Genomic DNA, 57,671 nt, shown 5'->3' on the forward strand with positions numbered 1-57,671 from the left:
CGTAGGCATACGGACCCTTTACGAGCAGGTCGACGGACTGAATGCCCGCGCCGTCGCCGTCGCGAGAGCCGAGTTCCTCCACCTTGTAGCCGCGCCGCTCGAAAAAGCGCAGGTACATCCGCAGAAGCATGGACGCCCAGTCGCAGGCCTCGGTGCCGCCGGCGCCAGCCTGAATGCTGAAGTAGCAGTCTCTTGCGTCGTTGGGGCCCGAGAGCAGGGCCATCATGCTGACGCGCTCGACCTCTCCTGCGAGGGTCAATCGCTCGTGGTCGGCCTCGGCCTTGGCGGCGGAATCGTTTTCCTCGTCGGCCAGCTCGTACATGATGCCGAGGTCTTCGAGGCGACGCGAGACCGACTCGACCGGCTCAATGAGCGACTTGAGGGCTTTTAACTCGACGATCAGCGGCTGAGCCGATGGAGACTCCCAGAAGCCGGGCTCGCCCATGCGGGCCTCGACCTCGGCCATCCGCACTTTCTTTTTAGGGATGTCAAAGACTGTCTCGGATCGAGTTGATGCGATTGGTCAGTTCTTCGGTTGTCGAGGTTCCATCGGGTAGTGGCATGATTCCATCCTTCGCTCGCTGAAGTATCGTCGCGTGTGAGATGCGGCCTTATACTCCATTTGAATATAGTCGCTGACGGGATCATCGACAAACGGCGTGGATGCCGGACGCCCCAAGATGGGCCGATGTGCCCGAATACCTTGATGGAGATTGCCCCTGGTGAACGAAGAAAAAGTGAACAACGCCGCCGAGAGCTCATCTGATGTTCTGAAAAAATCGCGAGGTGTTCTGACGCGGCTGGCCGTTCTCGCCGTGATCGTGGCAATTGGTGCGGGGTTCGTTGTCGAGCAGCGAACGAGGCCGCGATTGCTTTCCGGTCCGATGGTGCAGATACCTGAGCCGGGGGCGCTGACGATTGTGTGGCAAATGGATGCGCCGCTGGGCGGTGGCGCGGTCTGGCTGGAGACCTCCAAGGACAGCAATCAGGTAGCGAGGGCGACGATCAATGGCAAGATCTCAGAGAGTGGGAATGCGGGGCGCTACGAGGCGACCTTTTCCGGATTGCCTGCGGGGGCGGAGTTTGACTATCGGGTTGTGAACGAACGTGGATTGTTCGGGAGCACGGTTCTGGCTGGGCCGTACAAAACAAAGACGCAGCCACCGCGCGGCACGCCGTTTCGATTCGTCGCGTTTGGCGACAGCGGCAACGGCAGCAACACGCAGGCGGACTTCGCCCGCAAGATTGCCGCGTCGAATCCCGACCTCATTATTCACGTGGGCGATCTTGTCTATCCGGCCGGAGACGGCAAGACCTATCGCACGCACTTTTACGAGCCGAACGCGGAGATGATCCGCCATGCGCCCTTCATGCCCAGCGAGGGCAATCACGACGTGGCAACCGACGAGGGGCGCCCGCTCTTGGAGCATTTCGTCTGTCCGCGGAACGGGCCGGAAGGCATCGAGCCGGAACGGTGCTATTGGTTCGACTATGGCGACGCCAGGTTTGTCGCGCTGGATACGAACGTGACCGAGTTCGGCGGTGCGCTGACGCCGGACCAGCTCAAGACGGTGGTCGCCCCGTGGGTGCGGCGGGTGTTTCAGGATTGTGATGCACGATGGAAGTTCGTCTTCTATCATCATCCGTTCTACACCGGGAGCGAACACTCGGCCGAGGGGTCGGCATTCGTGAAGGAGGCATTTCTCGACGCGTTCGAGGAGTCGGGCGTGGACATGGTGTTCTGCGGGCACAACCACTTGTACGAACGAACAGCACCTCTGATGAAAGATCAGATTGTCGAGGACGGCCAGGGGATCGTGTACATCGTGACCGGTGCGGGCGGCGTGAGCCGGTATGCCGAAACTCTGCCCAACCCGCCATACATCAAGTATTACAACGTAGACGTGTTCAGCTATACGCGTGTGGATCTCACCGCGGATCGGCTGGAGTTAAAGCAGATCGACGAACACGGCAATACGATCGACACCTACACCCTCGAGAAGCCGGCGCCAACGCGGACTGCTGCGACGAGCCGATAAGACGCGGCGGAGATGCTTGATTGTTACCGGATGCGCGCGGACACCCGGCGACGATGGCAGTCATGTCATCATTCGGCCGTTCGTGAGGCATCATCTGGAATCAGTTTCGTTATCGCCCCGCTTCGCTTGGCGCGCGGCGGCCGATAACGGACGATTTTCATTCAGTCGTTTGAATCTTTCGAGCCGCACTCCATAGAATCGCTGACGCGGTGGGCGATCCAGTTTGCCGCGAGGGGGACGTTGATGCTTCGCGGTTGGGCATTGCCGCGCGGTGCGACGCATTTACGGGGGGAACGAAATATGAATCGCAGGAATATCCATCTACTTGCCATGACCGGTCTCGTTGCGGCATCCTCGCTTGTCGGAGCGTCGGGCTGTCACCAGCCGGAGAAATGGTCGTACACCGGGCCGCGCGTTTACCTGATCGAGGGGACGCCGGACGAGGACTCCGACGGGCTCTATCGCGTCCGCGACGAGCTGCGCAAGCAGGAGATCAACGCCGAGGTCTATAGCCCGGACAACTGGCTGAAGATCGTCGTCGATATCGACAACGACTACGACGAGGAGGTCATTCTTGTCGGCCACGGTCACGGCGCGTTTCTGGCGACCCAGGTCGTCCGGCACTACGCTCAGCATCACAAGATGAAGCACATCGACGCGGTCTTCACGCTTGATGCCTATAACAAGGACTGGCCGCATAACGCCCAGGAGAAGGGCGACGAGGACCCGCACGTGCCGCCGATGAACACACCGGTCGGCCACAACGCCCTAAAGGTGCGCAACTACGTGCAGCGCGAGCCGGACAGCAGGCGCTGGGGCAGCGACATGGTCAGCACGCGGGCGTCGAATCTGGCGCCGGCTCATCCTTACTACTGGTATGACGACTACTGGGATCGCCGGCCGGTGACGGGCCAGCAGTTGTCGGTCGATGTGACAAGCCTCGGCGTACGTCACGAGACGATTGACAACGCGGATAAGATGGTGCAGCGTATCGTGCGGTTGTGCCGGAAGGCGGCGTTGTCGCCTTATCACTACACGCCGCCTGAGCACCACGTGGATGTCCCGCAAAAGCCGAGCAAAATCGGATCGCAGTCCGGACGCATGGTCGAAAGCCGCTAAGCGCGGCGCGGACACGGCTGCGGCGGGGTCGCAGCCTTCGATCGGATGGACAATTCTCTTCGCGGCACTGGCGCTGGTCGTCAGTGCCGTTTTTTTTGCGCAGCTCGTGAATCCGGCGGGCTTCCTGGCGGCGATCACGCAGGCGGACATGGCAAGACTGGAGCGGAACCAGGACGCAGGCGTCGCGCCGAACTGGGATACGCTGTTTGCGAGCCTGCGCGAGGAGCTGCGGCGTCAGCCGACGTCTCGGCGGCATGAGGCGGTGGCGAGGCTGATCGCAAAGCTGATCGACGTGGAGCGCGGAAAGGCGGATGCCGCAACAGCGTCGACGGAGGCCGATGCGCTTCTTGCTGAGGATGCCGACAATCTGCTTTCGCGGGTGGCATGCGCGGCCATCGGCGACGAGGCGGCTGCGGCCACAACGCGTGACGCGGTCGCGATAAAGGCGGATGCGCTGATCGCACGGTTTCAAACAATGGAGAAGGTCTTCGTTGGTGAGCGGCCCGCCAGGGAATCACGGCTCTACAACAAGGAATACGACGAGGCGTGGTTCGCCATCCTTCGCAAGGGTGTTTCAAGGCTGGATGTCGCGTCGAACCTCGCGAAGTACATCCGTCACTACGAGATTCGTGAGCACTACGCGGCGCTGCCGATGATCCAGCGGCGGCTAGGTACGCTGGCGGATGAACTCGACGCGGCGGGGCATAGCGATGAGGCCCGCAGGGTGCGGCGGTGGCTGGTGCAGCTCTTCGTGGGGCTGATGCGCTCAGAGCCGGACGCGGGGACGCGGCTCTTGTGTGCGGACATGCTTGGGCGCACGCTGGCAGGAAGCGAGCCGCAGCTTGCGGAGCGAATGGCGGCGCTGCGGCGCGAGTATCACGCGGCGGCGGATGCTGCGCCGGTTAATCTGACCGACCCGGCGAGGTCGCCGAGTTCCGTGCCATCACAATATCGCGACGTTGCTAAATTTGCCGCAATGGCGATGTTTTTCGCGGTAGCAGGCTTGGGGGCGTCGGTAATACTCCTGTTTGCGGCCTCGACGGCCCTCGTCGCGCGCATTTGGAAAACCGTTAGTCGTGGTCGAACGGGGGACGGCCCGTCGCGCTCGCAGTTGACGATGCGGAATTGGACTGTGCGATGGGCGCTGACAATAGCGTTATTCGCCGCCTTGACATGTGTATTGATCGTACTGTCACCGATGAGAGACGCGGCGATGTATTCCGAAGGCTGGGGTTATCACGCGCTCGCGTGTGCGCTGGCGACCGGGTCGATGATCGTCATCCTGCGAGCGGCATTTACCACGGTCCGTCCGGAGCGCGCACGCGAAGATCGAGCGCGATCAATCGCGGCGTGCTGTCTTGCAGTAATTCCCATCGCCCTCATTGTCTTGCCGCCGAAGTGGCTCGCCTGGTCGATACGCTGGGTAGATCTGTGGGTGCCGTCGATTATCCTCCTTTCCCTGTTCCTGTTTGTTGTGGTTTCCGCCGCGTATCGAGTCGTACACGTGCCGGCTCGATGGATGGCCGCGAGCGCTGTCGCAACGTGGATGATCGCTATGGTGTTTGCATATCCAACGTTATTGGCCCATGAGTACGCTGATTGGATGATTCAACACGCACAGCGCAATCTTCTCGAAGACGAGTTTGGCTTCCGCATGGGTGACTACTGGGAATCCCGATTTCTCACCGACATCGCCAAGGCCTATGATATCCCCTCGTGATGAAGGCTCAGATTCTTGCCATCGGGACCGAGCTTGCCATTGGGCAGGCGGTTGACACCAATTCGGCGTGGCTGGCTCAGCAGCTTGCCGCCATGGGGATACACACTTCGCGCCATGTCACCGTCACCGACAATCTGGCCGACATCACTGATGCCATTCGCGACGCCGCTGCGAATGCCGAACTCGTGCTTATCTCCGGCGGGCTGGGGCCGACGGCGGACGACCTGACGCGCGACGCGCTGGCCGCCGCCCTGGGCGTCGAACTCGTTCTCCATCCCGAGTGCCTCGAGCAGATTGCTGCGTACTTCGCGTCGCGCAGGCGCGAGATGCACGAGCGGAATCGCGTGCAGGCGATGATCCCTGCCGGGGCGACGCCGATTGAGAATCCGCGCGGCACCGCCCCGGGCATCCGGGCGAAGCTCGGGCGCGCGACTGTCTTCGTTATGCCGGGGGTGCCGAGCGAAATGAAGGCGATGTATGCGCGCGATGTACTACCGGCGATACGCACGATGGGCGGCGCGGGCGAGGTGATCGTGCAGCGCATCCTGCGGACCTTCGGCATGGCGGAGTCAGAACTCGGCGAGCGAATCTCCGACCTGATGGCGCGCGGGCGGAACCCGGCCGTGGGGACAAGCGCGGCGGACCTCATCATCTCCATCCGGATCAACGCGCACGGCAAGTCCACTGGCGAGGCGGCGGCCATGGCCGAGCGAGATGTCGCGGCGGTTCGCGAGCGGATCGGGACGTACGTCTTCGGCGAGGGCGATGATGAATTGCAGACAGCCGTCGGCCGCCTGCTCATCGATCAGGGCAAGACGATTTCCACGGCCGAGTCCTGCACCGGCGGGCTGGTCGCCAAGCGGCTGACGGATGTCTCGGGCTCGAGCGCGTATTTCATTCAGTCGTTCGTGACGTATTCCAACGAGGCGAAGTCGCGGCTGCTGGAAATTCCGCCGGAGCTTATCGCGTCAAACGGAGCGGTCAGCGAACCGGTCGCGAAGGCAATGGCGGAAAACTGCCGGCGACTGTCGGCTACGGACTACGCGCTGGCCGTCACCGGGATCGCCGGGCCAACGGGCGGCACGCCGGACAAGCCCGTTGGATTGGTCTTCGTGGCGCTGGCGACGGCGGAGCGAACGATTGTGCGTGAACTGCGGCTGGGCGAGACGATCACGCGCGAGGAGGTCCGCGACCGGTCGGCAAAAGCAGTGGTAAACCTGTTGCGGCTGGAATTGATGCATCAGTTAAGATAGTCGAATATCCTGCGTGACCTTGCAGGCAATGTTTCACGAACGAGGGACACCGTGACCATCCGCCCCATCATCGGTCTTGAGATTCATGTTCAACTCGCCACGCGCACGAAGATGTTCTGCCCGTGCGCGTTGGAGTTTGCCGCGGAGCCGAACAGCCGCGTTTGTCCGGTGTGTCTGGGGATGCCGGGGTCGCTGCCGGTGATGAACCGGACGGCGTACGAGCTGTCCGTGCGGGCGGCGACGGCGCTGAATTGCAAGATCGCCACCTTCACCAAGTGGGACCGCAAGAGCTACTACTACCCCGACATGCCGAAGAATTACCAGATCAGCCAGTACGACCTGCCGCTCTCGTCGGAGGGATGGTTTGAGGTCCCGGCGGCGGACGGCAACTCGCGGCGCGTGGGGATTATCCGCGCACATCTGGAAGAAGACGCGGGCAAGAATCTGCACGAGGGCCTGGCCTACACCCGCGTCGATCTGAACCGCGCCGGCACGCCGCTGCTGGAGATCGTCACGAAGCCGGACCTGGCGGATGCCGAGGAGGCCTACAACTTCTGCGTTGAGCTTCAGCGATTGGTGCAGTACCTGGGCATCAGCGAGGCGAACATGCAGAAAGGGCAGATGCGCTTCGAGCCGAATGTGAACGTGGCCATCACCGAGGGCGGCGTCGAATACCGCACGCCGATCAGCGAGATCAAGAACCTCAACAGCTTTCGCAGCGTGCGCGACGCCATCAAGTACGAAGTCGATCGCCAGGTGCGGGCATGGCAGGATGACCACGACTACACGCTGGCGAAGGTCGGCAAGCTGAACTTCGGCTGGGACGACGTGAAGCTGGTGACGGAGTTCCAGCGCGGCAAGGAGGAGTCGCACGACTATCGATACTTCCCCGACCCGGACCTGGTGCCGGTGACGGTGGAGGATGCGTGGATCAACGAAGTGCGCGAGAAGCTCGGCGAGCTTCCGCTTGCGAGGCAGCAGCGGTTCATGCGCGACTTCGGCATGACTGTGAAGGATTGCGAGGTGGTGCTGGCCGATCGCGCGACGGCCGACCTGTACGACGGGGCCATCGCCGCCGGGGCGGATGCGAAGATGCTCACCAAGCAGTTTCTCGGCGTGTGGAACAATTTGGCCAGCGCGCGCGGCCTGTCGATCAGCGGGCTCGGCGTCACCACGGGGATGATCGCCGATCTGGCGAAGGCGGTCGGCGGCGGGTCAGTCAGTGCCACGGCGGCAACACAGATTGCGGAAGAACTGGCAGGTGGGGCGAAGTCCGGCGAAAGCGTGATGGACATCGCCAAACGGCTCGGCCTCGTCCAGGAGCGCGACGAGGGTGCGACGCAGAAATGGGTCGACGAGGCCTTCGCCGCCAATGCCCAGGCGGTGGCCGATGCCCTCGGCGACAACGAACGCAAGTCCAAGGCCGCCCCCGGTTTCCTCCGCGGACAGGTCATGAAGATCTCACAGGGCAAGGCAGACCCGAAGATGGTGGGCGAGTTGATCGAGAAGAAGATCGCGGAATTGAAGAGTGCGAATTAGAGCAAACGGCTCGAGGGGCAGGAAGAAGAGACCATCATGACCGACCGACCGTCTGATATGAAGTTTCCCGCGACGAGGACCGGGCCGTCGATTCCCGCTGTAGCGCCACGATGAAATCCCACTGTAGCGCCGCCCCTTGTGGGTGGCGAGGAGCGCCGATCGATGGATGGGCCACATCCGTATCGCATGTGGAGCCGTAGTCGCTCGGTGCGACTGCCCGGCTACGACTATCGGGAGCATGCTCCGTACCACATCACGATCTGCGCGATACCGGGGAGCCGACCATTCGATGACGAACATCGGGCCGAGATGGTCTGCCGCACTCTGCGAGAATACTCTGAGTCACTCCGATTCTACCTTGCCGCATATTGTCTGATGCCTGACCACATGCACGTTCTCCTGTCTCCCGCGGGTTCAGGGTTATCCGTCGGGCAGTTCATCGGCCGGTTCAAGGGCAAGACCACAAACGAAAGCTGGAAGCTCGATTGGCGGGGGCCGTTGTGGCAGCCGCGTTTTCACGATCACATCGTGCGTCGGGATGAGAGTATTCGCGACACAGCGCGATACATCATCGAGAATGCACTAAAAGCGGGGTTCGGTGAGGCATATCCTCATCGATGGGCGGACCCGGACGTGTTACGATGACCTCTTCGCCACCCACAAGGGGTGGCGCTACAGTGAGGTTTCAGTGCGTTGCCACGGTGAGGTTTCAGTGCGTTGCCACGGTGAGATTCCAGAACGGCGCTACGGTGAGGTTTCAGTGCAGCGCTACGGTGAGGTATTCGGCGCGGCGCTACGGTGAGGTATTCGGCGCGGCGATGCGGTAAGGATTCCGGCGCGGCGTTGCTATGAGGCCTCTGGCGAAGCGGTATAGTGAGGTTTTCGGCGCGGCCCTACGTTTGGTGCCCTCAATCGTTCGACGTGGAGCAAAGTATGACCGACCGACCGTCTGATATGAAGTTTCCCGCGACGAGGACCGGGCCGTCTATTCGGCGGCTGCAGGTCGGCATCATTGGTTCGAGCGAGGCCGATGAGGCGATGATGCGGCTGGCCGAAGGGGCGGGGCGCGTCGTGGCGAAGCTCGGCGCGGCGCTGGTCACCGGCGGGCGCGACGGCATCATGTCGGCCGCGTCGAAGGCCTGCGCCGAGGCCGGCGGCATCGTGATTGCGGTGATTCCCGGCACGGGCATGGAGGAGGCCAACAGTCATTGCCACTACGTCATCCCGACGGGCCTGGGCTGGGCGCGGAACGTGATCACGGCGATTGCAGGCGACGTGATGATCGTCATCGGCGGCGCAGCGGGCACGCTCAGCGAAATCGCCTACGCATGGATGTACGACCGGCCGATCATCGCCCTGTCGGAAAGCGGCGGCTGGGCCAAGCGCCTCGCGGGAGAAAGCATCGACCACCGCCGGGAGGACACCATCGTCGATTGCCGAAGCGTCGAGCAATTGGAGGCGGTGCTGCGCGAGCTAATGCCGAAGTTGCGGCGGTAGCGCACACAAGGGAACGGGCCGGGCCTTATGCACTCCATAGAACAGGCGGAGCAGGGCAGTGCGATCTCCGATTCGGATCATTTCGCCTTTCCCGGCCCGGAGAATGCGCAGTTTCTCGTGCGGATTGATTCCAAGGAAAGTGGGAGGATCATTCACGCGGTCTGGGGGAGGGTCGCGCGTCCGGAGATTCCACCGGCGTTTCGCGAGTGGATTCGCAATTCAAGCCATCCGATCGAGTTCTCTTTCAGATTCTGGCACTTCGGGGTGCGATTGATTGTGTCTCTTGTCTTCTTGATATTTGCGGTTGCGATGCATGCAAACGGCCAGATCTTGGGTTCTTTCTGGGTCGTCTATGCGATATTCGTTTTGTTGCTGCTGAGCCCGAAGTTCACGGCGCGACGAGTTAAGATGCGATTTGCTCGCATCGTGCTCGAAAATAAAGGCCGCGTATGCCAGAACTGCGGTTTCCTGCTTCATGGGCTCCCGGATCGTCATGAATGCCCGGAGTGCGGCAATGAGTACGATGTGAAATCGCTGCGGGATTCATGGCTTCGATGGATGAAGAGCGAATGACCAACGACGGGCAGGGCGGCGAATCGATCTCGGCGGGCTCGTTTCCGTCGCCGGACGACGTGCACGTGATTGTCAGAAAGAATAATAATGAATTGCGCATCTTAATGGGCTCCAGTTTCTGGTCGGAAGAAGAAGGCACAGGCGTTCCTCGCCCACTTTGGAATTGGTTTCGAGAATCTCGATTGCCCGCCGCTTATTTCTTACGATTCGGGCATGTATTTCAGATCGCGGCCGGCCTGTCCTTCATCCTCGGAACCTTCCTGTCTATTAGTTCAGCGGGGCAAGGCACCTCCGGATGGATTTCAATAGCAAATTTAGGATTCGGTATTGCGTTTTTTGTAGTTCCGTCAATTTCCGGTCGCCGCGTTCGGATTCACTTCGCCAAATATCTTGCTGAACACGCCGGTCTGGTATGCCCGGATTGCGGTTATCTGCTTCACGGATTGCCACCAAAGCATGTATGTCCCGAGTGTGGCAGAAAGTACTCAATAGTCAGTGTGCGTCAATACTGGCTCAGGTGGATGGCGACCCGAAGTCTGCGGTATCCTTCCTCTAGCGATCTAACTCGTGGAAAATAGCTCCACATCGATCGATCCCGAGCAGCAGAAGCCGACGCCGGAGGACCTCGCGGCGTTCTTCGCTTCAAAGCCGGACCTGCGTTCGTTCGTCCGCTCGGCGGCGCAGGATCACGTGCGATTGGCGCTGCGTTCCTTCACGGGCCGACGACCTAAGAACCTGCCGGGGGCTTATTGGCTGTTCCTGACGGACTCGAAGGCGCCCATCGTCATTCTCTTTCGCTGGTGGTCGGTGCTGCTCCTCGTGCTCATCGCGACGCAGCTTGGGTTCATGGCGCTGGCTCTGGCCATCGGCTGGCGATCGATCATGGGCGACATCATGAATCTGCTGCCGGTGCTCGTTCTGGTCGGGAATCCCTACTTCATCGGCGGCCGGGTGAAGGTGCGATTTGCTCGGGAACTGTTCGAGCACGAGGGACGCATGTGCCTGGATTGCGGCTACCTGCTCGAAGGGCTGCCCGATGAGCATACTTGCCCCGAGTGCGGGGAGGCGTATGAGATCGCCGCTTTGCGCGCGGCGTGGCTGCATTGGCTGACGGAGACGTGGCCGGAGGAAGAGGAGGAGACCGACTCAATTGTCAGGTTGCCGTAGGCCCTGGGCACTCGTGATTCCAGACGAGTTTGGGGCGGCCGGAACCCAGCCTGCAGACGCAACGATTCCCGGTCTGACATCGCGAAGCTACTATTTCAATCCGCAATAGAGTTGCGGGAACGCCGCGTAGAAGGCTGCGCAGTCGACCAGGTGCTTGATCGGCACGCTGTCGTTGACGGTGTGGGCGACGGCCTCGGGGGCCGGGCCGAAGCCGACGCAGGGGATGCCGAACATGCCGTTGATGCTGACGGCGTTGGTGCTGAAATTCCACCGGCCGACCTTGGGCGTCTTGCCCCAGAGCTTCTTGTAAGTCTCTACGGCGGCCTGCACGGGCTTTGACTTCTCCGGCATGACCCAGGTGGGGAAATACTTTTCCGTCGGATAGACGAGGCCGGTGTAGCTGCGCTCGGCGTACATCGGAATCTCAACCTTGGCCGAGACGCCGGCGCGCTTGACCGCATCCTTTACCTGTTTGACGGCGAGTTCCTTCGATTCGCCGGTGGTAAGGCGGCGGTCGAGATGGATATACGCATGGGCGGGCACGGCGTTGAGGCTGGGCGTCTTGCACTCCCAGTACGTCGTGGTGATCGTCCCTTTGCCGAGGAACTTGTCATTGGCCAGCTTCGCGTTGAGCTTCTCGATCTCGCTAACGATCTTTGTCATCTTGTAGATGGCGTTATCGCCGAGGTGCGGCATCGAGCCGTGGCACGACTTGCCGGTGACGGTGACGCCGATCTCCATTCGACCGCGCTGGCCGCGAAGAATCTGGCAGTCCGTTGAGTCGGTCACAACGACAACGTCGGGACGCAAGCCGTCTTCCTGGACGATGTACTGCCAGCAGAGGCCGTCGCAGTCCTCTTCCATGACCGTGCAAACGACGTAGAGGGAGAACTCATCGAGCGGGAGCTTGAGGTCGCGCATGATCTTCGCGGAATAGACCATCGCGGGAATCGCGCCTTCCTGATCGCCCGCGCCGCGGCCCCAGACCTTGCCCCCGGCGACCTTGCCCTTGTAAGGGTCGTGCTTCCATTCCTTCGGATTACCGACGCCGACGGTGTCGACGTGGGCGTCGATGGCGATGATCTTCTTTCCGCGGCCGATGCGGCCGAAGATGTTGCCCATCGGGTCGGTCCAGACACGGTCGAAGGCCTTCGTGGCCTGCATTTCCTTCTTGATGCGGGCGATGACCGGGCCTTCCTTGCTGCTTTCGCTGGGAATGGCGACAAGGTCGCGCAGGAAAGAAACCATTTTCGATTCGTAGTGCTTGGCGCGAGCGGTGACTTTCTTGAAATCCATGCTGGTCCGTCATCCTTATTGCAGTGAAGTCATCAGGCCCCCCGCAACGTTGATGCGCGGCGGAAGCGTTCAGTCAATTCTCAATGGTAGCGTAATGAAAACGGCCGATTTGCGGAAGCGCCAACGCGGGCGGCTATTTCGATGCGCTGCGGCGGCCGATCAACTTCTCGTAGTTCGGGTCGCGCCGGTCGATTGAAAGAATGCGCTCCTGAAGGCTGCCGTCCGCGGGGTCCATGAAGACAACGGACACGTCCTTTTTGCCGTCGATGAGTCGGCTGAAGTCGATGTCGATACAGACCATGCCGGTCGAGAAGTCGCCCTTGCTGCCGCGGCGCTCCTTGCGACCGATTTCCTCGCCGACGCTCACGCGGTAATCCTTCTTGTCGATCGTACCCCTGCGCGTCGTCTTGAAGACCGTGAAGGTCACGTTGCCCTTCTTGGAGTCCGCCTTGGTCAGATAGAAGTAGGTATCGCTCACGATCTCGACCGGGCGAGACTCGGGCGACCAATCCGAAGAAACGGTGAGGGCCTTGGCGTCTTCGAGATTCGCCAGCTCCGCGGGATTGCCGGCGTAAACGTTGAGAATCTCATATTTCATGCGATAGACGTAAGTGTGGCCGGGCATGGCCTCGATATCGTGAGCGACGATCGGCATCATGCGATCGGCCGGTCTCGGGTTTGAGTTCACAAGGTCCCGGCGATCCTTCGGCATCTTTCTAATGATCTGATCGAGGAGCTTTTTGGCCTCGCTGGTGACTTTGTCGGGGGCGCTGAGGGTTCCGGCGGCGGCGCGGGCCAGCACGAAGGCGGCGTCGAGATCTTCTTTTTCGAAGGGCCGTTTGCCATCCCGTGCGGCCCTGGCGCGATCGATCCAGGCCTTGGCGCGGCGCTCGGCTTCGCGCGTCACTTCGCTCGGAGGCATGACCTCCTCATTCTTGGGCGGCTCATCCAGAAACGGCACCAGTGGAAGCTTGGCCGACTTGCTCGGCAGCGGCGGTCGGGCAATGGCTTCGGCGCCCGCGGCGATCAGTCGGCGAAACTCGTCGAAGCCCTCGAACTTGAAAGAGCGAGCGGATTTGACGGTCAACTTCGGTTTGGCGAGCGACTGAAACGGCAGATACGTATTAACGTCTTCCCAACCGCGCCGAGGATCGTTCAGATCGCGCCGCTGCAATCGCACCTCGACGATTTCCAGGTAGGAACCGTCGGGATATTTCTCGGTTCGGAAATTCGCATCCTGCTTGACCAGGTCCAACTGCGCCGCGACCGAAACGTACGGCCTGCGCACCTTGGTCACGTCGCGGCCCCCGCTCGAGCGAGGGTCCCACTGCGCCAGTGTCGGCTTATTCGCAGGTATTTCCAGGTCCGCCGTGTCGCTGACGACGATCGGAATATCAGGCGCGACGATTTGAGCCAGCGCGCGCTGTCCCTCGCCGGATTCGCCGGCGACACTGATAAAGGTCGGCGGAAATGGCTGGGTTCGCTCCAGCACCGGGGGAACGCCGGCAATCTTGAGCAGACCCTCGGCCGATTGGCCGTACCATTTCTTCAGGATTTCCACGGGGTCCTTGGCGGGATCCTTTTGGCCGGCCGTTGATGCGGCCGAAGGCTTGGCGCCAAGGATTGCCTGGCGAGCCTGATCGCCGGCAGTGCCGACTCGCTGACACAGCTCGTTCGGCCCAAGGTCGTTGACGGCGAATCGTCCGCCGCCCAGAGAGAACACCGCCGCGCCGATCACGAGAAGCGCGCAGAGGCCGATCGTCAGCTTCTCAGCGTGAAGGTCGAAGAATCCGGCGTTTTTCCTCGCCACTGGGCGGTCTCCTCTTTCGGTCCACTGTCAGCGATCAGTTATCGGTTGGATCCCGGGCGTCCGGGTTCTTCAGGATGTCCTTAAGCGCCTTGGGAATCCACTGCTCGAATACCTTACGGAAGTAATATCCCTCGATCTCGATCACGACGCTTAGCACCGGGTCATCCCCGTACACGTAGTCGTCCTGGATCGGGTTCGGCTTGACGATTTCATATTTCACGTTGTAAGGCGTGTAGAATCCGACCCGGCAGATCTCTTCCATCAACTTCGGCAGCGCTGCCTCTTCTATGATGAGCTCCAGCGCGATCGGAACCATGAACCGGCGGTCGTCATTATTGATAGTCGTGAACGATCCCGTAAATGAAATGGGATTCGATCCGCCGCCTTTGCCGAGCCGATTTTCGATGGTCATCTTTCGCAGCCGCTTCACCGGCATGTGGGCGACCCAGGCTTGATCGGGGTTGCCCGCCTTCTTCAGTTCCTCCGCGCGGGCTTCATTACACCGGGCCATCGCCGCGACCATGTCCTGCTGAATCCACAGCGACATCTGGGCCTGCCAGATGTCGATCGCCGTCGGCACATCGGTCTTCTGCAAGATGATGTGTTTTCCAAACGCGCCATTGTCCACGTACATGTAGATCGATCGGGCGATGTCTTCGGCCAGCCGCGTGCGCGGGTATTGACGAATCACTTCGGGCCGCGGGAGATTTTTCTTGGTGACCTCCTCGGATTTTGCCTGCTGCTTGCGCGGTCCCCAGGGACGCCAGGTGCTTCCTGATGTCGTCCCCTGCTGGAGGGCGAACCACCGTTCAAAATAGTCGCTCACCTCTTCCGCGGTCGCCTTATCCCGGGCCCGGAGGCGATGGGTCAATTGGGCAAACGCCGTTTCGTAGGCAGTGCGGAAGCTGATGGCGTCGGCGTTGCTTCCCGGTTCGGGAAGGACGATGGCGCTGGGATACTCGTCAGATGGAAGGAGCGGCTTTCGCGGAAAGGTAATAATCTTGCCGTCGGAATCGATGCGCTCAAAAAACGGGTTTGTGCTCTGCAAGTTGAGCGCCGCGTTCATCGATGCTTCAAATTCAGCGTTGGCCTGCTCGATCGCTTTCTTCTTGGCCTCGATGATCGACATGTTCGCCGGACTTCGGCCGGCGGCTTCAACGGCATTACGGAGTCGATCGACTGCCGCCATCCGATCAGACACCTCGGAACCGCCCATGTATGCCCATGCGCCCATTCCAACGGACAACAGGCAGACCAGTGCGAAGGTGATGATGCGCCAGTATTGCTTCAAAATGGCCATTGATGGTTACTTCCGTTACCTGTCGGCCGTACGAGTGCCGATCCTCTCTAACAAAGCCGCCTAACTACCCGCGTTTGGCCTCAGGCGCTTTTTCATCCGCCTTGGGCTTGAACTCTTCGGGAATCAGGTTTGCCGGCGTATCGCTCTTGCGAATGATGATCTCCAGCACAAATCGCTGATCAGTGGCGATCGGTTCACCCGTAAGCGGATCCTCTGATTTGTACTTCTCGCGCAGGCGATTGACCTGCGTGCTGATGTCGCCGCCGCCTGAAGGCTCGTCAACCAGGCCGCCGCCGCCGAATCCCGGCGTCGAACCGCCGCGCCCCCCACGGCCACCGGTGCTTCGATCATCACCGCCGCGTGCCGGCGGCCTTCCGCCGCCGCGCCCGCGTCCGCCGCGAGAGTCATCTTCGGGCGGAGTGAAGGCATCAAAGCTTGAGGCTGAGCTGGTCTTCTTGCGCTCCATCACCGTGGCAAGGGTCGCCTTATCGAGATAAATGGCGCGGGATGGCATGCGACCGACTCGCTCCAGCGATTTGATGAGCCGGTTGTCGATCCACTTGGCCGGCTGCGCCATGGTCGTTCCGCCTTCGATGCGAATCGCCCAGCCGTCGCGCCCGCGACCCGGTGTTCCCTGGCCGGTGAAGACGGCCTCCGGGTCCTGAGGGTGATAGACCATGTCGAGCTTTTCGATCCAGATGTCCTCGCGGTCCTCGCGACTGGTCGACTTCGCGGCTGCGAGGAACTCCCGCGGAGATTTCGCGTTTCGAAACTCCGGAACCTGCGCCTCGGCAAACCCGCGATGAATAATTTCCAACACGCGGGGAAGATAAATGTTGTTCTCCGGCAGCGTGGACATCGCCACCAGGGTCGATCGGTCGCCCACCTTCAGCCGCTCAACGTCGCTGAGCTTGCTGGAGAAATACTGCGCCGCGCCGGCAATCTTGGCGGCACGCTCAACCGGCGCTTCGCTCACGGCGCTATTCAATATCTGCTCGGCCTGCTGCGTCGTACTAACGGGCATGACGGCGATGTTGGTCAGATTCCCGAGACCCGCCTGTAGTTGGTTGTTGGCCAGCACATTTCCGACCCATACGGAGCCGCCGGCAAGAGCCAGGCATGCGGCCGATGCCGCGAACCACGGCCGCTTCTTCCGCCACAGAATCGTGCGCTGAACCTCAAGCGGCAAAAGGCTCGACGTAACTTTTGCCAGCCCCAACCCCTGAAGGGCAAGTCCGTAAACGCCGGGGAAGCTGAGAATGTTTTCCGCGAAGGCGGGAGATTGCTCTTGCCCGCCCGTGATCAGTTTGCTGAAACCGGAAAAGCGATCGACCTCGAGTTGAAGATTCTGCTGAAGAAATTTCTGGAGGCCGGGTAGTTTGAAGGCGTTGCCCATGCCGATGACGCGGCCGATCCGCGCATCGCGGTGTGTCGAGGTGTAATAGCCGACCGATCGCTGAACTTCAGAGACGAGATCGGCGAAGACCGGCCGCATGGCCTGGAAAACCTGCCGGGCATACTTGGAAGTCGCGGCCGTCCGCTTAAGTTTTTCCGCCTTCTTGAAGGATATCTTGAACGCGGTCACCAGCGACTCGGTAAATCGGTTGCCGCCGATCGGAATCGGTCGCGACCAGATTCGGTTGCCCTCCATGACAATCAGGTCGGTGGCCAGCGCGCCCATGTCGAGAATGACGATCGACTCCTTCATCTCTTCGGGCTGCTCGGAACGAGCGGCGTTGTAGGCGGCCATCGGACCGGTCTGAACGATAAACGGCTCGATGCCCAGTTGCGTGAAGAGGATCAGGTAGTTTCGGATTAGTTCCTTGCGAATGGCGAAAATGCCGACCTCGACATCGGGCGAATCCTTCTCTACAAAAACCTGGTAGTCCCAGACGACTTCGTCAATGTCGAACGGGATCTGCTGACTGGCCTCGTACTGGACCATGTCCGGTATTTTCTTGGGCTCAACCGGCGGCATCTTGGTGAATCGGGTCAGGGTCTGCTGGCCTGGCACCGAGACGACCACGCGGCTGTCGGAGATGTTGTTTCGCGAGAGAAAGGTCTTGAGCGAATCGGTAATGAGCTGGGTCGAGTCGCCCTCGCCTTCCGAAAGGATGTTGGCGTGCTCGACGACGTCGAAGCCGAGCATCTCCACCTGCTCGCCCGACTGCTGGAGCTTGATGGCCTTCAACATGCACTGGCCGACGTCAATTCCCCATACTGCTTGTTTCGAGGCCATGAGACGCTCCTGCCATTTGGCATCATGCCGACAGGCAAATGTGCCGGTGGGGGCGAACCTTTTGCAATCCTATCGCAGGCATCCGCTCGGTATCGAGTTCTGACTTCCTTGCTCGCTGAATTCCCAGGCTTGCGTGCCGGATGGCGGGACCGTTCGTGGCTTTGTGGCCGCGGCCAACCGGTTCAGGTGGGCGGGGTTGCCTACATCTATACTCTATATGAGCACGGGAACGCAGTCAACGATTTGAGCGTCGTTCTCGGACGCACGCACGCCCGGCGGCACTCAAGCCGCTCGCAAACGCAGCGCCGCTGGGCCATACTCCCGCGATGCCCGAACTGACCCTCGCGGAAGCCGTTCCGACATTTCATTGGGCCGATTGGGGCGTCGTCGGCCTGTATCTAGTTCTGACGACGGTTCTCGGCGCGAAGCTCGCCGGTCGCCAGGCCACGGTCCGCGATTTTTTTCTCGGCGGCCGCAAACTCCCATGGTGGGCCATCTGTGGATCGACGATCGCCACCGAGATTTCGACGGCGACTTTCGTGGCCGTGCCCGCGGTCAGTTTCGCCGCCGGCGGAAATCTCACCTATCTCCAATTGGCAATCGGCAGCATCATTGCCCGTATCATCGTCGCCCTCTATTTCGTCCCCAAATACTTCGAAAAGGAAATCTACAGCCCTTACGACTACGCCGGCTACCGCTTAGGCGCCCGCGTCAAAAAGGCGACGACGGCTTTGTTCATGATCGGAGCCGTGCTCGGGCAAGGCGCAAGGCTGTACACCAGCGGATTCGTCCTCAGCACCGTCGCGGGCGTCGACCTGATCACCGCCGTCTGGCTCATGGGGATTTTCTCGGTGCTGTGGGCCATGATCGGCGGAATCACGATGGTCATCTGGACCGACGTGATTCAGTTCTTCGTGCTCCTACTCGGTGCGATGGCCGTCCTGTGGTATTCGTTTTCGAGCGTACCGGCGAGTTGGGGGGACATGCTTCAAATCGCCCAGGATGCTGATAAGTTCCGGCTCTTTGATTTCTCGTTCGACATGAGTTTGAACTACACCTTCTGGGTGGGAATTCTCTGCACGCCCTTCATCAATCTCGCCGCCTTCGGAACCGATCAGGTCATGACGCAGCGGATGTTCTGCTGCCGCAATCAACGCGACGCGGCAAAGGCGACCATCGTCAGCAGCGTCAGTATCTTCATCGCCCTGCTGATGCTGCTGGTCGGCGTCGCCCTGTACGTCTATTTTCGATTCCTTCCTTTTACCCCCGAGGAAGCGGCGCTGTTCGACGAACGCAAGACCTACCTCCTGCCGATCTTCATCGTTCGCGCGCTGCCCATGGGCATTCGCGGTCTCGTGGTCGCTGCGATCTTTGCCGCCGCCGTGTCGACGCTTGAATCCGCCCTGGCGGCCCTCGCCCAGACCACGTCCAGTCCACTGCTCAAGCGAATCGCCCCTCCCAAGAAGAAGGGCAGAAAATCTCGCAAGTCCGCCTTCTGGCAGAGCGAGGTCGCTGTCTCAAAGATGCTTGTCTTCGGTTGGGGAGTCGTCCTCTGCATCATGGCCTCTGCATGTCGCCTCTTGGAGAGTCGATTTGAGAATACAATTGACCTCGTTCTCGCCATGTCCGGTTACACCATGGGGCCGCTGCTTGGAATCTTTCTTCTCGCTATGCTTTCCAAACCGCCGAGCGACGCCGGCCTTCCCTGGGCCGTGCCCCTCGCCGTCCTTGGTGTATTCGGAATGCTTCAACATGACTGGAACATCCCCCTGCTGGGCGGAGCGTCCGCCGATCTGACCGACTGGATCGTTTGGGGCGGGTGTCTCGCGGCACTGGTCCTCGCTTTGAAGCACTTGCATGGGGATGTTCTCAAAGTCGGTGCGATTGCCGCAGCCGTCATCGTCATTGTGCTCCTTCACGCTTGGAACCTCGGGCTCGATGGGGAGGGAAGTACCAAATACCCCTCCTATACCTGGAGCTATGCAGTCGGTCCTCTCATCACCATGGGTCTGGGGTACGTCCTGGGAGGTCGAAAGTCCGCCACCCCCCAAAAGGCGTGATCAACCCCTTGCTCGGATTCCCTCAAGACAGGCAAACCGCATACTCCCCTGCCCATAACGCTCGGCCAGTCGGTCGCCGGCCCGATTTGTCGGCTGATTCAAGGGGCGGACTGTTGGGATTCCGGCGGTCCCGAATGGACAAACAGATTGTGGCGAACCCGGCGCAATGCGATACACTACGCGGCGAATGGATTCAGCAACCCGTCCCGAAACCTTGAAAAACGAGGCAAACGGGCCTATCATCGAAAGTCGACCTCGACCTTCTCCCGGCGCTTCATGCTCCACACGAAGCGTCTCCTCCACCGCCAGGGAGTCGAGCGATGCTGTACAGTCCCCCGGGCTCAGGGCGGAAAACCCCATGTCAATTCGTGGTCAATTTGCGCCCGGATCGGAGGGATCCGAACCCGCTGACGGTTATGTAGAATCGTCCTTCGGGCCCCATACCTGGCGGATCGTCCGCGCCCACGCCGAGCGGTTTCGCCTTCTCGATATTGACTGGTTTCGGCTGGCCGACTCTCCGGTTGCCACGCTCGTCAAGCGCAACGGCCAGCGAGACGTCTGGCAGGTCAATACCGGCGATCGCGCTTATTTCGCGAAAATCTACCATCCGGTCGGCATGCCCGCCCGCATCAAGCTCATGCTCCGCGGTCCCATCGCCAACCAGGAATGGGACGTCGGCCTCTATGCCGCGGCCCACTCAGTCGCCGCCGTTTCCCCGGTGGCCGTTGCCTGGGAACAGGGTCGGCGATTCGATGGAACGTCGCTCCTCGTCACCGAGGCCGTCGTGGATGCCATTCCCCTCGGTGACTACTGGCGCACGATCCGGGACGATCGACATCAGGCGAACCTGCTCGTCGATTCCCTCGCGCGCCTCATTGCCCGAGCCCATCAGTGCGGCTTCCAGCACGGCGACATGCACCCGGGAAATGTCCTCGTTCGCCGGGTTGACCAGCGGTGCGAAGCGTTCTTCGTGGATCTGCACCGCGTCTGCATCGGCAAGCGCGTTGCCTCGGGACAGGCTGTCGCCAATCTCGCCCATTTGAATCAATGGTTCCGGCGAAACGCGAGCCGCTCGCAGCGACTCCGCTTCATGAAGAGCTACATCCGCTATCGCGATCAATTCGCCCAGGCGAGCTCACTCTCGCGCAATTGGCCGATCGATCTGCGCCGGCTTTCCGCGGACCTCGCCGTGCAAGCCGATCGGCACGCGAACAAGCTCTGGGGCAAGCGCGATCGTCGCGCCATGCGAACCAGTCGCTATTTCGCCAGGCTTCGGCTGGCCGATGGCTGGCGGGGCCACGCGGTGCTCAAAACGAAGCACCCGACCGCCGGGAACGGCATCAACATTGAGTTCACCAAGGCCCAATGGCGATCATTGCTGGCAAATCCACATGCCCTGCTCGATCCTGCCCGCGCCGAATTGCTCAAGGACTCCCACACCGCAACCATTTGCAAGTCCAAGCTCGAGTCGGATCTCGGCGTCGTCACAGCGGTGGTGAAGCGTTCCCTCGCCAGAAACGCATGGAAGCGTCTGGTTCAGTGGTTTGGACCGTCTCGCAACCTTCGCGCCTGGCGCATGGCTAACATGCTTCGCAATCGCGATCTGCCGGTCGCCACGCCCCTGGCCGTCATCGAGAAATTCGCCCTCGGCTTCATTCGCACCGATTCGATCAGCCTGACCGAGTACGTCGGCGACACCATCGATCTCGAAGCTTTCCTGACCCGCGAAATCGCCTCGATTCCCCCGCTCGAGCAGCGCTGCGTCAAGGACCAGCTCATCCTGTCGGTCGTCCGACTGCTCAAGGCGTTCCATGAACGAGGCTTCATCCACCGGGACATGAAGGCTCCGAACCTGCTCGTGCGCTGGGCGCCGCCCTATCACGGCTCGCCGCTCCTCGTCTTCATCGACATGGATGGCATTTCCCATCGACGGCGATCCACCGAGTCGCAGCGCATCCGCGCCGTCGTTCGGCTGTGTGCCAGCCTTCTGGCCAGCCCCGGTTGCACAGCATCCGACCGACTGAGATTTCTCAAGACCTACCTGACCGGCCCCGGCAAACCGCCGGACGAATGGAAGCGATTCTGGCGGCGCATTCACCAGGAGGTCTGCGCCAAGCTCGCCCACAAGGAAGTCCGCCGCGAGTGGAAGCTCGCCCACTACGGCCGAGAGTAGGCTCGCCCTGCCATGTCCGACTCGCCCCCGCCCCACTCTCCTGCGCCGAAGTCGTCGATCCAATCCTCGGGATACAGCGCGCGCTTCTACCTGATCCTCGCCGCCATGGTCGTGGCATTTCTCGTTGTCGTCTTACAGCGAAACAGCATCCGGGCGCGCTACTGGGCCTACCAACTCAAACAGACCGACGACTTCGCCGAACAGGCCTACTACATCGCCTGCCTCGCGAGTATCGGTGACGCCGCGACCGAAAGCGTGGAATCTCTTGTATGGGATTCTCGCAATGAAGTTCGAATGCTCGCGATCCCCGCTTCCCAGGGATTGACGCCACGCATTCGCCACGAGTTGGTCCTGTACGCACTCATCCTCGACGACGATGAGGAACTTCAGGCATCAGCGGCTACTGCCATTGCCCTGTCCCACTGGAAACCGGGTGAGCAGTTTCTGATCGCGATTAGCCAATCTCCGTCAGAATCCACGGCTTGTGCCGCGGCCGGTGGACTCAGCCGGATCGACTCGGCCGCCGCCGTCGATGCGCTGTGTTCGATCATTCAGACACATAAATCACCGAAGGTGCGAGCCCAGGCCGTGGAATCACTGGCTGGCCACCTTCAACCGTCGCTGGTCAACCGAGATGCCATGACGGGAAAACTTGATCCGATCAGCGTCATGGTTCAGGCACTTGGCGACAGCGGCGAATTCACGGGGAAGCTGGCGGCGGAGAGAGAGATCGAAACCGTCTCATCCGCAGTCACTGCCCGCAAGGGTCTCCGCGTGGCCACCTCAGCCCCATCCGCCTCCGCCGCTCGCACGGTCGCATCCGTCGCGGCCGGCGTCCTGACGGATCTCACCGGCGAAACCATCGAACCCATTCCGGCCGATTTCGCCGCACCATCCCGACTGGTCGAACGGTGCAAGTCCCTTATCGCCCAGCGTCGCCCGCGTCTTCCGACGACGCTGCCTGGGCCGTAGTGCAGGCCTTCATACACCGCACAACCCTGCCGATAAATACGTGAATGTCCAGCCGCGATCTACCGGCCAATACCGACCGCGCAACCTCCGCAGCCCGGAGGCGCATCGTGATCGTCATCTTCGCGGGTGCGACCCTGTTTGCCGTCGACCTGGTCGTCCGCCGATACGAACCTGTGCTGAAGCGATACCAAGCCAACAATTTCGAGAAAAAGAACACCGACCTGGCATCCCGACGCCTGCCCGACATCATTCTGATGGGTTCCTCCCGGGCCATGTACGCCCTCGTTCCCGACGAATTCAGCAGGGCGACCGGCCTCGAAGCCTACAACTTCGGAATCTCCGGCTCGAAAGTCGCTGAATGGCAGTTGTTGGTAAAGCGGACCTTTGAGCAGCACAAACCCAAGCTCGTTGTACTGGGGGTCAATGCGAGTGAGTTTCGCGCCGACTATAGGCAATCACAGGCGGCCCGTCACCTGTTTGATTGGAGCGACCTCGCCGAGGCCGTAGTCCACGACGGACCTTCGCTGGACATCCTCGGCGCTTTTGCGGTTCAGAAGTTTGGGCCACTTTGGATGACCCACTACCGTGCCGGCGAGATTCGCCTATGGGGACAGGAAGAGCTCATTGCCTTCCTGCCCAAGCAGGCTCAGTTTGCCCGGGAAGTGCGCGAACGAGTGGCCAGACCCGTGACCCGCGACGGCTACGAACATCCATGGACGATGGGTGAGCGACTGAAAAATATCGAAGAGCAGTTTCTGGCCAATCCGGTAGCGTTTGAGACCGCCTCCGTGCCGCTCTTTTCCAGAGAAGCGCCCGCCTATCGCCGATTCGGTGAGATGCTCGACTGGCTAAAGGATGCCGACATCGCGACGATCGTTACCTATGTGCCCAACAGCCCCCGGACCGAAAAACGCTGGGCCGTCGTGGAACCGCAGATGATCGCCGCCATCGCAGATGTGTGTCGTGACCATGACACACCGTTTGTGCAATGCCCCCAGTCACTCGTGCCGAGAACCAACCGCGACTACCTCGATGAAACGCACGTCGGCGACGTCCTGGGCCTGAGGTTCAGCCGACAAGTCATCCGGCAGTCAATGGCGATGAATCTGCTTCCCTCAGCTTCTTCGACCGTTGCCCGCGCGGATAACGCCATGGAGACCCAACCTTGATCTTCTCGAGTTGGCTTTTCGCGGCCTTCTTCACCTTCGTCTTCTCCGCTTACTGGGCCCTGCCGAGCCGAGGTTCCCGGCACGTCCTCCTCCTCATTGCCAGTTACGTCTTTTACATGACCTGGAACCCATGGCTCGTCTCCCTCATTGTCGGTTCCACCGTCCTCGACTACTGCGTCGCCATCGGGCTCGACCGCCTCGCATCGCAGCGCAATCGAAAGCTCCTCCTCGTCGCCAGCGTCATCGGCAACCTCGGCATTCTTGCACTCTTCAAGTACGCCGATTTCTTCATCCTCTCACTGAAATCCCTGTGCGAAACCGCCGGCGTCCATACCAATCTCTCCACCCTCTCGATCATCCTGCCGGTCGGCATCAGCTTCTACACCTTCCAGACCCTGAGCTACACCATCGACGTGTATCGCCGTCGGATTCCCGCCACGCGCTCATTCATCGACTTCGCCCTCTTCGTCGCCTTCTTCCCGCAACTCGTCGCCGGGCCCATCGTGCGCGCCGCGGACTTCCTCCCGCAGCTCCGCACCATCAAGCGATTCGACTGGGACCGCCTGTCGTCTGGCATCGTTCTCTTCCTCATCGGGCTCACCAAAAAAGTCATCATTGCCGACTCCCTCGCCACCCTCGTCGATCCCGTCTTCGCCCAGCCCGATCGCTACGTCACGCGCGACCTGTGGATCGCCATGTTCTGTTACGGCGGGCAGATATTCTGCGACTTCTCCGGCTATACCGACATGGCCATTGCCGCCTCCCGCGTGCTCGGCTTTGACCTTTGCGAGAACTTTCGCAGCCCCTACCTCGCCACGAGCCTCTCCGATTTCTGGCGACGCTGGCACATCTCGCTTTCCACCTGGCTCCGCGACTATCTCTACATTCCGCTTGGTGGCTCTCGCATCTCGCGCTGGCTGACCTATCGCAATCTCATGATCACCATGCTCCTCGGCGGCCTCTGGCATGGCGCAAGCTGGACTTTTGTCATTTGGGGCGCAATCCACGGCACGGGGCTCGCGCTCACCAAATGGCTGAGCAGCATGCGCCCGACCGATGATCCTGCGAGTGCCGCCCGCACGGAGTCAGGTCTCGCTCGACTGGCCCAATTCGGAACCACGGCCCTGTGCTGGCTCTCGACGCTGCTCGTCGTCCACTTCGCGTGGGTGTTCTTCCGCTGCCAGCCGATGATCGACCCCATGACTGAAAAACTCGAGTCCACCTCCGCCGCTCTCGCCCGCGCCAGCTTCTTCCTCAAACATCTGTTCGTGCCGACCCAGATCGCCGAACCGTTGTGGCTGATGAACAAAGCCCCGCTGCTATGCCTGCTTGCCATCATGATGGCCATTCAGTTGTACGAAGAATCGATCCGCCGAGGCCGGCCCCGCCTCGTCCTAAGTGCCCCCATCGCAGGCATCGGTTACGCACTTTGGATCATCGCCCTGACCGTCCTCGCCCCCGCCGACATCACGGCGTTCATCTATTTTCAATTCTGAGGCCGCTGGTCGCAGATAAAGAAATCAATAGAGGGGATTGCCGGACGCGGCAATGAAACTGGCAGTAAATGAATGGGCGGAAAACTCTACTTGCCCGCCGGGGCGTCCGTCATCGCACCCAGGCGAGCCAACGCAGCCACGACACCAGGAGCGCCGGGATCGAGCTCGTACGCCTTGCGCAAGGATGCAATCGCCTCACGGTCGTTCCCGCATCGCATGAAGAACAAACCGAGCTCGGCGTGAGCTGCCGCATTCTCTGGCTCGACACTCGTCGCCTGACGGAATGAAAGCTGTGCCCCGTCGATGTCACCCGATTGGGCAAGGTCTCGACCCTTGAGAATCAACATCGACGCCTGCGGGCCGGACTGCGTCGCCGCCCATCGGGCAATATCCAGCGCCGCCTGGTGTTTGCCTTTTAGGCGAAGGGCATCCGCCTTCCCTTGTACCGCCCGGGTATAGCCGGGAAAGGCGCCGATCGCCGCGGCGAACGCCGAAACCGCCTGGTCGCAGCAGCGCAGGGCCGCCGGCAAATTGTCATTCTTGAAGTGGGCGTCCGCCATCCCCATATAGCACAGGCCGTAAAAGTAAGAGGGCTCGGGTCGCTCGCGGTCGATCTCGGCGGCGTGCTTGAACATCCCCAGGGCTTCGGCGTAGTTCTGTGCGTCGTACTCACGGACAGCCTCCGCGTAGACTTCATCAAACCCCGCGCGTGGCTTCCCACAGCCCCCCATCAATGCCGGCATGATCGCCGCAGCGAGGGTGCACACTCCGATACGCCTGAGTTTCGATGCTAGAATCGGTTTCATCGCTATCATGAATCGGCGGAAATCCTGCCCCCGGGCGACGTTTTCGCCGCCCTCCTAACGGGTAGGATGCTAATGAGCCGCCATCGGAATCGCAAGCCGACACGCCCATCGACCGCCGACAACCGGCTTCGGCAAGTATTGCGCGGGAAGAGTAGCTGATGGCCTCACAGAATTCGAAAGATTCCGACCCGCGACGCTTTGTCGTCCTGCTGCATACCCTTCGGACCGGGGCTCACTTCGATCTGATGATCCAAAACGCCGATCGGCTGGCAACCTGGAAGTTTGAGGATTTCCCCGGCAAGTCGAATGCCGATCCGCAGCCCTGCGCCCGGCTGGCGGAACATCGACCCCTCTATCTCGATTACGAAGGGCCCGTCTCGAACGATCGCGGGAATGTCATCCGCCAGGACTCGGGCGGGTGCCGCGCCCGAATCCTGACCGAAGACCATTGGACCGTCGAATTCTTCGGCGCTCGCCTGATGGGAAGGTATGAACTGCGTCGCGCCTCTCCAGAGTCCGATGAATGGTCGCTTCACCGTCTCGGATCTTAGATTACTTTCGCGGCTCACCGGGCTGCATCGCTTCGGCAAATTCGTCCCGGTCTATTTCTCCGTCGCGATTGAGGTCGAGCCGGTCGAATCGCTCCGGTCGGCCGGGGAACTCGTCGCGCGATACCTTTCCGTTCCCATCCTCATCGAACCTGGCAAAAAATCGCTCGAACCGGTGACCGCCTGCGCGCGGTCCTCGCACACCATCACCCTGCCTGCGTTCGCCGCGTGGTCGCTCCGCCCGATCGCGCTCATCGTTCGGGCGAGCATCGGCGTCCCAATTCGGATCGGAAGGAGGAGGTGGTGGCGGCGGTGCGTCACTGAACACCCCGATATCGCCGCGGCGTCCATCCAACGGCCCTGCGCCCGGCACCGAATCGCGCCGGCCACCGCGACCGAGGCCGCGCCCTTCGCCATCGTCTCGGCTTTGATGTCGCCGAACCGCATCTTTCAATACGTCGCGAAGACGAGTTCGAAGCTGCGCCTCGCGCTCCGGCCCGATGTCGCCGACAACTTCAAGGACCACGTCCATGATCTTTGATTCCAGGCCGAAGCCGCCCCTCGCGCCATCGCCCCTGCCTCCGCCGCCGCGGCCGAATCGTCTGCCCACGCCGCGCTGTCCCTCACCGCGTCGACCGTCGCCTCGCGCTCCACGCTCCGCACCATCCGGTGGTCCAAGCGGGCGATCATCCGGTCCCGCTCGATGCGCCGGCGGCTGCTGGGCGCCGTTGTCTGATGTGACGGCGATCACTTCCGTTGAAGCGCTGCCCGCGGCGCGTTTGACCCAGGTGCCTGCTGCGAAGATCACGCCGACTCCAAGCGTCATGAACATGATTTTTTTGGCTGCCATGTGAGGACTCCTTTCGGGTTGGTTGCGGAGGTTGCTCCAGGCGCGCTACGCCCGGGTGCCCCACTTTACCTAACGATTTTGATGCACCTGTTATTGCCGGCCCTTCTATAAGTTGATGCGGACTACGCCTTGCGATACAAGGTGGGCCCTCGTTCATCGCCTCCGGCGTACTCAAAAGCCCGGAGCACGGTGAAAAAGAGGCCGATCGTCCCAAGACGCAGGTAAAAACGTGAGCTTTGCCCGCGATTGTCGTTTCACTCACTTGGCAGATGTGATGTGGACGCATGCATCTATAGCAAAGCCGGCCGGTCTCCGACCGACGCACATTTTCAACAGCCGCGAATTGAGCCCGACTCGTACCGGCGCAAATGACCAAAGGAGCCTGATAATGCTGAAGTTCTCTCGACGGATTGCCCTGGGCCTCGCGCTTGCGTGGCCGCTCGTCGCATGCCTCCCGGCATCGGCGCAGACCGACCTTTCAAAGTTTCCCCTGGCAAAGGCCTTTCCGGCCGATGCGTTCGTGGCCGTTGCCGCCCGGGCAAATCCCGAGCGAAAATTCCTCGACGAATACTGGGGCGAAGTGACCACGGCCTTCATGGAAAGCGGCATCCTTCAGGATGCGTGGGACATGATCGCCGACTCCATGAGCGACGAACAGCTTGAGACCATGGAAGGGGTTCACGAGCAATTCCAGGGTCTCTGCACAAAGGTGGAGTGGTGCGAGTTGTTCGAGAAGGAATTCATCCACGTTGGACGCTTCGTCACGCCCAAGCCGCCGATCATGACGCCGTATGAGGGCGTCATGCTGGGTCGACTCGACACCAAGCGCGCCAAGGAGAACTACCTCGCCATGAAAGCAATCCTCGAGGAGGTCGTCAAGTTGGCGGACGCGCACGGCGCCGAGGGCGCGGTCACGGTCGCAGAAATCAAGACGGGCGACCTCACCATCGCCGGCATCATGCCGCCCGGCGCGTCCGGCCCCATCATCGGCGTTGCCTACTGGAAGGATGTCATCGCCGTGTCATTCGGCGGCTCGACGCTCCTCCCGGAGTGCATCGACCTGCTCAGCGGCAAGTCGAAGTCGCCCGGCCTCATCAGCACCGACCGCTTCAAGGAAGCCTTCGCATCGCTGCCGCCCGCCGAAGACGAGTTCACCTTCTTCGACCCCTCGCGGATGTTCGGTTCCGTCAGCGCCATGATCAAGATGTTCTCCGGCATGCATGCCAACCAGCAAGCCGCCGCCGCCGCGGATGACGAGGAATCCGGCGCATCCGCCGAGGCAGAGGCTTCGGACGATGGCGCCTCGGCTGAAGCGGCGCCTCGCGCCAAGAAGCGTAAGGCCCGGCGAGCAGCCCGCAGAGGAAACAACGACAATGCCGCCGCGCTCGGCGCTATCACCAAGGTCTTCGACGACCTCTGTTTTCTGGATTATGTCGCCTCGGTCACCTGGACCGACGGCTTCAAGGTCTTCCAGCAGTCCAACACCGCCCTCAAGCCGGGCGCCATCGACACGCCGCTCGGCGGCATCTTTGGAAAGTCCGCTTCATCCGACAAGTTCGACCGCTTCATCCCCAAGGAAGCCATCAACTTCACCTGCTCTTCCGGCATCGACCTGAAGGCCCTGTACCACTACGGCCGATCCTTTGTCGAAGAGGCCATCCCCGAAGGCAAGTCGATGATCGAAAAATTCGATCGCATGCAGGATGAGGAATGGGAGCTCAATATCGAGAAGGACATTCTCGACCTTTTCGAAGGCTCCATCATCACCGTCGAGACGCCCAAGGGCTGGGTTCTGATGTGCAAGGTCACCGATGAAGAAAGGGCGAGCGCTCGCATCAAGAATCTCTTCCAGCGGCTCAACGGTCTGCTCGGCCCGGATAACGCCGTCATTCTCACCCCGGTCGAAATCACCGGCGACGTCGAATTCACCCAGATTTCTCATCCGATGATGATGATGATGGGCGGCCTTTCTCCACCCGTCATCGGCTGTGCCGAGGGCTTCCTCTTTTTCGGCGCGAACCAGAAGGTCGTCAAGCAGTGCATCGACACCGCCAACGGCAAGCGCGCCAGCATCCTCAAGAGCAAGCGGTGGAACGCCGAGGGCCTCCGTCCCGCATCCGGCGAGAAGATTCACTCTATCAGCTACACTGATGAGTCGAAAACCGCGGAAAACTTGCAGGCCGTCATCGACGCACTCTCCATGGGATTGGGAATGATGGGCATGATGGCCCAGGACCTCCCGCCCGAAGCCCGGCCCATTCTCCAGGCCATTCCGACCATGCTGGCCAAGCTCGGCCCGGTCGCCGGAAAGATGGATTTCTTCCTGTCCTCCGCCTCTGTCAGCACCTTTGATGGCAAGCGCTGGATCAGCAGGAATGTCCAGAACTACAAGAAGCCCGAGCCGAAAGAAGAGGCAAGCGATTCAGCCGATTCCGAAGAAGAGCAATAATCGGCTTCTTTCGATCGGCAATTTGACGATGAAATCCGACGGCCGGCGCGACTTCGCGTCGGCCGTCTTCCTTTTTTCCGTGTATAATCCGCTATCGAGCGGGCATTCTGATTCGCAGTGCGCCTGCCCCCTCCAGGGAGGGCCCCATGATGGCGAAATCCACCTCACTCAAGACGCTTCTTGACGACAATACGATCTCTGCTTCGCCGCAGCTCGCTTTCCCGGAAGGCGATGCAATTCGATGCGTCGCCTGCGGACATCGTTGTCTCATCCGCGAGGGCCGTGCCGGCGTCTGTCGCGTCCGTTTCAATCGCGGCGGCGAGCTGCGCGTCCCCGGCGGCTATGTCGCAGGCCTGCAGATCGACCCCATCGAGAAGAAGCCCTTCTATCACGCCTTCCCCGGCCGCGACGCGCTTTCTTTCGGAATGCTCGGCTGCGACTTTCATTGCGGCTACTGCCAGAACTGGGTCACCTCCCAGGCCCTTCGTGACGATCAGGCCGTCAGTCTGCCGAAGTTCTGCTCCGCTGAGGAGCTCGCCCGCCTCGCCGTCGAGCACAACGCCCCCGTCGTCGTCTCCACCTACAACGAGCCGCTCATCACCAGCGAATGGGCCGTCGAAGTCTTCAAGGAGGCGCGCAGCCTCGGCCTCACCTGCGGCTACGTCTCCAACGGCAACGGCACCCCCGAAGTGCTGAAGTTCCTCCGCCCCCATGTCGACCTGTACAAGGTGGATCTCAAGGGATTCGACGACAAGCACTACCGCGAGCTCGGCGGCGTACTCTCAAACGTGCTGGCGACCATCGAGAGCCTCGTCGCCATGAAGTTCTGGGTCGAGATCGTCACGCTCGTCATTCCCGGCTTCAACGACAGCGACGAGGAGCTGACCGGCATCGCCCGCTTCCTCGCCGGCGTGTCGAAGAACATCCCCTGGCACGTCACCGCATTTCACCCGGACTACAAAATGGACGACGTCGAACGCACGCCCGCGAAGACGCTCCTCCGCGCCTACGACATCGGCAAGGCAGAGGGCCTCCAATTCGTCTACCCCGGCAACATCCACGGCGGCGTCGGCGATCGTGAAAACACTTACTGCCCCGCCTGCAACGAACTCATCATCCGCCGCACCGGTTTCTTTGTTAAAGATAATCGAATGAAATCCCCGGGCAAGTGCCCGTCTTGCGCCGCCGTCATCCCCGGCGTGTGGGAGTCCGCCGCACCGAAGAAGTCAAGCGGCTCTGGTATTCCCTTCCCAATTAAAGCTCGATAGCATTCGGCTATGCAAAGAAACTGGAGTCTCGGATTCTGCCTGATGCCGATCCTTCTATGTGCAGGAGGATGCACACTCGGGCCTACGGTCTTACGACAAAGTCGATTCGAGTACAACGACGCCATTCAGCGCACGACCGACGAGCAGTTGCTCTTGAATCTCGTCCGTTTGCGCCATCGCAAGTCGCCACTCTTTCTTGAGGTAAGCCACGTCTTCGTCAGGTACGACTACGAACAATCGGTCTCGCTCGATGGCGAAATAGTCGAGAATGTAGGTCCCAATCCGATTACCCCCGACACGCTCAAGCCCGGTGGTTCGCTAAAGTTTACAGAAAAGCCAACATTGAGCCTCTCCCCGCTACAGGGAGAAGAATTCGTAACGCGCATCCTGTCGCCGATCAGCATCGAAAACCTCATACTCCTTCAGCGCAGCGGTTGGGGAGTTGATCGCGTCTTCCGGCTGGGAGTGCAGCGCATCAATCATCTCGACAATGCGAGCAGCGCATCAGGGCCGACACCGGCACATCCGCCTGTTTATGAAGAGTTTCTCGCTCTGTCAAAGTCATTGCGACAATTGCAGATTCGCGGCGCAATCGAATTCGGCTATCAGTCTCATGAGGTCGATCTTGCTCCGCCTGTATCGCTGGATCGCGTCAGGCCTTCCGACATCATCGAAGCTGCGGAGCATCGTTGCCGCTTCCGCACCGCCGAGGACGGAGCCAAAGTTGTACTCTGTCGCAATGAGCGTTTGCTGGAACTTAGCATTCACGAACAATGGCGAAACTCCCCGGAAGTCATCGAAATCATGAAGCTTCTGCAACTCACACCGGGGCGAAAGTCATACCCGGTTGAGCCTGACGTAGCCGATCTCGCACATCTCTCCACGACCGACACCGAAACAGACCATGTCTCCATTGGGACGCGCTCGCTCCTCGGCGTCCTTTTCTACCTATCACAGGGCATCGAGTGTCCGGAATCACAAGTCAATGACGGTTTGATCGCGGAAACGCGCCACGTCAACGGCAGTCGATTCGATTGGTCCAGTCTCTTCGGTGACATATTTCGCGTTCGTTCTCAAAAAATGAGGCCTTTACGTGCTGCCGTTACCGTTTTTTATCGCGGCTATTGGTATTTCATCGAAGAGACGGACCACGCGTCTTTGTCGACCTTTGCACTACTTTCCGAAATGTTCGCACTTCAGGCGGGTTCTGCGAAGCACGCGGGGCCCATAGTTTCACTCGACCTTGGAACCTGATCCAATCCCTCGATAGACGATTTTCCTCGGCTCTCTTGCCGCGATGAACGGAATTGCCCGAAATGTCAATCGAAGCACTGTTTCAGACTTACGGCTACCCGGCCTTGTTCGTCGGAACCTTTCTCGAGGGTGAAACCATTCTCATCCTCGCAGGCTTTGCCGCACACCGGGCCTACCTGAATATCTACGGGGTCGTCATTGTTGCGTTCCTCGGGTCGATGGCCGGTGATCAGTTTTGGTTCTACCTCGGTCGCCGGCACGGGCGCGGCTACATCGCAATGCGACCGCAATGGCAACCGAAAGCGGACCGTGTCCTACAGCTTCTCAAAGACCATCAGATTCCCATCCTGCTCACCTTCCGTTTCCTTTACGGCCTTCGCAACGTTACGCCCTTCGTGATTGGTGCCAGCGGATTCAGCCCATTGAGATTTTCCGCCCTCAACGCCTTCGGTGCGGCCGTCTGGGCCGCTGCTTTCGGAGCGGCAGGCTATCACTTCGGGAACGCCCTCGAGGCGATCTTGGAAGACGTCCGCCATTATGAGTTGGCCGTCTTCGCAGCGATCAGCTTGGTCGGATTTCTTTTTTGGACGCGACGAAGGCTTTCGTTAAGGACGCCAGTACAACCGCCTCGCGATTCTCGCTCCTCTACGAAAGACTGATCAACCGTCTTTACCTCGCTGACTGGTTGGACCGTTGCCTCCGAGCATCTCCATCTGAACCTGCTGAATCTCAAGCAATCGCTGCCACTGATGCGCGACTAGCTGGTCGATTTTCGCGTGCAACTGGCGAATCTCCAGCTCGGCCTTCAGATTGATGCGATAGTCGTTCTCCGCCCGCAGCCGGTCCTTCTCCTCCTGCCGGTTCTGACTCATCATGATGATGGGCGCCTGCATCGCCGCCAGGCATGACAGCACCAGATTCAGCAGTATGTAGGGATACGGATCGAACGGTCGTGATAAGGCGGCGATCGAATTGATCGTGATCCACGCCATCAGGATGAATCCAAACGTGATGATAAACGTCCAGCTTCCCCCGAATTCCGCCAGCCGGTCCGACAAGCGCTCGCCTATCGTCCGTTGCCGATCGAACTGATCGTTCACGTTGCGGCTTAATATCGCCTCATCGTGCAGACTCTTGACGACCATATTCTCCAGATGCGTCATCTCGCCGCGCTCATCCTCGAGCAGGTGCGACACATATTCCGCCCGATACCGATTCAGGTCCTCGAGGCAGATGTAACCGTCAGGCCCCCACTCGGGATGATCCTTGCGAATCTCCGCTCCGATCGCTTCTCGAACAAAACCGGCCGGAACGATATGGCTCTTACTCTTCTCTTTGCCGCAAACCTGACACGTGAATCGATGGGGGTGGGCGTGGTTCATGGGGTATCTCCAACGACGGCTCCACCACGTCGAATCAGAACATGATTACGCCGTCTTTGGAGAATGGTAATCAGGCGGAGTTCAAAACCAAAAGCCGGGACCTGTCCGGGCGAGACCTCGGGAGCCCGATCGCTATTGGCGATCCTCGAACCCCTTGGGATGCGATTTGTGCCATGCCCATGCACTCGCCACGATGCTCTCAATATCAGTGTGCCGCGCGGACCAGCCGAGTTCCTGTTTGATCTTGCCGGCGTCCGCACAAAGCTCCGGCACGTCGCCCGGCCGCCGTGGTGATTCAATGACCGGAATCGCATGCCCCGTCACCGCACGCGCCGCTTCGACCACTTCCCGAACGCTCGATCCCGTTCCGGTGCCCGCGTTATACGCGCGAAACGCGCCCGGCTTCGCCGTCTCAATCGCCCGCAGGTGCGCCGCCGCCAGATCATCGACATGCACATAGTCGCGCACACACGTCCCGTCCGGCGTCGGATAATCCGTCCCGAAGATCATCACATGCTCGCGCTGCCCCAGCGCCACCTTCAGCACATTGGGAATCAGATGCGTCTCCGGATCGTGGTCCTCGCCGATTGTCGCGTCCGGTGCCGCGCCTGCGGCATTGAAATAGCGCAGCGCCACGCAGCCCAACCCCCACGCCGCCGCCGAGTCCGCCATCGCCCACTCAACCGCCAGCTTCACCCGCGCATACGGGCTCTGCGGGTTCTGCGGCGTGTCCTCGTTGATCGGCATCTTCTCCGGCGTGCCGTAAGTCGCGCACGTCGAACTGAACACCATGCGCTTCACACCATGCCGCTCCATCGCCATGAACAGGCGGACCGAGTTGCCCACATTGTTGTGATAGAATTTCAGCGGACTCACCACCGACTCGCCGACCTCGATAAACGCCGCGAAGTGAAGCACCGCGTCAAATCGCAACTGGCCGAAGAGGTCATCCAGCAAAATCGAATCTTCCAGATCGCCGACGACCAGCCGCGCCCCGGGGCAGACCGCCGCGGCATGGCCCGCCGAAAGATTGTCGAAAACCACCACCTCATGACCCGCATCAACGAGGGTCCGGACGGTATGACTCCCCACGTATCCCGCGCCGCCGGCGACAAACAATTTCATCAACTCGCCTCCCATGGCCAGTATAAAGCGTTCAGGCTCACGGACTTATGATGCCGCTCCCACCCAAGCCGTCCTTGCCGGGGCGATTATCCGTCCCCCGACCGGTCACCGCAATCCACTTACCGGTATTGAACCCTCCCACAGAATGCCGAAAGACCTTATAGTTGCCTTACTCGACGGCTTGGTCGGTCTTCCTTGTTGAGCGCGGGCTCACGTACACGATCAGGTCCCCGACCGGCGATTTTGGGAGGTACGCACAAGTGATCACTCTCTGCACTTTCTTGACCCCGTTCTTTGACACGATCCAGCAGATTGTCAACATCGCCTGGTTCCCGCTCACGTTCCTCGGTTCGCCGACCCCCGCGGTCAACACGTTGATCGGCGGTTTCCTCGGCTGCTCGGCCTGACAACGCCGAAACCAGGCAACCAGTTACAGCTAGATGATCACACGCCGGCGGCTCCGACTCCCGCGAGCCGACCGGCGTGTTTACGTCTCAGCCGTCCGACTCGTTCGAATAATGAGCTGATTTCAAGCTGGATTCTCCGCTGGACGCGTGCGCCGTCTGTGACATGATAGATGACGTGCCACGCGATCAAGAGGACATAGCGCCCGCGATTCCCACCAGACTAATTCGTAATCGCCTGACATGGGCCGTCGCCCTCGTCGTCACCTGTGTCGCGTGTTTCCTGTTAAGGACACAGGCCCTTCATCAATTCATCTTCCCCGCCGAAGGCGTCGTCAACCTCCAGGACAACGATCCCTGGTATCACCTCCGCCTGCTCGAACACCAGATCCCCAACTTCCCCCATCGCCTCGGCCACGATCCTTTCCTCATCCATCCCGGCGGCAGCGGCGTGCCGGTCGGGCCGTTCTTCGACTTGTCGCTTGCCGCCGCAATCAGGCTCTTCGCCGGCGCTTCCCCGTCGCAGCACACCATCGAAACCGCCGCGGCCTATTATCCCCCAATCCTCGCCGTGCTCGTCTGCATCGTGACGTTCTTCGCCGGCGCAGTCATTTTCAATCGCTGGGCCGGGCTCATCGCCGCCGCCACGATCGCCGTCATCCCGGGCCCCTTCTTCATCCGATCAGCGCTCGGCTTCTATGACCATCACGTCATGGAAGTCCTGCTCAGCACTTTGGTACTACTGCTCCTGGTGATCGCCCTCAGATCGACGAACGCCCCGAAACCGTCGCCATCCAGGGTCATAACCATCGCACTCGCCGCCGGGCTCGCGCTCGGCTGTTACCTCATCACCTGGATCGGCGGTAGCTTCCTGCTGCTCATCCTGATCGCATGGTGCGTCGTCCAGCACGGCCGCGATCACCTCGCAGGGCGCAGCGTCATGCGCCTCGCGCGCATCATGGGCCCGGCCTTCGCGATGGCCCTTGCCATCGTCTATCCATTCCGAAACGTCTCAATGGCCCGTCTGCAAATCATCGGCCTCGTCGCAGGGCTTGGACTGGTCATCGTTCTCGCCGCTTTGTCCGCGTTACTTGTGCGGCAAAAAATTCGACGCCTGTATTATCCGCTGACGATCGCTGCGTTGGCGATCATGGCCATACTCGTCGCACGTCTCGCCAGTCCCGAGTTCTTCATGCGCGTTGTTTCGGAATTCGGCAGATTCGCCCCCGACGAGACGGTCTCTACCATCACCGAAGCCCGGCCGATCATCTTCGACCTCCACGGCCTCACCCTCAAGCCGCTCTGGGAGATGTTCACCACGACCTTTCCCATCGCCCTGATCGTCTTGGGCGTGCTCACCTGGCGATTCATGCGCGGCCAGGACGCTCGTCACACTCTGCTGCTCATCTGGAGCGCAATCGTCCTTCTCGCCATGTTCGGCCAATCGCGCTTCGCATACTACGCCGCTCCCATCGTCGCACTGCTCGTCGGGCATTTCTGCCAGGGCATGATCGCGTGGTGCTGGCGATTTAAGCACGACGCTGACGCCAAGCGCCCGTCCCCGCCCGGCGTTGCGAGATGGTCCGCCACCGCGCTTGTCGCGACGGTGCTGCTGGCCGCCGCTTTCATTCCCGGCCTGTATCAACTCCCCAAGGCTTACTCCTACTACGACGGCCCTTCGCCCGACTGGCGCGACGTGCTCACCTGGCTGCGCGACAACTCGCCCCAGCCCTACGGCGACGGCGCCTACGTTCGGCCATGCCCATCGGCGAACGAATTCGAACGCAATTTCGACGCGACGTCCGCCTACGGCGTCATGAGCTGGTGGGATTACGGCTACTGGATCAACGCCATCGCCCGGCGCATCCCCAACAGTAATCCGACACAGGCCGGCGCAGCCGACTCGGCGAGATTCTTCCTCGCCCAGGACGAACAAACCGCCTGCGATATCCTCGACCGCCTTGGCGCACGCTACGTCATCATGGACTGGCTCTTACCTCGCTGGGCGCCGCCCGGCGGCGGCAAGGTCTCCGGCAAGTTTGCTGCGATGCCCCTTTGGATCGGCGAATCGCTTGCCCCGTACTACGAGCGCGTCATCATGACCGAGCCAAACGGTCGGCGCGTCACCCGTTTCATTTACTACCCTGCATATTACCAATCGATGTGCGCCCGGCTCTTCGTCTTCTCCGGCCTGCGCATCGCCGGACCCAAGGAGCCGACCGTATACCTGCTCGGACCGCGTGGCTCGGACGGCCTAAGAGCGGTCCTCGGCAAGCAGATCTTCCGTCGAGTGGATGAGGCGCTCGCATTCGTTGACGCCGCGACCGACGGCAGCCGCGTCCTCGCCGGAGACAGCCCCTACATCCCTTGCGTTCCCCTTGAGCCGCTGACGAGATTTCGCCTCCTCCACCAGTCCCCGACCATCGTCGCCACCATTGCCCGCCGGCCCATCGCCCAGGTCCGCCTTTTCGAATATCTGCCAAACTAACAGCACCAGCCGACCTCCGTCCCAGCCGACGGGTAGAAGCGCCGCCCCCGTTTATAGTGGCCGCGCCCCCCGCGTAAGCTACACTTTTAATATAGAAAAGGAGCGATAACGCTTGTCTTCCGAGCCATCACCAGCAACTGAATCCACCGGCGTCGAAGTATGTGCCGCCTGTGGCGCCGCGCTTCGCCAGGCCGCTCGCTACTGTCCAAACTGCGGGCAGCAGGCGGCCGATAATTCGAAGTCGCCGCAGGCCCCGCGCGGCCCGGTTCATCCGAACCCGCTCCGCCCGCCGCCGGAAATGAGCCCCGTGGCGGCAGCCATGGACGTGTTTTATCAGTTCGATTCCGCATGGGGCGGCTCGCGCCTCGGCAGCGAATCGCTTTCTCTCAGCGTTCTATCCTGCGGCCATTCTTTAGAGGCCGTAGTGCTCGAGATATCGGGAGTCGGCGGCCGCGATCAGGCGCCCTTCCGCATTCGTCGGGAAATCGAACGGCTGCCGCGCGGCGACAAGGTCCGCGTCGAAGTGCCGTCTTACGAGCTACCGGACGAACCGCGAAAGCTAAGCGTCACCCTCGTCTCGGCCGATGTGAGCAGGAACACTGCATAGGTACGCCGTGCTGACGGCAGAAAGGTAGGCGGTCATGGCCCCCCTCATCATCTTCGGTGTCGGTATCTTCTTCGTCCTGATGATGCTGGCCAGCGGTTTCTTCACCGTGGAGCAGCAGACCAAGTCCATCGTCGAGCGATTCGGGAAGTTCCACAGAGTCGCTCACCCGGGCCTCAACTTCAAAGTCCCGCTGATCGACAAGGTCGCCGGCCGCATCACCCACCGCGTGCGCGAGCTGGAGGTGAAGATCGAGAGCAAGACCAAGGACGACGTCTTCGTCGATCTGCTCATCGCCGTGCAGTTCTTCGTACAGGAGAATGACGAGGCGGTCGTCGCCGCTCATTACAAACTGATGAACCCCGATCGGCAGATCTCGTCATACGTGTTCGACACGGTCCGCGCCCTGGTGCCGGAGATGCCGGTCGACAACGTCTTCGCCGAAAAAGAGAAAATCGCCCTCGCCGTTAAGGAGCGGCTCGAGCATGTCATGCAGAACTTCGGCTACACCATGCTGCAGAGCCTGGTGAATGACATCCAGCCCGACCAGGCGGTCAAGCTTGCCATGAATCAGGTCAACGCCACTGCCCGGCTGCGCGAGGCCGCCAAGAACGAGGCCGAAGCCAAGAAAATCCGCGTCATCGCCGAGGCCGAAGCCGAAGCCCGCGCCAAGGAGTTGCAGGGTGTCGGTATCGCCCGGCAGCGACTCGCCATTGCCCGCGGTCTGAAAGAGTCGGTCGATGCCTGTGCTGAGGCCGGCATCTCGCCCGAGGAAGCAACCAAGATGGTCCTCCTCACCCAGCACTATGACACCGTCTCGTCGGTCGGCGCCCGCAGCAAGGCCACGATCATGATGATCCCCTACACCCCCGACGGCATGAGCCAGGTCGGTGATCAAATCACCCAGGCCCTGCTGACCACCCACGAGTCGAATCAGCCGGTCGATCGGCATAACGACAAGAACGGAGGCAGCCCGAAGTCGCCGCAATTGCCGCAGCCCCGGCACGCATAGGCCTCCGTCGCGGCATAGGGAAAGTAGTTCCCCGCCATCGACCAACAAATAACAAGACCCACAGCAAACGCCCGACGCGATCACTCGCGCCGGGCGTTTCACTTTCCTGACGAATTGAATCACTTCCGAGGCTTAATCAACGCGATTTCAGCCCGCGTATGTCCACGGCCGACGATTCGCTACAATCCCCGCCCATGCGCCGCCTCCGGCTCCACCACTACATCATCTTCGCCATGCTCCTCGGCGCCGGCGTCGGCCTGCCGCTTAACTATCTCGCCGAAAAAGGCCGCGTGCCCGTCGAGTGGCCTCGCAACATCGCCTTCTACGGTAAGAGCGTCGGCGATCTCTTCATCCGCCTCCTCTCCATGACCATCGTCCCACTGATCGTCACGTCAATGGTCTCCGGCGTCTCCGGCACCGGAAGTCTCAAGGGCCTCGGTCGCATCGGCGCCCGCACCCTCGCCTACTTCATGGGCACGACGGTCCTCGCCATTATCCTGAGCCTCATCTTGTTCAACACCATCCGTCCCGGCGTCGGCGCAGACTTGGACGCCCTCCGATCGGGTGCCGAGACAGTAACACCGCCCGCGATCGACACCTCCGGCGGTGTCGGCAATGCCGTGTGGAACCTCCTCCTGAACATCATCCCCACCAATCCATTCGCCGTCATGGCCGATCCCACCAATCGCTCCATCCTCGGCGTCATCTTCTTCTCGCTGCTCTTCGGCATCTTCATCACCGTCGTCGGCGGCGAGGCCGGGCAATTGCTCTCGCGCGTTTTCTCCGCTGCCTTCGAAGTCATGATGAAGCTCACCATGGCCGTCATCTGGACCGCCCCCGTCGGCGTCTGCGGGTTCATGCTCTACGCATCCGCCGGACGAGGCCTGGCCGTCTTCGTGCCCCTGGGCTGGTGGGTATTCACCGTCTTCATCGGCCTCTTCATACACACGGTCATCTTCCTGCCGATTTGCGTGTGGCTTTTCGCCCGTCGAAGTCCCTGGGAGTTCTTCAAAGCCTGCCAGCCCGCCATCCTGATGGCCTTCAGCACCTCCAGCAGCAATGCCACTCTTCCCGTCACCATGACCAGCATCGAACAGCGCGCCGGCATCTCCAACCGAATCAGCTCTTTCGTCCTTCCCCTCGGCGCGACCATCAACATGAACGGAACCGCCCTCTACGAAACCGCCGCAGCCCTCTTCATCGCCCAGGCATACGGCATCCATCTCTCCCTCATCGATCAGGCCGTCGTCGCCCTGACCGCGCTTCTCGCCGCCGTCGGCTCGGCCGGCATCCCCCACGCCGGCATCGTTATGATGGCCGTCGTCTTCGGCGCCGTCGGCCTCCCACTCGACGGCATCGGACTTATCCTCGCGGTCGATCGCGTCCTCGACATGTGTCGGACCGTCACCAACGTCTGGGGCGACATGACCGCCTGCGCCGTCGTCGCCCGATACGAGTCCGACCCCATTTAGCCGCCTGGCTCCCCCGCCGCTCACGCGCAACACAATTCACTCACCAATAATGGCCCCACTTTTACCTGGGGCCTCTTCGACTTTCCCGTTAATATGCCGTCTTCATGCACCTCAAGCTGCATCATCAAATCCTCATCGCCATGCTCCTCGGCGCAGGCGTCGGCCTGCCCCTCAACATCTACGCCGGACCGAAGACCCTGTGGACCATCCCCGTCCCCGCAGACTTCCCGCCGGGTTCAATGGAGATTCCCCTCGATATCTCAACGCGCCTGACCGAGGGAGGTGCAACGATTCCCGCCGATGCGCGCCTCGTCAAAGAGCGCGCCGGCCGCCGCTGGCGAATTGATGGTAAGCGCGAAGAGTACCGACTGATAAAACGCGGAGAAGAACTGATCGCTCAATCCGGCGGATATTGGCCCCGCACCGTCGCCCTCTACGGCAAGCGCGTCGGCGACGTCTTCCTGCGTCTGCTCTCCATGATCGTCGCCCCGCTCATTCTCGTCTCACTGGTATCGGGCGTGACCAGCAGCGGTAGTCTTCAGGGCCTCGGCCGCCTCGGTGGGCGCACCCTCGCCTTTTACATCAGCACGAGCCTCATCGCGATCTTCACCGGCATCCTCTTCTTCAACCTCATCAACCCCGGTCGACACACCAGCCTCGATCTCGTCGAAGAAGCCGCCGAGTCTCCCACGACCGTCCTTGTCTCCGAAGATCGGGGAATCGGCGAAATCATCTGGAACCAGCTCTTCAACCTCATCCCCTCAAACCCTTTCGCCGCCCTCTCCGACCCGTCAAACACCTCCATCCTCGGCGTCATCTTCTTCGCCATCCTCCTCGGCATCTTCATCACCGTTGTCGGCGGCGAAGCCGGCGATCTGCTGACGCGCGTCTTCTCCGCCGCATTCAAAGTCATGATGCGCATGACCATGTTCATCATCAAACTCGCCCCCATCGGCGTCCTCGGCTACATGCTCTACGCAGCCGCCGGCAAGGGCCTCGATGTCTTCGTGGCCCTTGGCTGGTACGTCCTGACCGTCGCCCTCGGCCTCAGCGTCCACGCCTTCATCACCCTTCCGCTCTTGCTCCTCTTGCTCGCCCGACGCTCGCCGTGGGAATACTTCAAATCCGTCTCGCCCGCCCTCCTCACCGCCTTCAGCACCGCCAGCAGCAACGGCACCCTCCCGCTCACCATGAACTGCGTCGAAAAACGCGCCGGCATCAGCAACCGCGTCACCTCGTTCGTCCTCCCCCTCGGCGCCACCATCAACATGGACGGCACCGCGCTCTACGAAGCCGCCGCCGTCCTCTTCATCGGCCAGGTCACCGGCCACGAACTCGGAATCAGCCAGCAGCTCATCGTCGCATTCACCGCACTGCTCGCCAGCATCGGCGCGGCAGGCATCCCCCATGCCGGAACCGTCATGATGGTCGTCGTCCTCAGAGCCGTGAACCTTCCCCTCGAAGGCGTCGGCCTCATCCTCGCCGTCGATCGCGTCCTCGATATGTACCGCACAGCCATCAACGTCTGGAGCGACTCCACCGCCTGCGCCGTCGTCGCCCGATACGAACGCGCGGCGGCATCCCCATAGCGCCCCCTCTTTTAGAGGCGGCGCTCCCTGCCCAATTGCAAAGTCGCGATTCTGAATTGATGCCCCGAGGCAAACGCCCGGCGCTTATGGATTGATGGTGACCTGCGATTTGTATTCAACGAGCAGGTCAAACACTTCGGCGACGTCTTCCGCGGTCATGCGGATGCAGCCCATCGACATATTCTCGCCGATGCTCGCCGGATCGATCGTCCCGTGGATGCCGAAGCCCGTCCTACCGACCGCGTCTCCCGAGCGACCCTCCAGTCCCACCCAACGTTCGCCGATCGGGTTGTCCGGGTCCTCCGCGAGGTAGTACTGATTGCTGATCGGATCGGTCCAATCAGGATTCTTCAACTTCGAGATCACCATCCACGTACCCGTGGGCGTCCCGCCGTTCGTCCCGAGTCCAACCCGATAGCTCCGCACGTACTGATCGCCCAAAAACAAGTCCATGCGATGATCCGACTTGGAAATCACCGCGCTGAACGGCCCGCGAATGACCTTCAATCGATCGCCGACGCGCAGCCGGTTCGGCTCGGTCACCCCGCTGATCGACATGATCAGCTCCTCGGTAACGCCGAACTCCTTGGCCAGCACATAGATCGTGTCACCCGGCTGGACAATATGGACCGACGTCAGCGGGTCATGGGTGTTCGTCGCCCGGGAAAAGAGCAGCGCCTGCGAAAGTCGCGTCAATTCCTCGCGTATTCGCGCCGCACTCTGGGGAGCAACCTCCTGCCTCAGCGCGGCCGAGTATTGAGCCCGTGCCTCGATGAGGTTCCCCCCGGCCATCGCCGACTTGGCCTTCGTCAGCAGTTCATTCGCGGGAGCGACCTCAGGGACCGCCGCCTTATGCAGCTCCATCTCGATCGGTTCGGCAAAGGCCGGAGGGGTATTCACATTGACGCTTCCCGACGGCGTCACCGCGGCGTCACCCGCCGGCGCGATGTCGTCGTCGGCCGACTGCGGTGCAGGCGATGTCGGCCGCGTCGCCCGCAAACTCACAGGATGCTCGGGCTCAAGATTACTTTCGCGCTCGCCCGACGTCCCGGCCTCACCTGAGGCGAGGCTCACTTCCGCCGGCTCACCGAGATTGCGCCACGCGTAAAGGCTCCACGTCGCCGCGGCAATCAATACAACCAGCGAAACCAAAGGCCATGAAACGTTACGTGGCGCGGAAAAAGGGGGCAAGGAAGTCGCTCCAGCAAATGTGCAAGTCAAGGCCGACGCGGCAAGCAAGTCGTCCAGAAGTTCAGCGGACGAATTCCATTCGTTCGCGCACGATAGGGTACAGTCGATCGTCCACGATTCAACCCCAAAGCGCGCCACCGACGCACGACGCTGTGAATTCTAAGGATCAAATCGCCGAACGGTCTCGTTCGTCACCAGCATCCGCACCTTCACGTCGTGGTGCGCCGCCGGAATCGACTCCACAACCTGCTCCTCAAGTGCCAGCCCGCAGGTGACGCCGCGAAACTCCGGCTTGCTCAGGAACCGGTCATAGAATCCCCGACCTCGACCGAGACGATTCCCAAACGGATCGAAGCCCAGTCCTGGTACGATGACGAGATCGATCAGTTCGATGGGAATTGGCATCCCGTGGATCGGCTCGCGCATACCAAACTGATTGCTGCCGATGTCCTCATCGAGGTTCTGAATCTCCAGCGGCATCAACTGACGGCTGTCCCAGATCACCTGCGGGGCCACCACCTTCTTGTGATCCTGCCACGCCTGAAGCACGATCGGCGTCGTGTCCGGCTCCTGTGGCAGCGACAGAAATATCATCATTATCTGGGATTGGCGGTATTCGGGCTGGGCGAAGAGCAGGGCCGCCGCGCGCCGCGATTGTTCGTGGATTTGCTCGGGAGACAGCGACGACAAGACCGACCGCAGCTTGCTTCGCAGTTCCTTCTTCACCCGGACCCTCGCTCTCGCATGCGGCTTAGGATATAGACTCTGGCGGACGCTTTCAATAGCATCGCGGCTCGAAAGGTATAACCGGCCCCCGCACCGGGCGACTCGTCACGCCCGATTCCTGCGAGGCCCAGCCGTCGAGATCGCAAGTCTCGAACCGAGCGAATGCGATCTCGCTGTCATCGCGATTCTGCGACACCGCGATGAGAAAAAGCGAAGGAAACCGCATCAAGCGTGTCCACTAGAGCGATCCTTCCATGTGTGGCGCTCGTCGGCGCGGCAATCATCTCCGCCCTCGGGACAAGCCTCGTCGCCAGGTGGGCCGCCGCAACCGGTTTCGTCGATCATCCCGGCGGACGAAAAGCCCACGATCGACCCACGCCCCTCGGCGGAGGCGTCGCCATCACCCTCGCCGCTCTATTGCCCATCGTCTTGGCCATCTCCTTCGCATGGCTCCTCGCGGATAATCCGCCCAGTTGGCTCCCCGATTCCCTTCGCATCCATCTCCCCGGCATCGCCTCCAAAACTTTTGTCGGACTCGGAATCGTCGTCGCCGCCGTCACCATGTGCGCCATCGGACTCGCCGACGACGTCCGCCCCATGCAGGCGCGGGTCAAGTTCATCGGGCAGGTTCTCATCGCCCTCTTCCTCGTCGTCGGCTGCAACCTCCGCCTCATGTCACACCTGCCGTCCAGTTTGTCCATCTTCTTATCCGTCCTCTGGATTCTCACCCTCACCAACGCCTTCAACTTCCTCGACAACATGGACGGCCTCGCCGCCGGTGTCGGCATGATCGCCGCCGCCGTCTTTGCCGTGGCCGCCCTCGCCGCCGGACAGCTCTTTGTCCCAGTCTGCTGCGCCCTGCTCGCCGGCGCCCTGCTCGGATTTCTCGCCTTCAACTTTCATCCGGCCCGCGTCTACATGGGCGACGCCGGAAGCCTCGTCATCGGCATGCTCCTCGCCGTCTTCACCATCCTGACGACCTTCGCCTCCCCGGATGAAGGACAAGAGCCCTTCGGCGTACTCGCCCCGCTCGTCGTCATGGCAGTGCCGCTCTACGACACGTGCAGCGTCGTATTTCTCCGTTGGCGACTGGGTGTTCCCATATGGACCGGTGATCGGCGCCACTTTTCTCATCGACTCGTCCGCCGCGGCATGGGCGTCCGTCAGGCCGTCCTGGTCATCTGGCTCGCAACCCTCGTCACCGCGATGCCCGCAATCCTCCTCTCGCGCGCAACCTGGTCGCTGGCATGGGGAATCGTCGTCCAGACAATCCTGGTCGTCGCATTGGTCGCCCTGCTGGAAATTGACAGACGGGAAAAACCGTGAGTCGCTCCGCCGATCATCCAGCTCGGAAACAATCGGCGACCGCCCGCCAGACCGATCGCTGCGAAAGCGATGGCTGGGTCCTATCTGCCTGTCTCCTCATCCTCTTGGCACTAATCCCCCTCCGCGTCGTCATCGCCGAAACGCACACCTTCGAAGTCCCCCGGCTGTTCCGACATCTCGACGTCCCCGACGGCGCCGGCCCGGCGACCACCTTCGCGATCTTCGCGCTCATCGTCTCAATCGCCGCGGTCGTCATGATCACCACGCTCCGACGCGGTCGGCGCCCCTGGACACCGACCGGCATCCAAATCGGCGCAACAATTCTGCTCGTCGCGATGATCGTCTCCACCTGGCGCGCCGGCCAAAAACACCTGGCCGTCATCGGCAGCCTCGACATGCTCGGACTGATCCTCTTCGCGGCCACACTGCGCCGGCTGCTGACGCGACCGTGGCACGTTCGCTTGACCCTGTGCGTCATCCTCACCGCCGGGGCGATGACCATCGTGAAGTGCGCCTACCAGAAATGGATCGAAACGCCGGACACAATTCGATACTTCGAGGAACACCGCGCCGAACTGATGCCGCAGCAGGCCGACGGCAACTCAGCCGAAGCCGGATTCCTCCACGATTACGAGCAGCGGCTGCGCAGCGGGTCCGTCAGCGGCTACTTCGCCCATCCAAACGTCCTCGCCAGCTACCTGATCCTCATCGTCATGACCGCGATCGCCCTGTTGCTCAGCCGGCTGAAGGTTCGACCGAGCTGGACCCTCATCGCACCCGCGATCATCGCCGCAGGCGGTCTCGCCGCCCTCCAGGCTGCCCAGAGTAAAGGCGCCGCCGCCGCACTGGCCATCGCCCTGGGCCTGCTGCTCCTCGGAACGATTCTTCGCCGCGTCATCATCGCCAGACCGCGCATCACCGTCATCGCCATTCTACTGGGCGGAGTCCTCGCCGCCGCCGCCCTGGCCGCTGCCCTCAGTGCCAGACCCGATGCACTCGGCCGCTCCATGCTCTTTCGCTCCCTCTACTGGCAAGGCGCCTGGGACATGCTGCTCGACCGCGGACCCTGGGGCATCGGCGCCAACAACTTCGGACGGCTCTTCACCGCCTACAAAAACGTCTCATGCCCCGAGGACGTGGAGGACCCGCATAGCTGGGTGGTCAAGACAACGGTGGAATGGGGCGTACTCGGCCTGGTCGGTTTCGTAACGATTCTTGTCGGCGCCGCATGGCACATGACACGACGCCGCGAATCGCTCTACAACGACCCTTCGCCCGGCGGCTCCATCATCCTCTGGACCGGCGGCCTGGGCGCTCTCGTCTTCACATGGTGGGCATGCATCGTCTCCGGCGCCACCGAGGAGTACGCGCTGCTCGTCCTGCACATCCCCGCGCTCACATGGATCGTCATGATGATCGCCCTCTCCCTCGAAGGGCCGACCCGGCAGTTCGCCGCCGACGCCCCGAAGCCGATGCTCATTCCCCTCTGCGCCGGCCTGCTGGGTTTCCTTCTTCACTCGGGAATTGACCTCGCCATGTTCAACGGCGGCGCGGCAACCACCTTCTTTGCCATCGCCGCCGTCGTAATGGCGCTCGCCCACCCTTCCGCGAGCGACAACGCCATCGAGTCCCCTCCGCATCGTGCGCAACCCCGTCCAATGTCCGCTGTAGCCATCACCGTGATTGCCGCAGTCATTGTCTTGACAATCGTTCTTGTCCTCGTGATCCCGTCCGCGAAAGTCTCATCGAATCTGCGAGTCGGCCGGCTTCAAGCCGACGCGGCAACCTGGGACATGTACGTCAATTCCCCCGGCTACGCGGCCTACTTAGCCGCGACCGACGCCTACCCGTTGGACGCAACCGCCGCCGACGAATTCCTCGATGAACTCACCCGCCGCGTCGCAACAATCGACCACGTCCACACAGCCCTACCCCTCGTTGACGTGATGCGCGCCCGCGACCCATTCAACGCCGCCGCCTTTCAGCATCTCGCCACACTTCGTTTCCAGCGTTTCGTCATCGGCCACGACATCGCCGATCTTCGCGCAGCCATCGACGCGACGCAAAAGGCAGTCGATGCCTATCCGACCTCTCCCACCAAGCGGCTCACCCTCGCCGAACTTTACGAGAAAGCCGCCGCAACCGGCGATGCCGACGCGAAGCGCAAAGCCGCCGACCAGCTTGAAAAGGCACTGACGCTCGACGGCGAACGCATCTACGTCTCGAAGCCCAACCACTTCCCCGAAGAAATGAAAGCAACCATCCGCCGGCGAATCGACGCCCTTCGCGTTAATTAAACGACTGATCTTATTTAGACGACTGATCTCTAGTTGAGAAACGGGTTGTACGCCCGCTCAGCCCCGATCGTCGTCACCGGCCCATGACCCGAATAGACCTTCGTCTCATCCGGCAGCACCAGCAGATTCTCCTTGATGTTGCGAATCAGCCGCTCGTGACTCGAATGATGAAAATCCGTCCGCCCGATCGATCCGGAAAACAGCGCATCGCCGACAATCACCAGACCCGCCGTCGCGCAGTAAAGCGCCCGTCCCCCCGGCGAATGACCCGACACATCCAGCACATGCCACGTCGTGTCGTCCAGCGTCAGCGTCGAACCCGCCGCAAGATCGTGCGTCTGCCTGATCCCCGGCGCAAACGCCATCCCCATCCCCGACGACAGATTTTCCTTCGGGTCCGTCAGCGTCGCCGCCTCTTCCCGGGCAATGTGAATCGGCAATTCGGGCCACGCCGAGCGAATCTCCGGCACCCCCGCGATATGATCGGCATGGCCGTGCGTCAACACGATGGCATCGGGCTTTAGCTCGTGCAGACCGATATGCTCAATGATCTCCACGGCCGAAGGCGGCAGCCCCGGGTCGATGATCCAGCAGGGCCCGCCCCGACGGCGCCACACAACATACGCATTCTCCCCGAAAGAAGGATCGACGAACTCGGCAATCTCAATGGATGATGACATGATGGACAGCACTTCACCTGCCGATGCCGCGCGGCGCACCATGCGCAAAAAGAAAAACGCGCGTCACTCGGGCTTGCCGTCAACGTAGCCGATGAGCATCGATCCGTCGAGCAGGATGACCGCCTTGTCGCGCACGTGCAGACCGCCGAACGCGCCAAGCGGCTCAGTAACCGCTGACTCCCCATCCTTCATGCTCAGCCGTGCCCCGGTCTCCAGACTGTACCGGCAGATGCGATACACCCGCCGATCCTTGTCGATCTCATCCTCAACTGGTCGGGCCTGTCGCCTTTGCGGCTCCGCGGAAATGGTGATGATGCTGTCCGCCGCAAGTCGCGGCGATTGAACCCCCAGGCACCCGGGAGCCGAAGCGCTCCACAGTCCGTGACCGTCGGCGCAGTCCAGCGCCTCGAGTCGATCCTGCCCCGCGATGTATAGCACCCCGCGAGATCGCCCCACCCAGATCGCCTGATCCGACGCCTTGCCGATCGCCGAACTGCTCCAGACCAGCCGCCCGTCATCGAGGTCATATTTGTTTACACGCCGTCCATCGGGGCTCACATAGAGCGAATCCGAGTCCTCTTGAAGCGTCGAGAGCGTAAAGTGATCCGGTGCCTGAATGATCCACTCCGACCTGCCCCCGTCGAGATCAAAACACTGAATCGAAGTTGACCGGACAATAAGCAGCCGATGCCGCCGCGTCATCCGCATCGCCTGCATCGGCCACGCGTCGCTCGGGCGAAGCGTCCGCACCGCCTTGCCGGTCTCCGCGTTCACCACCGTCACAACCAGTTCGCTCCCCTGCCACGTCGGGAAGCAAAGATACCGCTCATCAACGGCGATCGGCCCCGCAAGCGAGGACTCGGCCCGCAGCGACCATCGCACCGTCCCGTCCGACAATTCGATGCAAACAATCTGTCCGCGATCCGAAGCGCAATAAAGCCGCTCGGCCATGAGAATCTGCTGCGACCACGGAGACGTCTCCTCCGGCTCAAGCATCGGATCGTCGTCAGGCTCATTGCCGAACGCCCACGACACCTGCCCGCTCGTGCGCGTCACCGCAAAAATGCGCCACGGCGTCGAGAGAATGAACCGCGACGCGTCCATTCCCAATAGACTCGGCAGCGACTTCGTAGCCAGCGGCCGCGGCCAAAGTCCGCGCCCCGTTACCGCATGCCGCGCCTCAACCTGTCCACCCACGGCCACGAGCATCGAGTCCCATGTCGTATGCGGCAGATCGTCAAACACCGGATCGAGCACGACCGCCTTCTCAGCAAAGAGTCGCTTGTAAGTCTCGCGGCCCGCACCCGGCCGCGCCGAGTGTCGCGGTTCGCCGAAACGCTCATCGCCCAGCACCATCCGCCCATACGCCGCACTGCTCACCCGCCGACCCGAGTGTCGTGGTTCAAACCGCGGATAGTCGCGCTCCAGCCTGTCGATCCACTCCACGGCGTCCGAAGTCCGCCCGGCCGCAACGAGACATTCGACATAGCGACAAATCACCGATGCCCGGCCTTCAAAGTTCCTCTTCTCCAGCACCCGGCGAAATGACCGCGAAGCCGCCTCGAACTGCCCCTTCCCGCGCAGCAAGTCCGCGTGCGCGGCATAGGCAGCTGTCGCGACCGCGCCGTTGGGAAACGACTCCGCCACCTCCAGAATCCGCGCCGCGTCCGCATCCGCCTCCGCGATCTTCAGCCGATTCGCAGCCTGGGCCTCCACCGCCGCATATACCGACGCACCGTGCGCGGCAATCAACCGCTCAATCGCATCGGCCGCATGCGCCCCGGCCACGACAGACTCCATCGGCGCCAGGACCGACATCTCCGCCGCCTCCGCCGAACGTGACTCACCCACAAGCCCCTGAAGCGTCAGCGGCACGGTCAACCGAACGGTCAATCGCCGCAGCGTCGGATCACCCAGCACCCGCTGATACGAACCAACCGCCTCAGCCGCTCGGCCGGCGCCGGCCAGCACCCCCGCCAGTCGAAATCTCTGCCGTACATAGTCTTCAGGCCCAGGCGCACATTGCCCCGCCATTTCAAATAACGCGATCGCTGCTTCAGTCGCAGCCGGCCCCTTGCCGCCGCGCGAATCCGGCGCATCCAGCATCGTCGCGAAACCCATTAGTTGATCAAACAGCCTGCGCCGCGTTGCGTCATCCGTCAGTCTGGCGAATCCACCCACCCGCCGAACCGCCTCCTCCACCGACGCCAAACCGCGCTCATACTGGCCGCTGTTAAGCGCCAGTTCCGCCAGCGCCATGCACGGCGCCGCATCATCCGGACGCTCCGCCTCGCGCCGCGTCAGCATGTCAAAGACGTTGGCGCGATCGGAAAACCCGTAAACCATGCCCGGCGGCGCAACAATGACCTGATCACCAAACGGCACCAGATTGCCCGCCTCGCCGATCTTCCACGGAAGAACCTGCGCCTTCCCCCCATCCAGCGGATACGTCAGAAGCGCCCGATCCATCGGGATCATGAGGCTCGTTTCAGTGAGACAACCTCGACCATTGAGCTGACCGAGCTCAAAAGGCCTCTGCCACACGACCCGTCGAGCCGAAAGGTCATAACAAGCGACCTCGTTGCCCACCACATAGAGCCGATCCGCGGCAATCCCCAGCAGCATCTGCGGAGCGTGCAACACTTCGCCGCCGATCGGCTCGCGAAGTTCACCCGCTCGCTGGCCAAGCACAAACACACCCGTCGTATCCAGCGGCATGCACACAATCGCGTCGCGCCAAACCATGACCGGCTGATAATTCCACGACCGAATCGCCCGCCCGCCCCGCTCCGGCCAAAGGGGATCGCCCCCCTGATCGGCGGAGGTTCGATAGGTGTAAATCCACGCGACCCGATCCAGCGCCGTCGACACCGCGGCGATCGCTCCGAGGTTGGTCTGCACAAACACCAAATCCCCCGACGCCGCCGGCAACGAAACCGTCGCCCGCCGATACCCATAACTGCCCGTCGCCGCCTCCGCCAAATGGATCATCGACGTCAGCCGTCCATCTTCAGGCTTAAGCCGCAGAAGATAACACGCCTCAAACCCGAACGACTTCCGCCGCCGCCCGACGACAAACAAATCGCCGTTGTGCAGAATCGGCGAACCATCCAGCTCGGCCTCTTCAAACTCCGAGTGAAACGCATCAAGATCATTTCGCCAGATCAATCGTCCCGTCGCCGCGTCTAGACAAACCACGCAGTGCCCGTGCCCCGCCGGTTCCGTCTTGTCCCCAGCTCCAACGCGCACATCGAGCACACTGACGTACAGTCGTCCGTCGGCATACAGCGCCGTGCTCAGCGGCGCGACCGAATCCTCGTGCAGCCACCACGAAGACAGCGTCGCGTCCTCTGCGCCGAACGTCCAAACCACCGAATCTGATCTCGCCGGATCGATCGCCCAGACTTTGCGCCCGTCGTGGTAATAGACGAGTCCCCCGCCCGTCACCGGAATGGTATTGACCAGCTTCCCGCTCTGCAGCGCCCTCGCAAAAGTCTCCGCAAGCGGCGGATCGTCCAGAATCGAAGACTTACCCTCGCCCTCAAACAACGGACCGGCAATCTCAACCTTCCACAGCCGCGCTTCCGGCGTCGAAGTCGCCGCGAAGAATCCCCGGCGATGATTATCCGCGCCAAGCTGAGGCGCCGTCGTCGCCCCGACCGCTCCTTCGGCTCGACCATCGACCTGACGCCTCAATTCTTCCAGCCGCTCGCGCGCGAACGCGCCCGCCGTCTGAACTCGTCCCATCCACGAAACTTCAGCCGACCCCGACGCTTCGGCCTTTGCCTCCGCCTCCAGTTCGGCCGGTTCACCACCCAGTGCCGCCGCAGTCGCCAACTTCACCCGCCAAGCCGCCTGATGCTCGCGATCGGGATGAGCCTCCAGCAAGAGTTGATACCCCTCTCGAGCCTGCTGAAAGTCGCCGCGCTCGATCAACAACTGCGCCGCCAGATCAAGCGCCTCGGCCCCGACCTTGCACGCAAAATACTCATCCGCGACCAGCAGATACTCGCGAGGATCCTTGCCACTGCGCACCGACGCCAGGCGCGATGCCGCCGCCGACTCAAACGCCGCCCGATACGCAGCGAGCCCCTCCGCAGGCCATCCCGCGATGCGGCGATTCACATGAGTCCGAATCGCGACATATCGCCCCGCCAACTGCGTAACCACATGCCCGCCGAATTTTCGCCCGATGAATTGAAGCTGCTTCGCCGCATCTGCCCAGCGCCCGTCCTCTTCCAGCAGCCGAACCCGCTCCAGCGACTCCTCGGCCTCAAAGCTCGTATCGAGATAGGTGACGCTGGGATCAGTTTCCTGGCGCACCTGTGCGTCGACAGGCCCCAAGTGCGCCTGACAGATCGCAACGAGTTGGAAGATCAGCAGCAAGATAATGCGCCTCATCGAATCAACTTGTCCCCGGCTCCTGCGCCGGCATGGGCCGCTCTCGACGAAAAGGACAACGCCCCCATCAAATGGTATGTCCCCGCCCGGATAATATCGCGTCAGAAAGCACCGCGAATCACCTTCGAGTTTCGCCGCCGCATGACTGGCCGCCCCCGCATCGGCCGTTCCCATAAGTCGTTCACCGCAGGACCCGCCCGCCCCGCCGCAATCATCCCGTCACCGATGATCGTCGAATTCCCGGACGATCGAACCGACCTCACCAGCCACCACACGCCACCGCCGTTTCGCTATAATCCTCCGCCCTATGGATCACTTTCACTACACCGGCGGCGAACTTCACTGCGAACAGGTCCCCATTGCACGAATCGCCAAAGAAGTCGGCACCCCGGCATACGTCTATTCCTCCGCGACCCTGCTGCACCACTACGACGCCGTCGCCAAGGCATTCGCCGCCCTGAATCCGATCATCTGCTACTCCATTAAGAGCTGCGCCAACCAGCACATCTGCAAATTGCTCAAAGACCGCGGCGCCGGCTTCGACGTCGTCTCCGGCGGAGAGCTTTATCGCGCACTTCAAGCCGGCGGCGACCCGGCCAAGATCGTCTTCGCCGGCGTCGGAAAAACCGACGACGAGATCAATCAGGGCATCGACGCGAAGATCGGCTGGTTCAACATCGAGTCCGAGGCCGAGTTGGAAAACCTGATCGAAATCGCCCGAAAGCGCCGCGTCACCGTCAACGCCGCCCTGCGCGTCAACCCCGACGTCGACCCCAAAACCCACCGCTACACATCCACGGGCAAAAAGGAAACGAAGTTCGGCGTCGACCTCGAGCGTGCGCGGCGCGTCTTCAATCAATACGCCAAGCAGGACAACGTCCGCCTCAGCGGGATTCACCTCCATATCGGCTCGCCCGTTAACAGCGTCGAGCCCTACGTCGCCGCCATCAAGAAGACCCTCGCCCTCATCGACGAGCTGCGCGCCGACGGCTTCACCATCGACACCCTCGACATCGGCGGTGGTTTCGGCGCCCACTACAAGGCGAGCGAGGCCCCCCCCGCCGTCGAATACGCCGAGGCCATCGTCCCCCTGCTCGTCGGCCGGGACCTCAAAATCATCATGGAGCCGGGCAGAAGCATCGCCGCCAACGCCGGCATCCTCATCTCGCGCGTCGTCTATCTGAAAAAATCAGGCGACCGAGATTTCCTGATCGTCGACGCCGGCATGAACGACCTCATCCGCCCCGCGCTCTATGAAGCCTATCACTTCATCTGGCCCGTCAATCCAGTGGATGGTTTCCTGCCCTCATCGCGCGGCGAAGATGCGACCATGCCCGGCCTGCTGCCCATGGACGTCGTCGGCCCCGTCTGCGAAAGCGGCGACTTCCTCGCCAAGGACCGCCTCCTGCCGCCCATGAAGCGCGGCGACCTCGTCGCCGTCTTCACCGCCGGCGCCTACGGCTTCGTCATGGCCAGCCACTACAACACCCGCCCCAACCCCCCCGAGGTCCTCGTCGAAGGCGACGCCTACCGAATAATCCGGCGCCGAGAGACCTACGACGACCTCCTCGCCGCCGAACAGTAATCTGCTCCGGCGCGACGGAAGATGTCAGAATCTTTCGCTATTTGCTGATGTCCGAAGGCAGTGAGCGCTTCTTCTCGCCGGGCAGGTAGTTCTCCCTTGTTACAACTTTGCGGCCGGACTTGGCTTCGAGTTGCTTCCGCGCATCGCCCGCGACTTTGCCCCCGGCGTGGGCCGCGTCTTTTTTTTCATCGAAACCCTGAGCGTCCTTGTTTCTTGCGATCTCCGTGGTGGCCGCCTCGCCAAGCATCGTGAAGATCAACCCGAGATCGGTCATGTGGTCGCGCAGGTTTTCGCGCTTGAGCCCCTTAAACAATTTGTACTCGGCGGGCGTGACGCCAAACGTTGCCTTTGAGATTTCGGCAGTGAGAATTGCGAAGTCCTTTTGCTCCTTGACCCCGCGCTGTTTCCATTCGTCGGTCAGTTCGTCGCGAATCGCGATCGAACGCATCCGCTTCTCGATCCAGTCCTTTGGATAGCCCTTTTGAACGTACAACTCCCGCATCCGCTGCTGGGCTAGCTCCGGATTCTCAATCTCCTGAACGCGGTCGTAACCGACCTGCGCCAGCCAACGCTTAAACGGCTCAGCCTTTGGACTGGGGATCGACTGGATGATGCGGAATGCGCCCTCTGTATTGACGGCGTCGGATGCATAACTCTTTCCGTCAGCACCGGTTAGCCTCACCTTTCTACAAAGTGTAGAAAGGTCGGCTCCCGAAGATTCGCGCTCCCGACGCTTCATGGCATCCCAGTATTTCGCGGGGGCGGCGCTATCCGTAAGGGCACCGACGATATCCACGACAGAGAAGTACCATTGATCGTCCACCCAGGCACGACGAATCTTCCGTGAGCCGAAAACGGCGATTCGGTCCGGCGAGTCAGCTTTCGATTTTGCCATCTTCAGGCCTCCTACGTCCGAGCATGATAACCGAACATAAACCGAAATCCAGTTTTTTTCCGCCGGCGAATTGCCGGGACAATTCGCCCACGAAAGTCCCGGTTGAAGCAACGCTCGCAACTCCTGCAAAACCCAAGGTGACAATAGGCGAAAAAAGTTTGGGAGGACGATTGCAACTCGCGCAACGGGCACGTGTTGGGGCGCTTCGAGTTTTGGGTGGTTTTGCGCGACATGAGCGTGATTCCTGAATGCTGCTCGCCGCCGACTGATCGGGCACGACCTGACGGTCACTTTGAGCCGACCATTCATCGCCCCAATCGCTACACTTGCTCAGCGCCCGCGCCGATGGCGAGTGAATGAGCTAGTCGTAGCGCGAGCGCATGCTGTTATATGGAGACTCCCACGAACATCCCCGACAGTCCACCCAACGGAGAAGGCCGCGTCCCGACGATGCTCCCGCGCTTGAGCCGCCGCGACACATGCCCGCCAAGCGGCTGTCGCACCGCATCGCCTTCGCCGACGAGCGAACACCGCTGCGACGGACGCAGCTCAAGGGCTTTTTGGAGGCCGGGCTTTAGGTGAAATGGGCTATGCTCGGAGAAGTCCCGCCGAGCCGTTCGGGCGACCAGAGTTTTCCGATGCGCAGCACGCACTCCCCAGGCATCGCCGAGTATGACGGGACGGATGCGGACAAGTCGGCACACTACATGATAAAATAGCTCAGCCGCCGCGGAGAGCTCGGCCCCTGGAGCGAAACGGCCAGCGCGACGGTCGGGTTTGAGCAGGTGATTTTAAGCGAAGCGAATGGAGAATAATACCATGAGCTGGATTGAAACAATCTCTGAAGCGGACGCGACGGGACAGCTTGCCGCCATCTATGCCGAGACACGGGCCAAGTGCGGCAAAGTCGTCAATCTCGTCCGCGTGCAGAGCCTGCGGCCCGATACGATGGGGATCGGACGCAGCTTATACCGTCACTTGATGGACGGCCCCGGCGGACTTTCACGGCGGCAACGCGTGCTGATTGCCGTGGTCGTATCGAAAGTTAACGGCTGCCTCTACTGAATGGAGAGCCACAAGCCGGACCTCCGTGCTGAGGTCCAAGACGAAGAACAGGTGCGGCGCATCCACGAGGACTATCGCAGCGCCGGCTTGGACCCGTCCACCACGGTTTTGCTCGACTTTGCCGTCAAGCTGACGCTACGGCCGAGGGAAATGCGGGAGAGCGATGTCGTGGGCCTCCGTTCGGCAGGCTTCAGCGATTCGAGCATCCTCGATGCCGTTCACACGATTGCGTACTTCAACTATGCGAACCGAGTGATGGACGCACTGGGCATCGAGCCAGAGCCCGAGATGCAGCACCGGCGAACATAGCCGTCGCCTCAATGTGCGACCGGTCCCGCAAGGTTGCTCCGCCCCTTGACGGCGCGGACAGGGAGCAAAAGTTGAGTCTGTGAGGGGAGGAGAAACGATCACCGGCCGGCGATCGGGATTCATCGATCAGCGGTCAGCGGTCAGCGAAAAGTAGTCAGGACTCAAGCCCATGTCATCCCAAAACGCGGAAAACTCGAACCGCCCCAACACATGCCCGCCACGCGACTTGCAATCGCCCGCAAATCGAATTGTCACCTTATGTCACCTTGGTATGGGCGCTCTGTCCGCGCGAGAAGGCTCCGCACCTGCGCGGCTATTTACCGCGCAGGCATCAGCGCCCTCGGTTCCAAGCACGAGAAAAACTCGCAGACTCTCAGGAGAGAAACTCGATACTCGCCAGCGCCGACCGGTGCCCCTCCAGCATCACCGTTACCACCTGGTCCAGCGCCGCCTTCCAGTCCGCCGAAAGCTGTTCGCTCCACGCCGGGCCGGACATGTCCTTCATCACGCCGATCAGCGTGTC

The 57,671-nt window shown here is 61.4% G+C and carries 46 protein-coding genes (2 of these 46 running past the window's edge); 30 read left to right on the forward strand and 16 right to left on the reverse strand.

What is annotated here, in order from left to right; translation table 11 throughout:
* Positions 1-466, reverse strand: partial view of a peptide chain release factor 2 gene (locus HS101_03675; GenBank protein ID MBE7505365.1) — the start only. The gene continues 548 nt to the left of window position 1, outside the view; 466 of the gene's 1,014 nt are visible here — the first part of the coding sequence; its start codon is at positions 464-466; the stop codon falls past the left edge of the window.
* 256 nt (positions 467-722) lie between these two features.
* Between HS101_03675 and HS101_03680 the strand changes: the two genes are divergently transcribed.
* The 7 genes from HS101_03680 (at position 723) to HS101_03710 (ending at position 9,167) form a co-directional block, all read left to right on the forward strand.
* Entirely contained in the window at positions 723-2,039 is a 1,317-nt protein-coding gene (locus tag HS101_03680; GenBank protein ID MBE7505366.1) for a metallophosphoesterase, read from the forward strand.
* A 300-nt stretch (positions 2,040-2,339) separates the two neighbouring features.
* Entirely contained in the window at positions 2,340-3,158 is an 819-nt protein-coding gene (locus tag HS101_03685) for a hypothetical protein (GenBank protein MBE7505367.1), read from the forward strand.
* Complete coding sequence (locus HS101_03690; GenBank protein MBE7505368.1) at positions 3,097-4,878, forward strand: hypothetical protein; 1,782 nt, start codon at positions 3,097-3,099, stop codon at positions 4,876-4,878. Before HS101_03685 ends, HS101_03690 begins: the two co-directional genes overlap by 62 nt.
* Complete coding sequence (locus HS101_03695) at positions 4,875-6,131, forward strand: competence/damage-inducible protein A (protein ID MBE7505369.1); 1,257 nt, start codon at positions 4,875-4,877, stop codon at positions 6,129-6,131. Before HS101_03690 ends, HS101_03695 begins: the two co-directional genes overlap by 4 nt.
* Positions 6,132-6,182: 51 nt before the next feature.
* Positions 6,183-7,670, forward strand: a complete 1,488-nt coding sequence (gene gatB, locus HS101_03700) for an Asp-tRNA(Asn)/Glu-tRNA(Gln) amidotransferase subunit GatB (GenBank protein MBE7505370.1) — start codon at positions 6,183-6,185, stop codon at positions 7,668-7,670.
* A 162-nt stretch (positions 7,671-7,832) separates the two neighbouring features.
* Complete coding sequence (locus tag HS101_03705) at positions 7,833-8,315, forward strand: transposase (GenBank protein MBE7505371.1); 483 nt, start codon at positions 7,833-7,835, stop codon at positions 8,313-8,315.
* Positions 8,316-8,603: 288 nt separating this feature from the next.
* Positions 8,604-9,167: a TIGR00725 family protein gene (locus HS101_03710; GenBank protein MBE7505372.1), complete on the forward strand. Its 564-nt coding sequence runs from the start codon at positions 8,604-8,606 to the stop codon at positions 9,165-9,167.
* Positions 9,168-9,386: 219 nt separating this feature from the next.
* On the opposite strand, the gene HS101_03715 is transcribed toward HS101_03710, so the two are convergent.
* The gene (locus tag HS101_03715) at positions 9,387-9,644 is read right to left on the reverse strand and encodes a hypothetical protein (GenBank protein MBE7505373.1); all 258 of its coding nucleotides are present in this window, start codon (positions 9,642-9,644) and stop codon (positions 9,387-9,389) included.
* Between the two features lie 77 nt (positions 9,645-9,721).
* Between HS101_03715 and HS101_03720 the strand changes: the two genes are divergently transcribed.
* Together HS101_03720 and HS101_03725 are read left to right on the forward strand one after the other, a co-directional pair.
* The gene (locus HS101_03720) at positions 9,722-10,318 is read left to right on the forward strand and encodes a hypothetical protein (GenBank protein ID MBE7505374.1); all 597 of its coding nucleotides are present in this window, start codon (positions 9,722-9,724) and stop codon (positions 10,316-10,318) included.
* Complete coding sequence (locus tag HS101_03725; protein MBE7505375.1) at positions 10,308-10,907, forward strand: hypothetical protein; 600 nt, start codon at positions 10,308-10,310, stop codon at positions 10,905-10,907. Before HS101_03720 ends, HS101_03725 begins: the two co-directional genes overlap by 11 nt.
* Positions 10,908-10,997: 90 nt before the next feature.
* Here the strand turns inward: HS101_03725 and HS101_03730 are convergent, their stop codons facing one another.
* The 4 genes from HS101_03730 to pilM all read right to left on the reverse strand — a co-directional run bounded on the left by HS101_03730 (position 10,998) and on the right by pilM (position 17,552).
* Positions 10,998-12,203: a YgeY family selenium metabolism-linked hydrolase gene (locus HS101_03730; GenBank protein ID MBE7505376.1), complete on the reverse strand. Its 1,206-nt coding sequence runs from the start codon at positions 12,201-12,203 to the stop codon at positions 10,998-11,000.
* A 133-nt stretch (positions 12,204-12,336) separates the two neighbouring features.
* Positions 12,337-14,013, reverse strand: coding sequence for a hypothetical protein (locus HS101_03735; protein MBE7505377.1), 1,677 nt, complete (start codon positions 14,011-14,013; stop codon positions 12,337-12,339).
* A 34-nt stretch (positions 14,014-14,047) separates the two neighbouring features.
* Positions 14,048-15,313 (reverse strand): hypothetical protein, encoded by a 1,266-nt coding sequence (locus HS101_03740; protein ID MBE7505378.1) that lies wholly within the window; start codon positions 15,311-15,313, stop codon positions 14,048-14,050.
* 64 nt (positions 15,314-15,377) lie between these two features.
* A complete protein-coding gene (pilM, locus tag HS101_03745; GenBank protein ID MBE7505379.1) occupies positions 15,378-17,552 on the reverse strand; it encodes a type IV pilus assembly protein PilM in 2,175 nt (724 codons plus the stop codon).
* A 326-nt stretch (positions 17,553-17,878) separates the two neighbouring features.
* Here pilM and HS101_03750 point away from each other — a divergent pair, with 326 nt between their 5' ends.
* The 5 genes from HS101_03750 (at position 17,879) to HS101_03770 (ending at position 25,422) form a co-directional block, all read left to right on the forward strand.
* A complete protein-coding gene (locus HS101_03750) occupies positions 17,879-19,612 on the forward strand; it encodes a sodium/solute symporter (protein MBE7505380.1) in 1,734 nt (577 codons plus the stop codon).
* Between the two features lie 358 nt (positions 19,613-19,970).
* Positions 19,971-21,785 carry a hypothetical protein gene (locus tag HS101_03755; protein ID MBE7505381.1) on the forward strand — a complete coding sequence of 605 codons (1,815 nt, stop codon included), beginning with the start codon at positions 19,971-19,973 and terminating at the stop codon, positions 21,783-21,785.
* Between the two features lie 12 nt (positions 21,786-21,797).
* Entirely contained in the window at positions 21,798-22,757 is a 960-nt protein-coding gene (locus tag HS101_03760) for a HEAT repeat domain-containing protein (GenBank protein ID MBE7505382.1), read from the forward strand.
* Between the two features lie 107 nt (positions 22,758-22,864).
* A complete protein-coding gene (locus HS101_03765) occupies positions 22,865-23,926 on the forward strand; it encodes a hypothetical protein (GenBank protein MBE7505383.1) in 1,062 nt (353 codons plus the stop codon).
* The gene (locus tag HS101_03770; protein MBE7505384.1) at positions 23,923-25,422 is read left to right on the forward strand and encodes an MBOAT family protein; all 1,500 of its coding nucleotides are present in this window, start codon (positions 23,923-23,925) and stop codon (positions 25,420-25,422) included. Before HS101_03765 ends, HS101_03770 begins: the two co-directional genes overlap by 4 nt.
* An 86-nt stretch (positions 25,423-25,508) precedes the next feature.
* Here HS101_03770 and HS101_03775 read toward each other — a convergent pair whose 3' ends face one another.
* Entirely contained in the window at positions 25,509-26,228 is a 720-nt protein-coding gene (locus tag HS101_03775) for a tetratricopeptide repeat protein (protein MBE7505385.1), read from the reverse strand.
* Between the two features lie 158 nt (positions 26,229-26,386).
* Between HS101_03775 and HS101_03780 the strand changes: the two genes are divergently transcribed.
* Positions 26,387-26,779, forward strand: coding sequence for a hypothetical protein (locus HS101_03780; GenBank protein MBE7505386.1), 393 nt, complete (start codon positions 26,387-26,389; stop codon positions 26,777-26,779).
* Between the two features lies 1 nt (position 26,780).
* Here HS101_03780 and HS101_03785 read toward each other — a convergent pair whose 3' ends face one another.
* The gene (locus HS101_03785; protein MBE7505387.1) at positions 26,781-27,626 is read right to left on the reverse strand and encodes an EF-hand domain-containing protein; all 846 of its coding nucleotides are present in this window, start codon (positions 27,624-27,626) and stop codon (positions 26,781-26,783) included.
* 388 nt (positions 27,627-28,014) lie between these two features.
* Here HS101_03785 and HS101_03790 point away from each other — a divergent pair, with 388 nt between their 5' ends.
* The 4 genes from HS101_03790 (at position 28,015) to HS101_03805 (ending at position 33,256) form a co-directional block, all read left to right on the forward strand.
* Positions 28,015-30,075, forward strand: a complete 2,061-nt coding sequence (locus tag HS101_03790) for a hypothetical protein (GenBank protein ID MBE7505388.1) — start codon at positions 28,015-28,017, stop codon at positions 30,073-30,075.
* Positions 30,076-30,224: 149 nt separating this feature from the next.
* Positions 30,225-31,343 carry an AmmeMemoRadiSam system radical SAM enzyme gene (amrS, locus tag HS101_03795; protein MBE7505389.1) on the forward strand — a complete coding sequence of 373 codons (1,119 nt, stop codon included), beginning with the start codon at positions 30,225-30,227 and terminating at the stop codon, positions 31,341-31,343.
* Positions 31,344-31,385: 42 nt separating this feature from the next.
* Positions 31,386-32,597: a hypothetical protein gene (locus HS101_03800; protein MBE7505390.1), complete on the forward strand. Its 1,212-nt coding sequence runs from the start codon at positions 31,386-31,388 to the stop codon at positions 32,595-32,597.
* A gap of 62 nt (positions 32,598-32,659) precedes the next feature.
* Positions 32,660-33,256 (forward strand): DedA family protein, encoded by a 597-nt coding sequence (locus tag HS101_03805; GenBank protein MBE7505391.1) that lies wholly within the window; start codon positions 32,660-32,662, stop codon positions 33,254-33,256.
* On the opposite strand, the gene HS101_03810 is transcribed toward HS101_03805, so the two are convergent.
* The gene (locus tag HS101_03810; GenBank protein MBE7505392.1) at positions 33,257-33,979 is read right to left on the reverse strand and encodes a DUF1003 domain-containing protein; all 723 of its coding nucleotides are present in this window, start codon (positions 33,977-33,979) and stop codon (positions 33,257-33,259) included.
* Positions 33,980-34,111: 132 nt separating this feature from the next.
* On the reverse strand, positions 34,112-35,104 hold the full coding sequence (gene galE / locus HS101_03815) for a UDP-glucose 4-epimerase GalE (GenBank protein ID MBE7505393.1): 993 nt from the start codon (positions 35,102-35,104) through the stop codon (positions 34,112-34,114).
* 260 nt (positions 35,105-35,364) lie between these two features.
* Here galE and HS101_03820 point away from each other — a divergent pair, with 260 nt between their 5' ends.
* From HS101_03820 to HS101_03845, 6 genes are all read left to right on the forward strand, one after another.
* The gene (locus HS101_03820) at positions 35,365-35,511 is read left to right on the forward strand and encodes a hypothetical protein (protein ID MBE7505394.1); all 147 of its coding nucleotides are present in this window, start codon (positions 35,365-35,367) and stop codon (positions 35,509-35,511) included.
* A 175-nt stretch (positions 35,512-35,686) separates the two neighbouring features.
* Entirely contained in the window at positions 35,687-37,996 is a 2,310-nt protein-coding gene (locus HS101_03825; protein ID MBE7505395.1) for an oligosaccharyl transferase, archaeosortase A system-associated, read from the forward strand.
* Between the two features lie 112 nt (positions 37,997-38,108).
* The gene (locus HS101_03830) at positions 38,109-38,603 is read left to right on the forward strand and encodes a zinc ribbon domain-containing protein (GenBank protein ID MBE7505396.1); all 495 of its coding nucleotides are present in this window, start codon (positions 38,109-38,111) and stop codon (positions 38,601-38,603) included.
* Between the two features lie 34 nt (positions 38,604-38,637).
* Entirely contained in the window at positions 38,638-39,612 is a 975-nt protein-coding gene (locus HS101_03835; protein ID MBE7505397.1) for an SPFH domain-containing protein, read from the forward strand.
* Between the two features lie 158 nt (positions 39,613-39,770).
* Positions 39,771-41,084, forward strand: a complete 1,314-nt coding sequence (locus HS101_03840) for a dicarboxylate/amino acid:cation symporter (GenBank protein ID MBE7505398.1) — start codon at positions 39,771-39,773, stop codon at positions 41,082-41,084.
* A gap of 104 nt (positions 41,085-41,188) precedes the next feature.
* Positions 41,189-42,673 (forward strand): dicarboxylate/amino acid:cation symporter, encoded by a 1,485-nt coding sequence (locus tag HS101_03845; GenBank protein ID MBE7505399.1) that lies wholly within the window; start codon positions 41,189-41,191, stop codon positions 42,671-42,673.
* 84 nt (positions 42,674-42,757) lie between these two features.
* Here HS101_03845 and HS101_03850 read toward each other — a convergent pair whose 3' ends face one another.
* Together HS101_03850 and HS101_03855 are read right to left on the reverse strand one after the other, a co-directional pair.
* Positions 42,758-43,825: a L,D-transpeptidase family protein gene (locus HS101_03850; GenBank protein ID MBE7505400.1), complete on the reverse strand. Its 1,068-nt coding sequence runs from the start codon at positions 43,823-43,825 to the stop codon at positions 42,758-42,760.
* A 198-nt stretch (positions 43,826-44,023) separates the two neighbouring features.
* A complete protein-coding gene (locus tag HS101_03855; protein ID MBE7505401.1) occupies positions 44,024-44,590 on the reverse strand; it encodes a 5-formyltetrahydrofolate cyclo-ligase in 567 nt (188 codons plus the stop codon).
* Between the two features lie 231 nt (positions 44,591-44,821).
* On the opposite strand from HS101_03855, the gene HS101_03860 reads away from it, so the two are divergent.
* Positions 44,822-45,916, forward strand: coding sequence for an undecaprenyl/decaprenyl-phosphate alpha-N-acetylglucosaminyl 1-phosphate transferase (locus HS101_03860; GenBank protein MBE7505402.1), 1,095 nt, complete (start codon positions 44,822-44,824; stop codon positions 45,914-45,916).
* The gene (locus HS101_03865) at positions 45,913-48,213 is read left to right on the forward strand and encodes an O-antigen ligase family protein (protein ID MBE7505403.1); all 2,301 of its coding nucleotides are present in this window, start codon (positions 45,913-45,915) and stop codon (positions 48,211-48,213) included. The genes HS101_03860 and HS101_03865 overlap by 4 nt, the downstream gene beginning before the upstream one ends.
* A 29-nt stretch (positions 48,214-48,242) precedes the next feature.
* On the opposite strand, the gene HS101_03870 is transcribed toward HS101_03865, so the two are convergent.
* Together HS101_03870 and HS101_03875 are read right to left on the reverse strand one after the other, a co-directional pair.
* Positions 48,243-48,893, reverse strand: a complete 651-nt coding sequence (locus HS101_03870) for an MBL fold metallo-hydrolase (GenBank protein MBE7505404.1) — start codon at positions 48,891-48,893, stop codon at positions 48,243-48,245.
* A 63-nt stretch (positions 48,894-48,956) separates the two neighbouring features.
* A complete protein-coding gene (locus HS101_03875) occupies positions 48,957-53,294 on the reverse strand; it encodes a PQQ-binding-like beta-propeller repeat protein (GenBank protein ID MBE7505405.1) in 4,338 nt (1,445 codons plus the stop codon).
* A 307-nt stretch (positions 53,295-53,601) separates the two neighbouring features.
* On the opposite strand from HS101_03875, the gene lysA reads away from it, so the two are divergent.
* The gene (gene lysA / locus HS101_03880) at positions 53,602-54,879 is read left to right on the forward strand and encodes a diaminopimelate decarboxylase (GenBank protein ID MBE7505406.1); all 1,278 of its coding nucleotides are present in this window, start codon (positions 53,602-53,604) and stop codon (positions 54,877-54,879) included.
* A gap of 37 nt (positions 54,880-54,916) precedes the next feature.
* On the opposite strand, the gene HS101_03885 is transcribed toward lysA, so the two are convergent.
* Entirely contained in the window at positions 54,917-55,774 is an 858-nt protein-coding gene (locus HS101_03885) for a Bro-N domain-containing protein (GenBank protein MBE7505407.1), read from the reverse strand.
* Between the two features lie 819 nt (positions 55,775-56,593).
* On the opposite strand from HS101_03885, the gene HS101_03890 reads away from it, so the two are divergent.
* Entirely contained in the window at positions 56,594-56,839 is a 246-nt protein-coding gene (locus HS101_03890; protein ID MBE7505408.1) for a carboxymuconolactone decarboxylase family protein, read from the forward strand.
* Positions 56,840-57,148, forward strand: coding sequence for a peroxidase-related enzyme (locus HS101_03895; GenBank protein ID MBE7505409.1), 309 nt, complete (start codon positions 56,840-56,842; stop codon positions 57,146-57,148).
* Between the two features lie 373 nt (positions 57,149-57,521).
* On the opposite strand, the gene HS101_03900 is transcribed toward HS101_03895, so the two are convergent.
* On the reverse strand, positions 57,522-57,671 hold the 3' portion of the coding sequence (locus HS101_03900) for a flavohemoprotein (protein ID MBE7505410.1). It continues 285 nt past the right edge of the window; only the last 150 of its 435 coding nucleotides appear in the window; the start codon falls outside the window, past its right edge — the gene reads right to left on this strand; its stop codon occupies positions 57,522-57,524.

The organism is Planctomycetia bacterium (genome assembly GCA_015075745.1).
Classification (GTDB): Bacteria; Planctomycetota; Phycisphaerae; order UBA1845; family UTPLA1; genus UTPLA1.

Bases quoted from the DNA above. Each gene is read 5' to 3' on its own strand.
- HS101_03685 (MBE7505367.1), top strand. From the start codon at position 2,340: ATGAATCGCAGGAATATCCATCTACTTGCCATGACCGGTCTCGTTGCG.
- HS101_03690 (MBE7505368.1), top strand. From the start codon at position 3,097: ATGTCCCGCAAAAGCCGAGCAAAATCGGATCGCAGTCCGGACGCATGG.
- HS101_03705 (MBE7505371.1), top strand. From the start codon at position 7,833: ATGGATGGGCCACATCCGTATCGCATGTGGAGCCGTAGTCGCTCGGTG.
- HS101_03710 (MBE7505372.1), top strand. From the start codon at position 8,604: ATGACCGACCGACCGTCTGATATGAAGTTTCCCGCGACGAGGACCGGG.
- HS101_03715 (MBE7505373.1), bottom strand. From the start codon at position 9,644: ATGAAGCAGGAAACCGCAGTTCTGGCATACGCGGCCTTTATTTTCGAG.
- HS101_03720 (MBE7505374.1), top strand. From the start codon at position 9,722: ATGGATGAAGAGCGAATGACCAACGACGGGCAGGGCGGCGAATCGATC.
- HS101_03730 (MBE7505376.1), bottom strand. From the start codon at position 12,203: ATGGATTTCAAGAAAGTCACCGCTCGCGCCAAGCACTACGAATCGAAA.
- HS101_03740 (MBE7505378.1), bottom strand. From the start codon at position 15,313: ATGGCCATTTTGAAGCAATACTGGCGCATCATCACCTTCGCACTGGTC.
- pilM (MBE7505379.1), bottom strand. From the start codon at position 17,552: ATGGCCTCGAAACAAGCAGTATGGGGAATTGACGTCGGCCAGTGCATG.
- HS101_03750 (MBE7505380.1), top strand. From the start codon at position 17,879: ATGCCCGAACTGACCCTCGCGGAAGCCGTTCCGACATTTCATTGGGCC.
- HS101_03755 (MBE7505381.1), top strand. From the start codon at position 19,971: ATGTCAATTCGTGGTCAATTTGCGCCCGGATCGGAGGGATCCGAACCC.
- HS101_03760 (MBE7505382.1), top strand. From the start codon at position 21,798: ATGTCCGACTCGCCCCCGCCCCACTCTCCTGCGCCGAAGTCGTCGATC.
- HS101_03775 (MBE7505385.1), bottom strand. From the start codon at position 26,228: ATGAAACCGATTCTAGCATCGAAACTCAGGCGTATCGGAGTGTGCACC.
- HS101_03780 (MBE7505386.1), top strand. From the start codon at position 26,387: ATGGCCTCACAGAATTCGAAAGATTCCGACCCGCGACGCTTTGTCGTC.
- HS101_03785 (MBE7505387.1), bottom strand. From the start codon at position 27,626: ATGGCAGCCAAAAAAATCATGTTCATGACGCTTGGAGTCGGCGTGATC.
- HS101_03790 (MBE7505388.1), top strand. From the start codon at position 28,015: ATGCTGAAGTTCTCTCGACGGATTGCCCTGGGCCTCGCGCTTGCGTGG.
- amrS (MBE7505389.1), top strand. From the start codon at position 30,225: ATGGCGAAATCCACCTCACTCAAGACGCTTCTTGACGACAATACGATC.
- HS101_03800 (MBE7505390.1), top strand. From the start codon at position 31,386: ATGCCGATCCTTCTATGTGCAGGAGGATGCACACTCGGGCCTACGGTC.
- HS101_03805 (MBE7505391.1), top strand. From the start codon at position 32,660: ATGTCAATCGAAGCACTGTTTCAGACTTACGGCTACCCGGCCTTGTTC.
- HS101_03810 (MBE7505392.1), bottom strand. From the start codon at position 33,979: ATGAACCACGCCCACCCCCATCGATTCACGTGTCAGGTTTGCGGCAAA.
- galE (MBE7505393.1), bottom strand. From the start codon at position 35,104: ATGAAATTGTTTGTCGCCGGCGGCGCGGGATACGTGGGGAGTCATACC.
- HS101_03835 (MBE7505397.1), top strand. From the start codon at position 38,638: ATGGCCCCCCTCATCATCTTCGGTGTCGGTATCTTCTTCGTCCTGATG.
- HS101_03840 (MBE7505398.1), top strand. From the start codon at position 39,771: ATGTCCACGGCCGACGATTCGCTACAATCCCCGCCCATGCGCCGCCTC.
- HS101_03845 (MBE7505399.1), top strand. From the start codon at position 41,189: ATGCACCTCAAGCTGCATCATCAAATCCTCATCGCCATGCTCCTCGGC.
- HS101_03870 (MBE7505404.1), bottom strand. From the start codon at position 48,893: ATGTCATCATCCATTGAGATTGCCGAGTTCGTCGATCCTTCTTTCGGG.
- HS101_03875 (MBE7505405.1), bottom strand. From the start codon at position 53,294: ATGAGGCGCATTATCTTGCTGCTGATCTTCCAACTCGTTGCGATCTGT.
- lysA (MBE7505406.1), top strand. From the start codon at position 53,602: ATGGATCACTTTCACTACACCGGCGGCGAACTTCACTGCGAACAGGTC.
- HS101_03885 (MBE7505407.1), bottom strand. From the start codon at position 55,774: ATGGCAAAATCGAAAGCTGACTCGCCGGACCGAATCGCCGTTTTCGGC.
- HS101_03890 (MBE7505408.1), top strand. From the start codon at position 56,594: ATGAGCTGGATTGAAACAATCTCTGAAGCGGACGCGACGGGACAGCTT.
- HS101_03895 (MBE7505409.1), top strand. From the start codon at position 56,840: ATGGAGAGCCACAAGCCGGACCTCCGTGCTGAGGTCCAAGACGAAGAA.